Raw genomic sequence first — 56962 nt, forward strand, 5'->3', positions numbered from 1 at the left:
CCGAACCCCGAAGGTTCGGTCCCCGGCCGCCGCCGTTTTGCCGTTACGTATCCTGTGGCCCGAACTGCTTTGCGGCGAAGGGGATCCGGGCGTGCCACTGCACAAGGATGACCCGAAATCGGTCGGCGGCTACAAGCTCGTGGACCGGCTCGGGGCCGGCGGCATGGGGGTCGTCTACTGGGGCAGATCGCGCTCGGGCCGGGACGTCGCCGTGAAGGTGGTGCACGCCCAGTACGCCGAGGACACCGTCTTCCGCGCCCGGTTCCGGCAGGAGATCGAGGCCGTCCGCAAGGTGAGCGGAGCCTTCACAGCCCCGGTCGTGGACGCCGACCCGGAGGCCGTACGGCCCTGGATGGCGACCCAGTACGTGCCCGGCAGCTCGCTCGCCCAGCGGATCCGCGACCAAGGGGGGCTCCGCGGCACCGAACTGCGGCGGCTGGCCCTGGGGTTGGTGGAGGCGCTGCGGGACATCCACCGGGCAGGGGTCGTGCACCGCGACCTCAAGCCGGCCAATGTCCTGATCGCCGAGGACGGCCCGCGCGTCATCGACTTCGGAATATCCCGTGCGGCCGAGAACCACAACACCCTGACCGAGACCGGCCAGATGATCGGCACCCCGCCCTTCATGTCCCCGGAACAGTTCACCGACGCCCGCACGGTCGGCCCCGCCTCGGACGTCTTCTCGCTCGGGGCGCTGTTGGTGTTCTCGGTCACCGGGCGGGGCCCCTTCGATGCCGACAGCCCCTATCTGACCGCCTTCCGGGTCGTCCACGAGGCGCCCAAGCTGGACGGCGTGGCACAGCCTCTGCGCGCGGTCCTGGAGCGCTGCCTGGCGAAGGAGGCCGCGGACCGTCCCGAACTGGACGAGCTGGCCCAGGAGTTCGCGGACGCCCTGCCCGAAGCGCACCCTGCCGACCCGGCCACCGTGACACTCCGCCGGGATGTGCTGCGGACCGAGGAGACCTCCTCCGGGGCGGACCTGGCGGCGGTGACGAAGCTTCCACGGGTCCGCCGCCGGGGCCGCCGGGTCCGTCCGCTGCTGGCGGCGACCGGAACAGTGGGCGTGCTGGCCCTGGGGCTGATGGGCTACGCAACGTACGGGCCGGGATTCCCGGACAGCCCCCAGGAGGTGAGCCCCTCCCCGGTCGCGGACTCCCGGTGGGCTGCGCCGCCCACCGGCTGGCAGCCCTGGCAGACGACGGCGTACGAGACGGCACAGCGGGGCGAGGCCAAGCCGCTGGGGAAGGAGAGCGGCGCCCCGACCGACGTCACCTGCCGGAGGTACGAGGACGCGGTCTACTGCGCGGGCAACAACATCCTTCCGGTACGTCTGGACGGTCGTACCGGCACCACCGTCTGGCGTGCCTCCCTCGCGTCCGCCGGCTCCGACGAGACAGGGCTGAACAGCTTCACGCTCCTCGGCGTGCGGGACGGCGCGGTGCTCGTCCGGCAGGCCGTCTACGACGGTGCCTCCCTGGCCAGGACCAGCGTCGTCGCCCTCGACACGGAGAGCGGCGAGCAGCTGTGGTCCCGCGACGTGAACGACACGGGCATCGACCAGATGCTCTCCGGCGACCTCGTCCTGACCGTCGACGGCAGCGGCCGGCTGGTGACGGCCCGCTCCCCGCGCACCGGCACCGACCGTTGGACCACGCAGGTGCCCGCCGACAACTACTGCCAGTTCCTGACGGTCGGTTCCGGCCTGTACAGGCACTGCTTCCCGGACGACGAGACCCAGGCGTCCGAGTTCCTGGAGCTGAAGCCGGCCGACGGGTCGGTGGTCCGGCGGCTGAAGATCCCGTACACGACCGGCCTGCTCGGCACCGTCGACGGCAGGCTGGCCTTCGCGGTCGGCACCACAGGACCGACGCACCCCGCGGAGCTGACCTTCGGCACGATCCTGCTGGTCGACCCGGACACCGGCGCCACCACCACGACGAAACTGCCGAAGACCTACGAGGGCGCGGTGACGCTGGCCGCCGACACCCTGTGGATCACCGCGGCCAACGGCCAGGTGACCGCCGTGTCCCCGCTGAGCGGCAAAGAGCTGTGGCAGACCCGGACCGACGCCGAGGGCTCGGGCAAACCCACGTACGACGCCCGCACCCGCACCCTGTATCTGGCCAGCACCAGCGGCCGGGTCGCGGCCCTCGACGCACGCGGGGGCACGCTGCTGTGGGAGACGGGCGCGCGTGCCGAGCAGCTCGCCAGCGGCGACGTGATCAAGTCCGAGGTGCTGTCGTACGGCGGCGCGCTGATCGTGAACACCCCGGACGGCACCGTCTTCAGTCTCGACCCGGCTCACCCCGAGCCGAACTCGGGGTGAGCGCTCCTCGCAACGGTCCTACGGCAGCGCCAGCATCCGCTCCAGCGCCAGCTTCGCGAACGCCTCGGTCTCCTTGTCGACCTCGATCCGGTTGACGAGGTTGCCCTCGGCCAGCGACTCCAGGGCCCAGACCAGGTGGGGCAGGTCGATGCGGTTCATGGTCGAGCAGAAGCAGACCGTCTTGTCGAGGAAGACGATCTCCTTGCCCTCGGGCGCGAAACGGTTCGCCAGCCGGCGTACGAGATTCAGCTCGGTCCCGATGGCCCACTTGGAGCCGGCCGGCGCCGCCTCCAGCGCCTTGATGATGTACTCGGTCGAACCGACGTAGTCCGCCGCCGCCACGACCTCGTTCTTGCACTCGGGGTGGACGAGGACGTTCACGCCGGGGATGCGCTCACGCACGTCGTTCACCGAGTCCAGGCTGAAGCGGCCGTGCACCGAGCAGTGACCCCGCCACAGGATCATCTTGGCGTTGCGCAGCTGCTCCGCCGTCAGCCCGCCGTTCGGCTTGTGCGGGTTGTAGACCACGCAGTCGTCGAGGGACATGCCCATGTCGCGGACGGCGGTGTTGCGGCCGAGGTGCTGGTCCGGCAGGAAGAGCACCTTCTCGCCCTGCTCGAAGGCCCATTCCAGGGCCCGCTGGGCATTGGACGACGTGCAGATCGTGCCGCCGTGCTTGCCCGTGAACGCCTTGATGTCCGCGGACGAGTTCATGTACGACACCGGGACGACCTGCTCGGCTATCCCGGCCTCGGTCAGCACGTCCCAGCACTCGGCGACCTGCTCGGCCGTCGCCATGTCGGCCATGGAGCAGCCGGCGGCGAGGTCCGGCAGGACCACCTTCTGGTCGTCGGAGGTGAGGATGTCCGCCGACTCGGCCATGAAGTGCACACCGCAGAACACGATGTACTCGGCCTCGGGGCGCGCGGCCGCGTCCCGGGCCAGCTTGAACGAGTCACCGGTCACGTCCGCGAACTGGATGACCTCGTCGCGCTGGTAGTGGTGGCCGAGCACGAAGACCTTGCTGCCGAGCTTGGCCTTGGCGGCGCGGGCACGCTCGACCAGGTCCGGGTCGGACGGCGAGGGCAGGTCACCGGGACACTCGACGCCGCGTTCGCTCCTCGGGTCGGCCTCACGGCCGAGGAGCAGCAGGGCGAGGGGCGTCGGCTGTACGTCGAGCTCCTGGGTCTGGGCGGTGGTCACGACACGCACCCTTTCTGTTCTGCGGCTCGCCGGCCCGGGGGCGGGTCGGCGGGACATGCGGGACACCGTTCACCGGCGAGAAGAAGCGACTTCTCGTCGATTTGACGCTATCTATCATAACTGCTTCACGTCAGTTTGACGATGGCCATCGCGTCGATGTGACGTGAATCCCGACACCTTGTCGTCGCATGGCGTTGTCACGTTGTCCGTGCTGCTGTCCACAGGCCGCTGTGCGCTCCCGGGCGCATGTGCGAGCATGAAGAGACAAGCCAAGGGAAATTCTCGGGCGTGCCCGGAATGAATCCGCGGCCGCGCCGGTTGCAACCGTCGGCAAGCAGTCTCCGTACTACCCGGGAGAGATGTAGATGTCCGTATCGGACGAGACCAGCACCGTCACCGACGGCATCATCCTGTCCGACGCCGCCGCGGCGAAGGTCAAGGCCCTGCTCGACCAGGAAGGCCGTGAGGATCTGGCCCTGCGCGTCGCCGTTCAGCCCGGCGGCTGCTCCGGCCTGCGCTACCAGCTCTTCTTCGACGAGCGTTCCCTCGACGGTGACGTGGTCAAGGACTTCGGCGGCGTCAAGGTCGTCACCGACCGCATGAGCGCTCCGTACCTGGGCGGTGCCTCCATCGACTTCGTGGACACCATCGAGAAGCAGGGCTTCACGATCGACAACCCGAACGCGACGGGCTCCTGCGCCTGCGGTGACTCCTTCAGCTAAGCCTCGAGCTTCAGCCAAGCGTCAAGCGTGATGTGAAGGCGGCGGCCCCCTTCGAGGGGGCCGCCGCCTTCACGCTTGTATGCGTCACGCTTGTGTGTGGCAGATCACCGGGTCCCGGACGCCTCCGGCAGCCGCGCCCCCGCCTTCTCCAGCGGGACCGCCTTGCCGTCCGCCCCGACGACCTTCCGGTCGCCCAGCGGCTCGTCCAGCTGGACGGTTTGGTGGTACTCCTTCGCGATCATGATGCAGACCTTGTCCGGCCAGGGCTTCTCGGTCACCGTGACCGTCACCTTGTCGCCGTCCTCGGTCGCCGTCGCCTCGTAGTCGGCGCAGACGCCGCCGGTGAAGGCCACGGTCAGCTCGCTGCCCTCGGCCGTGTAGCCCTGCACCGTCACCTCACGGGGGGCCGGCGCGGCGGTCGGCTCGTCACCGGGCGAGGTCGGCAGCGTGCTGGGCTGCCCGCTCGGCGCGGAAGTCGCCGGCGAGGCCAGGTACTTCGGGTCGACCGCCGGATGCGTCACCGTGAAGGCGTCCTCGGCGCCCGGCGCCCGCACCTCGTACAGCCAGGACGGCACCAGCGCCGGCTGCCCGCCCACGGTGTGCGAGGCCAGCCCGAACACCGCCTTCTCGACGGTGATCGTCTGCTGCGGAGCGCCGCTCTCCGAACCGCACGGCGCCTCCAGCCGGTCCTTCAGCGGTACGGGACTGGCGCATCCGCCGATGCCCATCCGGTGGTCGGCCGCCGGCGCCTTGTTCATCAGGCCCAGCGTCTTCTCGGCGCTCAGCACGGGATACGTGTCCCCCTTCACCGGCGCCTCCAACTGACCGCTGCCGCCCACGACTTCGCCCTCGGCGCCGATCGTCAGTCCGGTCGTCCAGCCGTACGTCGGCATTCCGCCGACCACCGGATCGGCGTTCACCACGCGATGGGCGCCGATGACCTGGCTGGTGTCGAGCTTGGCGTCGTCCTGCCCGACGGCCTTGAGGATCGGCGCGGCTGCCTGCTCGGCGGCCTCGGGGCTCACCGGATCGCCCGCCGGATTGGCGGGGTCCTTGGAACAGACGGTGGTGCTCTCACAGTCGTCCGTCCCGGGCGCGTACCGGTGGAACGTCCATGTACCCGGCGCCGCCTTGTTCACCTGCAGACTCGGTCCCGCCGCGTCCTTCGCGCCCACCGTCCAGGCCTGTCCCTGGGCGACCGGCGCCCCGTCCACGCCCAGTGCGGCAGCCAGTTCGGCCACCTGATCCTCGGTGACCTCACCGTTCACCCGGTACACGGGGGCGGAGTCGGGACCGTCCGGCATCTCACCCTCGGCCTTGTACGTCACCCCGTTCGGGTCGGGCTCGCCCGGCGCGATACCGGCGTTGCCCTCGGAGTACCCGTCGAGCGCGAGCGGCGGGGGAGTGCCGTCGCCGCCGGGGGCCCCGGACGACGTACGGCCGTCCGAACCACCGGACGCGGTGGCGGCGAAGTACGCCCCACCACCGCCGACGAGCAGCACGGCCGCGGCGACGGAGGCGATGGCGACGGGCGAACGCCGCCGAGGGGGCCGTGCCTCGCCGCCCTGTTCGGCGCCGACCAGGTGGAGGTCGGAGGTGTCGGGCGTTTCGGCGCTGGGAGGTGTGGGGTCGAGGGCGTCGGCGCCGGGCGCTTCCGTGCCGGGTGCAGGGTCGGCGCCGGGCGTTTCGGCACCGGGCTCCTCCGCGGCGCCCTCGCCCTTCCCGGCGGTGTCAGTGGCGTCCCGAGTCGTCCCGGCGTCTTCGGCGGCACCGGCGGCGCCCTTCTCCGCCCGTGCCTCCTCCGCGTCCTTGCCGGAGGCGCCCGCGTCGTCGTTGTCGGGTCGCTCGGTGTTCACCGCATCGCTCCTTCACCTGCACAGCTGTCCCTGTTGACCCGGCCCTGCCAATCCGGCGCGGGCGAGGGGTCGTATTCCGCATCCCCTCTACGGGGGACAGCGATGGGACGCAGCGGGGGAGCGCGCGGTTCCCCTGACGGCGCTGAATCAGTCGCCGTAGTCCGACATGGCGTCCAGCAGCCGCGCGGACTTCTTCGGCACGCTCACCCCGTGAATGAGGGACGGGGAGACGGGAACGGCGGCGCTCCGGACCGGAACCGCCCAGTGGGGAGCCATCCGGGCACAGTCGCCGCGCAACGACGCCAGACCGCCTTCCAGATCGACCGGGACCGGAGCATGGACGTCGAGTTTCGTCATAACGGCACCGTAAGCACGTCCGAGTCGGCGAAGAAAGATCTACTATCGGGTAGTTTTGGTCGCTTCAACGTCACCACGCCGACCCGGTAGCGTTAACTGTCAATCCGCCTCCGCATCCGTTGGAGATACCTAGCCGTGCGCATCGCAGTCACCGGCTCCATCGCCACCGACCACCTCATGACCTTCCCCGGCCGCTTCGCGGACCAGCTCGTCGCGGACCAACTGCACACGGTCTCGCTCTCCTTCCTGGTCGACAACCTCGACGTACGCCGGGGCGGGGTCGGCGCGAACATCGCCTTCGGCATGGGCCAGCTCGGCACCAGGCCGATCCTGGTCGGGGCCGCCGGCTTCGACTTCGACGACTACCGCGCCTGGCTCGGCCGGCACGGCGTCGACACCGACTCGGTCCGTATCTCCGAGACGCTGCACACCGCCCGCTTCGTGTGCACCACGGACGCCGACCACAACCAGATCGGCTCCTTCTACACCGGCGCGATGAGCGAGGCCCGCCTCATCGAGCTCAAGACCGTCGCGGACCGCGTCGGCGGCCTCGACCTGGTCCTGATCGGCGCCGACGACCCGGAGGCGATGCTCCGCCACACCGAGGAGTGCCGCTCCCGGTCCATCCCCTTCGCCGCCGACTTCTCCCAGCAGATCGCCCGCATGAACGGCGAGGAGATCCGGATCCTGCTGGACGGGGCGACGTACCTCTTCTCGAACGAGTACGAGAAGGGCCTCATCGAGTCCAAGACCGGCTGGACCGACGCCGAGATCCTCGCCAAGGTCGGCACCCGCGTCACCACCCTCGGCGCGCGCGGCGTCCGCATCGAGCGTGTCGGCGAGGACCCGATCGAGGTCGGCTGCCCCGAGGAGGAGCGCAAGGCCGACCCCACAGGCGTCGGCGACGCCTTCCGCGCCGGTTTCCTCTCCGGTCTCGCCTGGGGTGTCTCCCTGGAGCGCGCCGCGCAGGTCGGCTGCATGCTCGCCACGCTGGTCATCGAGACGGTCGGCACGCAGGAGTACCAGTTGCGCCGGGCGCACTTCATGGACCGCTTCACCAAGGCGTACGGCCATGACGCGGCTGAAGAGGTCAGGGCTCACCTGGGCTGACGTTCGACTACGCGTCTGCCTCGGCGGGTCCGTTGTCGGCTGCGGGTCCGTCGGGGCTGGTCGCGCAGTTCCCCGCGCCCCTTGAGGGTGTTCAGCTCACCCGGCGGACCAAGTACGCGGTGCCGTGGTCCGCCGGCTGTTCTCCTACGTACTCCTGCCCCCGCATCTCGCACCACGCCGGAATGTCCAGCCGTGCGGCCTCGTCGTCCGACAGTACGCGGACCGTGCCGCCGATCGGGACGTCCCCGATGACCTTCGCCAGTTCGATCACGGGGATCGGGCACCGCTTGCCGAGGGCGTCCACGACCAGGACGTCCTCCCGCACGGTCGTCGCGGGCGCCGGCGCCCCCAACTTCTCGCGCACCGCTGCCACCGCCCCCGGCAGCACCTCCAGGAACCGGTCGACGTCCTCCGCCGGAGTCCCGAAGGGCAGTGAAACCCGCACGTTTCCCTCACTCAGCACCCCCATCGCCCTCAGTACATGGCTGGGCGTCAGCGTGCTGCTCGTGCAGGACGACCCGGACGACACGGAAAAACCGGCACGATCCAGCTCGTGCAGCAATGTCTCCCCGTCGACATAAAGACAGGAGAAGGTGACGATCCCGGGCAGCCGCCGTACCGGATCGCCCACCACCTCCACATCGGGCACCGACTCCGCCACCCGAGCCCGGATCCGCTCCGTCAACTCCCGCAGCCGTACCGCCTCCTGCGCCGCCTCCGCCCGCACCGCCCGCAACGAAGCCGCCGCCGCCACGATCCCCGGCAGATTCTCGAACCCGGCCGCCCGCCCCGACTCCCGCTCGTCCACGGGCCCTTGAGCGGCGAACCGCACCCCCTTGCGCACCACGAGCAGCCCAACCCCCGACGGCCCACCCCACTTGTGCGCACTGGCCGCCAGCAACGACCAGTCACCCTCGACCGGCCCCCACCCGAGCGACTGCGCCGCATCCACCAGCAACGGCACCCCCGCCTCCCGGCACAACTCCGCCACAGCGGCAACCGGCTGCTCCGTCCCCACCTCATGGTTGGCCGACTGGAGACAGGCCAGCGCGGTGTCGGGCCGAAGAGCGGCGCCGTACGCCTGAGGCGCCACCACCCCCATCCGGTCCACGGCAACCTGCGTCACCGTCCCGCCGTCCGCCTCATGCGCATCGGCCGAATGGAGCACCGAGGAATGTTCGACCGCTGACACGATCAGGTGACGCCCCACCCGCCGCCGCCCCGCCAACGCCCCCGAGATTCCCGAGTGCACAGCCCGAGTACCCGACGACGTGAACACCAGCTCATCGGGCCGACACCCCACCGCCTCAGCAGCAGCCTCCCGGGCAGCATCCAACAACAACCGAGCCCGCCGCCCCTCGCGGTAGAGCCGGGACGGGTCGGCCCATCCTTCATCCAGGGAGGCCTGCAAGGCCTGCCGGGCAACGGGATGGAGAGGAGCGGCTGAAGCGGCATCAAAGTAGGACACACAGCAACGCTAAACCGCCGCTCACCGCAACGCCGTAAAGGGGCGCGGGGAACTGCGCGACAAGCCCCAACGCACCCGCAGCCGCCAAACCAGCGAACCGCCCGAGTCAGTAGGCACCCCTCCTCGCGAACCGTCAGAGACAGTCGGCTAGGGTTTGGTCCGCATAAACATCCAAACCCCTGCCCGACGCAGGGCGGCGACCGACCAGCGAGAAGGCCGCAGCCAATACGCGCGGGCGAGACTCTCGGGAAGGCGCTACGTGAGTCCCTACGGCTCCGACCGCTCGCCGCGGCGCCCGATGCGGCGGAAGCTGCTGCAGGCACTGACCGCGGGCTTGGTCCTGGCGACTGCAACCGGTTGCACATACGAGGACTTCCCCCGCCTTGGTATGCCCACCCCCACCACCGAAGAGGCTCCGCGGATCCTCTCCCTGTGGCAGGGATCCTGGGCGGCCGCGCTCGCCACCGGCGTGCTGGTCTGGGGCCTGATCCTGTGGAGCACCATCTTCCACCGGCGCAGCCGCACCAAGGTCGAGGTTCCTCCGCAGACTCGGTACAACATGCCGATCGAGGCGCTGTACACGGTGGTCCCGCTCATCATCGTCTCGGTCCTCTTCTACTTCACGGCCCGTGACGAGTCCGAGCTCCTCAGCCTCAAGAAGAAGCCGGACGTCACCGTCAACGTCGTCGGCTACCAGTGGAGCTGGGGCTTCAACTACGTCGAGAACGTCGACGGTTCCTCCGGAGACGCGAAGACCGACAAGAACCTGGCCGCGATCCCGGACCGGTTCAAGGAGGACTTCCCGGCGAACGCCGGCGGTGTCTACGACGTCGGCACGCCCGGCACGCGGAACCCGCAGACCGGCAACCCGGGCCCCACCCTGTGGCTGCCCAAGGGCCAGACGGTCCGCTTCGTCCTCACCTCGCGTGACGTCATCCACTCCTTCTGGGTGGTGCCGTTCCTGATGAAGATGGACGTCATCCCGGGCCACACCAACTCCTTCCAGGTGACCCCCAACAAGGAGGGCACCTTCCTGGGCAAGTGCGCCGAGCTGTGCGGCGTCGACCACTCCCGGATGCTGTTCAACGTGAAGGTCGTCTCCCCTGAGCGCTACGAGCAGCACCTCAAGGACCTCGCCAAGAAGGGGCAGACCGGTTACGTTCCCGCCGGCATCGCGCAGACGAGCCACGAGAAGAACCGGGAGACGAACAACCTGTGAGCATCCTCAACGAACCCCAGGGTGCCGCCGCAGCGGAGTCCCACTACACGGACGAGCTGCCGGTCAGGCGCAAGCAGCCCGGCAACGTCGTGATCAAGTGGCTCACCACCACTGACCACAAGACGATCGGAACGCTCTACCTCGTCACGTCGTTCGCGTTCTTCTGCATCGGTGGCGTGATGGCGCTCTTCATGCGCGCCGAGCTGGCCCGTCCGGGCCTGCAGATCATGTCGAACGAGCAGTTCAACCAGGCGTTCACGATGCACGGCACGATCATGCTGCTGATGTTCGCGACGCCGCTGTTCGCCGGCTTCACGAACTGGATCATGCCGCTGCAGATCGGCGCGCCCGATGTGGCGTTCCCGCGGCTGAACATGTTCGCCTACTGGCTGTACCTGTTCGGCTCGCTGATCGCGGTGGGTGGCTTCCTCACCCCGCAGGGCGCGGCCGACTTCGGCTGGTTCGCCTACTCCCCGCTGTCGGACGCGGTCCGCAGCCCGGGCATCGGCGCCGACCTGTGGATCATGGGCCTGGCCTTCTCCGGCTTCGGCACCATCCTCGGTGCGGTCAACTTCATCACCACCATCATCTGCATGCGCGCCCCGGGCATGACCATGTTCCGCATGCCGATCTTCGTGTGGAACGTGCTGCTGACCGCGGTGCTGGTCCTGCTCGCCTTCCCCGTTCTCGCCGCCGCGCTGTTCGCGCTGGAGGCGGATCGGAAATTCGGGGCACATATCTTCGACTCCGCCAATGGCGGGGCCCTGCTATGGCAACACCTCTTCTGGTTCTTCGGCCATCCAGAGGTGTACATCATCGCGCTGCCATTCTTCGGAATCATTTCCGAAGTCATCCCGGTCTTCTCCCGCAAGCCGATGTTCGGCTACATGGGTCTGATCGGCGCGACCATCGCGATCGCGGGTCTGTCCGTGACGGTGTGGGCCCACCACATGTATGTCACCGGCGGCGTATTGCTCCCGTTCTTCTCCTTCATGACGTTCCTCATCGCCGTACCAACCGGCGTGAAGTTCTTCAACTGGATCGGAACGATGTGGAAGGGCTCCTTGTCCTTCGAGACACCGATGCTCTGGGCGGTCGGCTTCCTGATCACCTTCACCTTCGGTGGTCTGACCGGTGTCATCCTGGCCTCGCCGCCGATGGACTTCCACGTCTCGGACTCGTACTTCGTGGTGGCGCACTTCCACTACGTCGTGTTCGGCACCGTGGTGTTCGCGATGTTCTCCGGCTTCCACTTCTGGTGGCCGAAGTTCACCGGCAAGATGCTCGACGAGCGGCTCGGCAAGATCACGTTCTGGACGCTGTTCGTCGGCTTCCACGGCACCTTCCTGGTCCAGCACTGGCTGGGCGCGGAGGGCATGCCGCGTCGGTACGCGGACTACCTCGCGGCCGACGGCTTCACGGCCCTGAACACGATCTCGACGATCAGCTCGTTCGTGCTCGGCCTGTCGATCCTGCCGTTCTTCTACAACGTGTGGAAGACCGCCAAGTACGGCAAGAAGGTCGAGGTCGACGACCCGTGGGGCTACGGCCGTTCGCTGGAGTGGGCGACGTCCTGCCCGCCGCCGCGGCACAACTTCCTCACCCTGCCGCGGATCCGCAGCGAATCCCCGGCGTTCGACCTGCACCACCCCGAGATCGCCGCTCTCGACCAGCTCGAGAACGCGCCTCACGGTGAGAAGGCTCTCGCGGGCGGCAAGGAGGCCGGCAAGTGAAGATCCAGGGCAAGATGTTCATGTGGCTGAGCGTCTTCGTCCTCGCCATGGCGGTCGTCTATGGCGTGTGGTCGAAGGAGCCGGCCGGTACCACGGCCCTCTTCCTGGCCTTCGGCCTGTGCATCATGATCGGCTTCTACCTGGGCTTCACCGCCCGGCGGGTCGACGCGGGTGCCCAGGACAACAAGGAGGCGGATGTCGCGGACGACGCCGGCGAGGTCGGGTTCTTCAGCCCGCACAGCTGGCAGCCGCTCTCCCTCGCGGTCGGCGGCGCGCTCGCCTTCCTGTCGATCGCGATCGGCTGGTGGCTGATGTACTTCTCGGCACCGCTGATCATGGTGGGCCTGTGGGGCTGGGTCTTCGAGTACTACCGCGGTGAGAACCGCACCCAGTAACACACGCCGAGCGCTCTGGGGCCCGGACACTCCGTCAAGGAGGGTCCGGGCTCCTCCTTTTGCCGCAATCACGTTCCCCCGTACGGGTCACCCAGCGCGCCGCGGTTGACGAGGCTTCCTAGCGTGAAGCCATGAACGACTCACCCCGCACCACCCGCACCGCGGTCGGCTGCACGCTGCTGGTGATGGCCCTCGGCGCGGGCGTCACCGGCTGCGGCAGCGACGGCAACCCACTGTCCGCCGCACCGTACGACGCGGCGGACCAGATCGCCTTCAACGGCTCCTCCAAGGGCGGGAAGAAGGCCGACCCGGACAAGCCCCTGGAGGTCGTCGCCGAGGGCTCCGAAGGGCGCATCACGGATGTCACGGCCCGGGACGGCAGAGGCAGGTTCGTGGCCGGCGAGCTCTCCGCCGACGGCTCCCGCTGGCACAGCACCTCACCGCTGGCCGCCAACGCCCACTACACCGTCCGGGTGAGCACGGAGGACGAGGACGGGGCGCCCGGCCGCAAGGTCCTCAGCTTCGACACCGGCAAGCCCCTCACCAAGAAGCGCCTGAAGGTGGAGTTCGGGCCGCAGGCGGGCAAGTACGGCGTCGGCCAGCCCATCACGGCCGAACTCGACCAGCCCATCAAGCTCAAGGCCCAGCGCGCCATCATCGAACGGGCACTCAAGGTCCAGTCCACGCCCGCGACGGAGGGCGCCTGGCACTGGGTGGACGACCAGAAACTCCACTACCGCCCCAAGGAGTACTGGCCCACCCACGCCACCATCCGGGTCCGCAGCACCCTGGAGGGCATAAAGATCAGCGACCGGCTCTGGGGCGGCGGGACGAAGCCGCTGAAACTCACCACGGGCGACAAGGTCATCGCCGTCACGGACGCCTCGTCCCACTCCATGACGGTCTACAAGAACGGCGAGGCGATCAACCAGATCCCCGTCACCACCGGCAAGCCCGGCTTCGAGACCCGCAACGGCGTCAAGGTCGTACTCGGCAAGGAGTACTTCGTACGCATGCGCGGCACCAGCATCGGTATCGCCGAGGGCTCCTCGGAGTCGTACGATCTGCCCGTCTACTGGGCCACCCGCGTCACCTGGAGCGGCGAGTACGTCCACGCCGCCCCCTGGTCCGTCGGCTCCCAGGGCTACGCCAACGTCAGCCACGGCTGCACCGGCATGAGCACCGGCAACGCCGCCTGGTTCTACGAGAACGTCCGCGAGGGCGACTTGGTCGAGGTCGTCAACTCCTACGGCGACACCATGGAGCCCTTCGGCAACGGCTTCGGCGACTGGAACCTCCAGTGGAAGCACTGGCGCAAGGGCAGCGCCCTGATCAAGGGCAACCCGGAGGGCCCCGGCCCGGAAGACGCGGCAAGGCTCAGGCCGACGGCGGTGTGAGGCGCCCCGTCAGGCGCTCAGCGCCTTGTTCTCCCGCAACAGAGAAGCCAACGCCGCGGCGAACTCCACCGGATCCACCGGCAGCGTCACCGCCGCCTCCGCCCGGCTCCACGTAGCCAGCCACGCATCCTGCGGCCGCCCGATCAGCACCAGCACGGGCGGGCAGTTGAACACCTCGTCCTTGATCTGACGGCAGAGCCCCATGCCCCCCATCGGCACGGCCTCACCGTCCAGCACACAGACGTCGATGCCGCCCTTGTCCAACTCGGCAACCACCGCCGCAGGCGTGGCGCACTCCAGGAACTCGACCAAGGGGACATCAGGAGCCGGCCGCCGGCCGGAGGCCAACCGCACCTGCTCGCGGGTGGTGGAGTCGTCGCTGTAGACCAGCACCGTGGCGGTCGGCTGCATGGTTCCTCCGTGACATCAGCGTCGTAAGGATCAGGCCCGTTGGGCCGGATGCTACTCCCTTCAACACCACGTCAACACCGGTATGGCCGGGAGAGACACTCCGAACGGCACCCCCGGAGTGAGGGCGGGATAAGCGACCGACATAATGTCGGTCGTGGCGACAGCAACGACAGTAGACAAGGGTCACGCGCACCCGTCGGTCAATCGACCGAACCTCACCAGCGTCGGAACCATCATCTGGCTGAGTTCCGAGCTGATGTTCTTCGCGGCCCTCTTCGCGATGTACTTCACCCTGCGATCGGTGACGGGTCCCGAGTTCTGGAAGGAGAAGGCGGACTTCCTGAACTTCCCGTTCTCGGCGACGAACACCACGATCCTGGTGCTCTCCTCCCTCACCTGCCAGCTCGGCGTGTTCGCCGCCGAGCGCGGTGACGTGAAGAAGCTCCGGGGCTGGTTCATCGTCACGTTCGTCATGGGTGCGATCTTCATCGGCGGTCAGGTCTTCGAGTACACGGAGCTGGTCAAGCACGAGGGTCTCTCGCTCTCGTCCGACCCGTACGGCTCGGTGTTCTACCTGACCACCGGCTTCCACGGCCTGCACGTGACGGGTGGCCTCATCGCCTTCCTGTTCGTTCTCGGCCGCACCTACGCGGCCAGAAGGTTCACTCACGAGCAGGCGACCGCCGCCATCGTCGTGTCCTACTACTGGCACTTCGTCGATGTCGTCTGGATCGGCCTCTTCGCCACGATCTACATGATCAAGTAGCCGGGGCCGCGGTCCCGCACCGTTTTCCAGAAGCATCGACGCAGAAGATCCTGACACCGGGGTAATCCGTGAAAAAGCTCTCCGCACGACGACGCCATCCGCTGGCGGCGGTCGTCGTTCTACTCCTCGCGCTGGCATGCACCGGGGGGCTGTACGCCGTGTTCGCACCCGCGGACAAGGCGCAGGCCGATGAAACCGCCCAGTCCCTTGCCATCGACGAGGGCAAGAAGCTCTTCGCCGTCGGCTGCGCCAGCTGCCACGGCACCGGCGGTCAGGGCACCACCGACGGTCCGAGCCTGGTGGGCGTGGGCGCCGCGGCCGTCGACTTCCAGGTGGGCACCGGCCGTATGCCGGCGCAGCAGCCGGGCGCGCAGGTCCCGAAGAAGAAGGTCGTCTACTCGCAGGCCGAGATCGACCAGCTCGCGGCCTACATCTCCTCGCTGGGTGCCGGTCCGACCGTCCCGACCGAGCGGCAGTACAGCCCCGAGGACGCCGACATTGCCAAGGGCGGTGAGCTGTTCCGCACCAACTGCGCGCAGTGCCACAACTTCACCGGCAAGGGCGGCGCGCTCACGCACGGCAAGTTCGCACCCGACCTCGAGGGCGTCTCCCCGAAGCACGTCTACGAGGCCATGCAGACCGGCCCGCAGAACATGCCCTCCTTCCCCGACACGATCCTGTCGGAGCAGAACAAGAAGGACATCATCGCGTACCTCGACGCGGTCAACAGCGACGACACCGAGAGCCCCGGCGGCCTCGAGCTGGGCGGCCTCGGACCGGTCAGCGAGGGTCTGTTCTCGTGGGTCTTCGGACTCGGCGCGCTGATCGCGGTCGCCGTCTGGGTCGCCGCTCGGACCGCAAAGGCCAAGAAGTCATGAGTAGCCAAGACATTCCAGAAGAGAACCTGCCCGCTGAGCAGGACACGCACGGCGCCGTAGGCGTCGCGGACGACAAGGACCCGTTCGCGGATCCCGGCCTGCCGCCCCATGAGCACCGGGTGCAGGACATCGACGAGCGGGCCGCCAAGCGGTCCGAGCGCACGGTGGCCATGCTGTTCACGGTGTCGATGCTGGCCACTGTCGGCTTCATCGCCGCGTATGTGACGATCCCCGCCGACGAGTCGGTCTACATCTTCCCGCTGGGCCACATCAGCGGGCTGAACTTCGCGCTGGGCATGACGCTCGGCATCGCCCTCTTCGCCATCGGCGCCGGCGCGGTCCACTGGGCCCGCACGCTGATGTCGGACGAGGAGATGGTCGACGAGCGCCACGCGATCGAGGCGGAGCCCGAGGTCAAGGCCAAGGTCATGGCCGACTTCAAGCAGGGCGCCAAGGAGTCCGCGCTGGGCCGCCGCAAGCTGATCCGCAACACGATGTTCGGCGCGCTGGCCCTGGTCCCGCTCTCCGGCGTCGTCCTGCTGCGCGACCTCGGCCCGCTGCCCGAGACCAAGCTCCGCCACACCAGCTGGCGCCGGGGCAAGCTGCTCGTCAACATGAACACCAACGAGCCGCTGCGTCCCTCCGACGTCGTCGTCGGCTCGCTCACCTTCGCCAAGCCCGAGGGCCTGGAGGAGCACGACCACGACTTCCAGGTCAACATCGCCAAGGACGCCCTGATGATCGTCCGGATCCAGCCGGGCGACATCAAGGACAAGCGCGAGCTGGAGTGGTCCCACGAGGGCATCGTGGCGTACTCGAAGATCTGCACCCACGTCGGTTGCCCGATCTCCCTGTACGAGCAGCAGACGCACCACGTGCTCTGCCCCTGCCACCAGTCCACCTTCGACCTCTCCGACGGTGCCCGAGTGATCTTCGGTCCCGCCGGTCACGCCCTGCCGCAGCTGCGCATCGGCGTGAACGACGAGGGCTACCTCGAGGCGCTCGGCGACTTCGAAGAGCCCGTCGGTCCTGCATTCTGGGAGCGCGGATGAGTACTGCGACCAACAAAGAGTCCCGCGACCGCGGGAAGGCACCGGGCGGCGAGCGCGTAGCCGACTGGGCCGACGGCCGGCTGGGGATCTACTCCCTCGCCAAGACCAACATGCGCAAGATCTTCCCCGACCACTGGTCGTTCATGTTGGGCGAGATCTGCCTCTACAGCTTCATCATCATCATCCTCACGGGTGTGTATCTGACGCTGTTCTTCCACCCGTCTATGAACGAGGTGGAGTACCACGGCAGTTACGTCCCGCTGCAGGGCCAGTTGATGAGTGAGGCGTTCGCCTCGACCCTGCACATCTCCTTCGATGTGCGCGGTGGTCTGCTCATTCGGCAGATCCACCACTGGGCGGCGCTGATCTTCCTGGCCGGCATGTTCGTGCACATGATGCGCGTGTTCTTCACGGGCGCGTTCCGCAAGCCGCGTGAGATCAACTGGCTGTTCGGCTTCCTGCTGTTCGTCCTGGGCATGTTCACCGGCTTCACCGGCTACTCGCTCCCGGACGACCTGCTCTCCGGCACCGGTGTCCGCTTCATGGAGGGCGCGATCCTGTCCGTGCCGATCGTCGGCACGTACCTGTCGTTCTTCCTCTTCGGCGGTGAGTTCCCGGGCGGCGACTTCGTGGCCCGCTTCTACTCGATCCACATCCTGCTGCTGCCGGGCATCATGCTCGGCCTGGTGGTCGGCCATCTGATCCTGGTCTTCTACCACAAGCACACGCAGTTCGCGGGTCCCGGCCGGACCAACAAGAACGTCGTCGGCATGCCGCTGCTGCCGGTCTACATGGCCAAGGCAGGAGGCTTCTTCTTCCTGGTCTTCGGTGTCATCGCGGTCGTCTCGGCGATCGCCACGATCAACCCGATCTGGGCCATGGGCCCCTACCGTCCGGACCAGGTGTCCACCGGCGCCCAGCCCGACTGGTACATGGGCTTCTCCGAGGGCCTGATCCGTGTCATGCCGGGCTGGGAGATCAACTTCTGGGGGCACACGCTCGTCCTTGGCGTGTTCATCCCGCTGATGATCTTCCCACTGGTGCTGGTCGCGATCGCGGTCTACCCGTTCATCGAGTCCTGGGTCACCGGCGACAAGCGCGAGCACCACATCCTGGACCGCCCGCGCAACGCACCGACCCGTACGGCCTTCGGTGTCGCCTGGATCACCTGGTACATGGTGCTGCTGATCGGTGGTGGAAACGACCTCTGGGCCACCCACTTCCATCTGTCGATCAACGCCATCACCTGGTTCGTCCGGATCGGGTTCTTCGTCGCCCCGGTGCTCGCGTTCGTCATCACCAAGCGGATCTGCCTCGGCCTCCAGCGCCGGGACAGGGAGAAGGTGCTGCACGGCCGCGAGTCGGGCATCATCAAGCGCCTGCCGCACGGTGAGTTCATCGAGGTGCACGAGCCGCTCAGCCAGGACGCGCTGTACACCCTCACCGCGCACGAGCAGTACGAGCCGGCCGAGATCGGCCCGACGGTCGACGAGAACGGTGTCGAGCGCAAGGTGAAGGGCTCCGAGAAGCTGCGCGCCAAGCTCAGCAAGGCGTACTACGGCGAGGAAGCCCAGATCCCCAAGCCGTCCGTCGAGGAGTACAAGGAGATCACGAGCGGCCACGGCCACCACTGATCTCTTCGCCGTGCCCGCGGCTGGATAGGGTGGGAACACACTCTTCTACGACCCACAGGAGCGGCTATGAGCGCTGTGACCCCCGCTGGAGGCGACACCGCGGCGGGCCGTTCCTGGCCCGAGGTGCTGAACGGTCTGCTGGAGGGCCGGGACCAGAGCGCCGACGACACGGCCTGGGCGATGGACCGGATCATGCGCGGTGAGGCGACCGACGCGCAGATCGCCGGGTTCGCGGTGGCGCTGCGCGCCAAGGGCGAGACCGTGGAGGAGATCGCTGGGCTCGTCCGCACGATGTACGAGCACGCGAATGTGATCGAGGTGCCGGGGCACACGGTCGACATCGTCGGCACAGGCGGTGACGGCGCGAAGACGGTGAACATCTCCACGATGTCCTCGATCGTCGTCGCCGGTACCGGCGCGAAGGTCGTCAAGCACGGCAACCGGGCCGCGTCCTCGGCGTCCGGGGCCTCGGACGTCCTGGAGAAGCTGGGCGTCAGTCTGGAGCTGACGCCGCAGCGGGTCGCCGAGGTCGCCGAGGAGGCCGGGATCACCTTCTGCTTCGCGGTGAAGTTCCATCCGGCGCTGCGTCATGTGGCGGCGGCGCGCGGCCAGTTGGGGATCCGGACGACGTTCAACTTCCTGGGCCCGCTGACCAACCCGGCAAAGGTGAGGGCGCAAGCCGTCGGCGTCGCGGACCTCCGCATGGCGCCGATCGTGGCCGGCGTCTTCGCCGAGCGCGGCAACTCGTCCCTGGTGTTCCGCGGCGACGACGGCCTGGACGAGCTGACCACCACGGCCACCTCCCGGGTGTGGATCGTCCGCGACGGCAAGGTCACCGAGGAGTCCTTCGACCCGCGGGACGTCGGCCTCGAACTGGTGCCGGTTCAGGCCCTCCGCGGCGCCGACGCCTCCTTCAACGCCGAGGTCGCCCGGCGCGTGCTGGACGGCGAGACGGGCCCGGTGCGGGAGGCCGTACTGCTGAACTCGGCGGCGGCCCTGGTGGCGCTGGATCCGACCGGTGCCCCGCTCGCCGAGCAGATCCGCGCCGGGATGGAGAAGGCGGCGGAGTCGATCGACTCCGGGGCGGCGAAGCTGACGCTGGAGCGCTGGGTGGCCGCGAGCAACAAGTAGCGCGGCACGCAAGGAGACGTCCCGCGATCCGGACACGGGTTGCGGGACGTCGATCATTTGACGTACTTTCCTGCCCAGGTCATGAGTGACAGTCATGAGGCCCCGGCCGACTGTCCGGCAACCCTCCGTCCGTGGCGGGGTGCCCCGGGTGAAGACCAGGCCGTAGGCAGCGAGGTCTACGGCAAGCGCGGGCCCCTCTCGAAACCCAGGGGTCCTGGTCGTTCGAGGGAGCCTTCCGTGAGCAAGCGAATGCGATAGGGCCGCAGAGCCCCGCCTCCGCACACCCTTTTCTCTTTCTCGTACGCCGCATGCGTACGCCTCTCACGGGAGTTCACCCATGTCTGTCTCCACCGCTGCCGCCGCCCAGTCCGTTTGCCGTGACATTCCGGGGGCCCTGCCCGTTCTCGGCCGGGATGTCACCGTCCCGCTCGTCACCGGCGGTGAGGTCACCTACGCCGCGCTCGACTACGCGGCCAGCGCCCCCGCCCTCCAGCGCGTCTGGGACGACGTGGCGGCGTACGCGCCGTACTACGGCAGCGTGCACCGCGGTGCCGGCTACCTCTCCCAGCTGTCCACCGACCTCTTCGAGAACGCCCGCGCCACGGTTGCCGAGTTCCTCGACTGCCGCGCCGACGACCAGCTGGTCTTCACCCGCTCCACCACCGACTCGCTCAACCTGCTCGCCGCCGCGCTCCCCGCCGACTGTCAGGTCTTCGTCTTCGAGACCGAGCACCACGCCTCCCTGCTGCCCTGGCGGGACGCCCACGTCACCTACCTCAACGCGCCCCGCACCCCGGGCCAGGCCGTCGAGACCCTGCAGCGCGCCCTTGCCGACCGTGACCCCAACGGCCCCGCCCTGGTCTGTGTCACCGGCGCCTCGAACGTCACCGGCGAGCTGTGGCCCGTACGAGAGCTGGCCGCAGCCGCGCACGCGCACGGCGCACGGATCGTTCTGGACGCCGCCCAGCTGGCCCCGCACCACCCGGTCTCCGTGCAGGACCTCGACGTCGACTGGGTCGCCTTCTCCGGGCACAAGCTGTACGCCCCCTTCGGCTCCGGCGTGCTGGCCGGCCGTGCCGACTGGCTGCGTGCGGCCGAGCCGTATCTCGCGGGCGGCGGCGCCAGCCGGAAGGTCACCCGGCGTACGGACGGGGGAGTGGACGTGGAGTGGCACGACACCGCCGCCCGGCACGAGGCGGGCTCCCCGAACGTCATCGGCGCCTACTCCATCGCCTCCGCCTGCAAGGCCCTGACGGAGGCGGGCCTCGACACCCTGGTGGCCCGTGAGCAGCACCTGATCGCGCAGGTCAGGGAAGGCCTCGCCGAGGTCCCGGAAGTGCGCGTCCTCTCCCTCTTCGGCGACGAGGCCCCCCGCGTCGGCGTCATCTCCTTCGTCGTCGACGGCTGGAACAGCTCGCACTTCGCCGCCGCGCTCTCCGCCGAGTACGGCATCGGCGTCCGCGACGGCCTGTTCTGCGCCCACCCGCTGGTCCGTACCCTGCTCGGCAGCGACCCGCAGTCCCAGGGCGAGTGCGGCGCTCCCGAGGCCGCGCCCGGCGAGAAGTCCCTCAACGCCATCCGCGTGAGCTTCGGCGCGGGCACGCCGGACGAGCATGTCGAACGTTTTGTGAAGGCCGTGAAGGAACTCGTCCAGGACGGCGCGAAGTGGCGCTACCGCACCGAGGACGGCCGCTGCGTCCCGGCTGTCTGACCCTTTGACGCGGACACCGCGTATACGCTCCTTGCTGCGGCCGTACGGAGAAACAGGGGGAGCACGGGGTGCAGGTGCTGCGCGAGACGGATCCTCGGCGGATCGGCCCGTACGAGGTACTGGGCAGACTCGGCTCCGGCGGCATGGGGGAGGTGTACCTCGCCCAGGCGCCGGGCGGGCCGCGGCTGGCGGTGAAGGTGGTGCGGGCCGAGCACGCGGAGGACCGCACCTTCCGCGCCCGGTTCCGGCACGAGGTGCGGGCCGCGCAGACCGTCGGCGGAGCGGGCACGTACACCGCGCGCGTCGTGGACGCCGACACCGAGGCCGAACGGCCCTGGATGGCAACGGAGTTCGTGGACGGGCCGAATCTGCGGGACGCGGTGCTGGACGGCGGGCCGATGCCCGAGGATGCGGTGCGGCTGCTGGCGGCGGCCCTGGCCGAGGCGCTCGCCGCGATCCATGCCAAGGGGCTGATCCACCGGGACCTCAAGCCGTCCAACATCCTGCTGGCGCCGGACGGTCCCCGGGTCATCGACTTCGGGATCGTACGGGCGCTGGAGGCGACGGCGCTGACGAAGACCGGGGTGGTCGTCGGGTCGGTCGGCTATGTCTCGCCGGAGCAGATCCGCAACGGCGCCCGGGTCGGACCGGCCAGCGACGTCTTCTCGCTGGGCGCGGTCCTCGCCTATGCGTCCGGTGGGCGGGAGCCGTTCGGCGAGGGTCAGGATTCGGTCGTCCTGCTGCGGATCCTGACCGGGGACGTCGATCTGTCCGCCGTACCGAAGGCGGCGCTGCCCCTGGTGGAGTCGTGTCTGCGGGACGACCCCGACGCGCGGCCGACGCCCGTGGACGTGGTGGCGGCCGCGGGGCACAGCGCACGCTCCCTGCGGGAGGGACTGCGGGCGGGCTGGTACACCGGCGAGGCCCCGGAAGAGCCCGAGCCGGGCGGTGAGCGCTGGATTCCGGAACGTGCCTCGGGGGAGCGGGAGAGCCGGGTCGAGTATGTGGCCCCGGTGACGGTCACGGACGTACCCACGGTCACGCCGCCCGAGCCGCCCTCCCGGCGCCGGCTGCTGCGGGCCGTGGCGGGCGGCGCGGGGATCGTGGCGGCCGGGGGTGTCGGCGGGTGGCTGTGGCTGCGGGACACCGATGACGGCAAGGGGCAGGCGGCGAGCGGGCCCAGCGCCTCCGCGTCCCGAGTGGGCTGGCAGTACAAGGTGCAGGGGCTCGGCGGGAGGCGCGGGCCCTGCGCCGCGGTGTCGCTCGACGGCAAGCGGGTGTACGTCGGCGGCACGGACGGCTCGCTGCACGCCGTCGGCCCGGACGGCCTGAACGTCTGGCACACGGACCTGGGCGGCGAGGTCATGTCCCCGCTCGCCACCCCGGCCGGCGTGTACTGCCTGCTGTTCGACGGGCAGGAGGGCGCCTCGAAGCTGTGCGCGCTCGGGCACGGCGGCAAGGTGCGCTGGACCAAGCCGCTCGCCATGGGCAACAGTCAGTTCCCGGTGGCCGTGGGCGGGCTCGTCCTGGTGTCGTACGGCGGCTCGTCGGAGGCGGGCGGAGTGCGGGCGTACCGGCCCGACGGCAGCGTGCGCTGGGACACGGCCACGAAGGCGGCGCCGACCAGCGAGCCCATGGTCGCGGACGGGGTCGTGTACGTCGGTACCTTCGCGGACGAGGTGCAGGCCCTGGACGCGGCGAGCGGGCAGCGGCTCTGGTCGGTGCCCGCCGGGTCCGACACCGGGCGGCCGACGCAGGTCGGCGACACGCTGGTGGTGGGATCGGGCGGCGAGCAGATGCTGCACGGCATCAGCCGGACCGGCAAGGCGCTGTGGCACTCGGACAACGAGGACCTCGGCGGCGGCCGCTACGTCAGCTGCGTGCCCTTCGCCGGCCTCGCCGTCACCATGAACGACTTCGCACTCGTCGCCCTGGATCCCGCCGACGGATCGACGGCGTGGACCTTCCTGCTCCCCGGCAACGGGAACCAGTACAGCGATCCCACGGTCGCCGGCGACACCGTCCATGTGCGCCAGGGCTCGATGCTCTACGGCGTCAACCGCCGCGGCAAGCGGACCTGGGAGAAGCGCGTCGAGGGCGGAGCGTCCTTCGGCACCCAGAGCCCGGTAGTCCACCAGGACCGCATCTACGTCGCCACCGCCGACGGCATCACGGCCCTGGCCCTGGGCACCAAGGAGTCGTAGCCGCCCTGGTCAGTTGTCGAGCCCGATCGCGAATGCCGCCTCCAGGTCGTGCTGGGAGTACGTCCGGAACGCCACGTGCGTGTCGGTGCCCTCCACGCCGGGAATCTTGCTGATGCGGCCGGGGATGACGTCCGCCAGATCCTCATGCTCCTTCACCCGGACCATGGCGATCAGGTCATACGTGCCGGTCACGGAGAACACCTCGCTGACGGAGTCCAACGCCGCGATCGACTCCGCGATCTCGGGGATCCGGTCCACGCTGGTCTTGATGAGCACGATCGCGGTGATCACGGCTGTTTCTCTCCCTCGGGGGCGGGCGTCGCTGCGGTGCGCCTCACTCTAGTCGTACGGCCGAATCGGGCCCACGCGTAACAGAGACCCAGGCCGAAGCCGGTCAGATGGGCCAGGTAGGCCACGCTCGGGCCCTGGGAGTCGCGGGCCGCCGCCAGCCACTGCAGTGCCGCCCAGAAGGGCAGCACGACCCAGGCCGGGAAGCGCAGCGGGAGGAAGAAGAGAAACGGGAGGAGACTGGTCACCCGGGCTCCGGGGAACAGGTACAGGAACGCACCGAGGACCGCCGAGATCGCCCCGGACGCACCGACCAGGGACTGCTCGGAGTCGGCGTTGGCAGCCGCGTAGGCCAGCAGGGCCAGATAGCCGCAGCCGACGTAGAAGAGGGTGAACTGCATGCGGCCCATCCGTTCCTCGGTCATCGCTCCGAAGACGTAGAGGAAGAGCATGTTGCCCAGCAGATGCACCCAGCTGCCGTGGACGAACAGGGCCGTGGCCGGAGTGAGGGCCGCCCGCGGGGAGCCCTCGAACAGTTCTGCGGGGACCACCCCCCAGCGAGGGAAGTAGTCCCGCTGGGCGGCGAGCAGCGCGTCGCCGGAGCCGTACGCCGGATTGAGCCCGGCCGCCGGGCCGGCCAGGAAGAGCAGACAGCAGGCGGCGATCAGGGTGTACGTCATCGGGGCCGACGGGATCCGGATGGCCTTGGCCGCTGATGCGCTCCAGTTGCTGATCATGACCCCAGAGCATGACGTAACGGGACGCAGCCGCACAGACCGCCTCGCCGCCGGACCGGCCCGGTGGACGGACGGGCGTCGAGTACGCGCCAGGCCGTAGGGTTACGAGCCACACGCATCAGGGAAGCTGGCGTGACACGGACACTAGAAGGAAAGCGATCAGTCACGATGACGGTTCCCCTGCCGACCGCCTCCACGCGGTGGCGCTGCACCCTCTGCGGCAATCTCACGCGCTTCGACGTGACCCGCTCGTCGAAGGTCGTCGAGTACGTCCACCTCGATCTTGCCGGGGAGCCCAAGGTGGAGGAGCGCGAAGTGGTCAGTGAGACGATCGAATCGGTCCGCTGCCGCTGGTGCAACGCGGTGGACCAGGTGGAACTCGTGGACAGGCCGGGCGCCGGCTCCTGACGGGAGAGCGGCCCCCGCACAGCTAATGAGGTGTGACGGATGGTGGAGAGCGCAGGCGGGGGGCCGGGCGACGGCGCCGCTGAGGTGCTCGACCGTCCGCTGCCCGACGGAGTGCGCCGCCGGGTCGTGCAGATCGTCTCGGACGGTTTCGGCGGGCTGACCGTCGCCGAACTTCCCGCGCAACTGCGGCAGTACGCCCGGTTCGCCCCCAATCGCCGGGCCAAGTTCGCCGGCAACGCGATGGCGGCCGCCCTGGAGACCGATCCGCTGTTCCGGCAGCGCATCGGCGAGAAGTTCAGAGAGGCGCAGCCGGAGCTGTCCGGCGCCCTCGACTCAGGCTCGCCGCCTCCGGCCGCGGACCCGCTCGACGTGGCGGCCGCGGCCTATGTACTGCGCCCCACCGGCTGGGTGAAGCTCGTGACCGCGGCCGGCGAGGAGGCCCAGCGGGCCGACGCCGAGCGGGCCGACGAGGAGAACCGCGCCGAACTGGAGCGGCTGCGTACCGAACTCGACCGGGCCCGTGAGCACACCCGGGCCGAGACCGAGCGGCTGCGCACCGAGCTGGACTCGGCGAAGAAGGAAGCCGATTCGCTGCACCGCAAGCTGCGCGCCGCACTCAGCGACGTCAAGCGCGGCGAGGCGGCGTTGCGCAAGCTGCACGGCGAGATGGAGACCGTACGCGCGGAGACGCAGGCGCAGGTGTCCGCCGCGGAGAGCGAGAGCCGGCGGCTCAAGGCGCGGCTCGGGGAGGCGGAGGCCGCCCTGGAGGCCACCCGCCGGGCGGCCAGGGAGGGCCGCAGCGTCGAGGACATGCGCGTACGGCTGCTGCTGGACACCGTGCTCGACGCGGCCCAAGGGCTGCGGCGGGAGCTGGCGTTGCCGCCGGTGTCGGTACGTCCGGCCGAGACCGTGGATGCGGTCGAACCGGGACGAATGACGCCGAAAGACATCGCGGCGCGGGCGTTGTCCGAAAACGACCCCGCGATCCTCGACCAGCTGCTGGCGCTGCCGCAGGCGCATCTGGTCGTCGACGGCTACAACGTCACCAAGACCGGCTATCCCCAAATGCCCCTGGAGAAGCAGCGGTTGAGGCTGCTGGGCCAGCTCTCGCAGCTCGCCGCGCAGACCGGCGCCGAGGTGACCTGCGTCTTCGACGGCGCCGAGCTGGCGGCGCCGGTGTTGCTCGCGCCGCCGCGCGGGGTGCGGGTGCTGTTCTCCAAACCGGGCGTCACCGCCGACGAGTTGATCCGCCAGCTGGTGCGCGCGGAGCCGCCGGGGCGTCCGGTCATCGTCGCCTCGACCGACCGCGAGGTGGCCGACGGGGTCGCGAAGGCGGGCGCCCGACCCGTGGCGTCTGCGGTGCTTCTCAAGCGACTGTCCTGAAGGTCAACGTACAGACTCAATGCCCGAATTGACTGATCTGTCACGCAACGTAGTGTCAATCGCGCATCACTGCATGTGAGTTGCGGGTAAAGAATGCGGTCCGTAACCGGGATTTTTCGCCTGAGGATTTGATCTGATCACAGCCGGGTCACTAGGGTCTGGCTTCGAACCTCCGAGCGGGTGATCACTCTCAAGAAGGAGTTCGCCTCCGTGGCGTCCCATCGTCGACCCAAGCAGGCCAGTCGCACGCGCGTTACCGTGCTGACCACCGCGGCCGCTGCCGCCGTAGCCCTGAGCTCGCAGGCCGCCAACGCCGCGCCGAGCGAGAAGCCGAGCAAGGACGAGGTCAAGGCCAAGGTCGACAAGCTCTACGAAGAGGCGGAGCACGCCACCGAGAAGTACAACGGGGCCAAGGAGAAGCAGGAGAAGCTCCAGAAGGAGATCTCCACCATCCAGGACAACGTCGCCCGCGGCCAGGAAGACCTCAACGAGCTGCGCGACTCGATGGGCCTGGCGGCTGCCGCCCAGTACCGCACCGGCTCCATAGACTCCTCCCTCCAGCTCTTCCTGTCGTCGAACCCGGACGACTACCTGGACAAGGCGTCCACCGCCGACCAGCTCAGCTCCCAGCAGGTCGAGCAGCTGAAGAAGATCCAGGAGAAGCAGCGCGAACTCGCCCAGGACCGCGCCGAGGCGTCCGACAAGCTCAAGGACCTCGCCGCCACCCGCACCGAGCTGGGCAGCCAGAAGAAGGAAGTCCAGGCCAAGCTCGCCGAGGCGCAGAAGCTGCTCAACACCCTGACGGCCGCCGAGAAGGCCGCCCTCGCCGCCGCGGACGAACGCGCCAGCCGCTCCGCCTCCGAGCGCGTGGACCTCGGCAACACCGCCCCCGCCTCCGGCCGGGCCATGGCCGCCTTCCAGGCCGCCCAGTCCAAGATCGGCGCGCCCTACGTCTACGGCGCCTCCGGCCCGTCCTCCTTCGACTGCTCCGGCCTGACCTCCTGGGCCTTCGCGCAGGCCGGCGTCGGCATACCGCGCACCTCGCAGGCCCAGGCCAGCGCCGGCCAGCGCATCTACTCGCAGGGCGACCTCAAGGTCGGCGACCTGGTCATCTTCTACGGCGACCAGCACCACGTCGGCTTCTACGCGGGCAACGGCCAGATACTGCACGCCCCCCGCACCGGCGCGGTCGTGCGCTACGAGTCGATCAACAACATGCCGTTCCAGTTCGGCGTCCGGATCTGAGCCCTCTTCCGGCCGACCAAGATCAGGACACCGTGCCGCCCGTTCGGGCGAATCACAACCACCTGGCCTGACCCCACGCCCCGCCGATGACCTGCGTCAGAGGCGGGGCGTCACTTTGCGTGTCCGCGAAGGTCTTTGGCCGTCACCCCGCCACGGGGTTACTGTCTGCCGCGCTTCTCCTTGCCGGGGAAGGTCCTTGTCCGCCAGCGGAAGGAATGCGGCTTCCTGTGGGGTCTCATCGTCGCCTTGCACCGACCGGGTTCGACCGTGGCGCCAGTGCCGCGGTCTGTGTGCTGTCCGCCGCCGCCGCGGCCCTGGGCGTGATTCCGGCGGAAGCCACGCCGTACGACGACACCCGTGCCGAGGTGGACCGCCTCTACGGGGAGGCCGAGAAGGCCACCGAGGCCTACAACAAGGCCGACGAGCGCGCCGACAAGCTGCGCAGGCAGGTCACCGGTGCCCAGGACCGGATCGCCCGGCAGCAGGAGAGCATCAACACCATGCGGGAGGCGCTCGGTTCGCTGGCCGGCGCCCAGTACCGCTCCGGCGGCATCGATCCCTCCCTCGCCCTGCTGTTCTCCGACAACCCGGAGGACTACCTCGACAAGGCGTCCGTCCTCGACCGGATCACCGCCCACCAGGCGGGCGAGCTGAAGGACCTCCAGGACGCGATGCGCGTCCTCGGCCGGGAGCGCGCCGAGGCGACCCGGAAACTCGCCGAGCTGGAGAAGAGCCGCAAGGCCGTCGCCGCGCACAAGAAGACCGTCGAACGCAAGCTCGCCAAGGCGCGGCAGCTGCTCAACTCGCTGCCGGACGCCGAGCGCGCCGCCTACGACCGCGCCTCCCGCTCCGGCCGCTACGACCTGCCGGACCTCGGCGGTGCCGTCCCGCCCTCGGGCCGCGCGGCAGCCGCCGTCGCCGCCGCCATGTCCGCGGTGGGCAGGCCCTACGTCTGGGGCGCCAACGGCCCCACCGGTTTCGACTGCTCGGGCCTGATGCAGTGGTCGTACGCGCAGGCCGGAGTCGCCCTGCCGCGCACCTCGCAGGCCCAGGCCGGATCGGGCACACAGGTCCCGCTGTCCGAGGCCCAGCCCGGCGACCTGGTCACCTACCACGACGCCTCCCACATCGGGATGTACATGGGCAACGGCCAGGTGATCCACGCGCCGTACCCCGGCGCACCCGTGCGCTACGACCCGGTCGGGATGATGCCCGTCAACTCGGTCACGAGGATCTGACCGGAGTCGTCGAACGGGGTCTGACCCGTACTCGACAGCCCCCGTACGATCGGAGTCGTGGCTGGTCGATGGCGGGCGACGGGATCTCTGAACGGGACTGGTGAAGTCCGGTGCGGTACAGCGCCCCGTAAGGGGCGCGGGGAACTGCGCGACCAGCCCCCACCGGCCCGCAGCCGACGAACCGCACATTCAGCGGAGCGCTTGGTGGCGCTCTGTCTGCTGCTCGTCGCCCTCGTGTCGTGCGGGGGCAGACCGGCGGCCGACAGCACCGAGGACGAGGTGCAGCGGGTCCTCGACATCCGGGCCACGGCGATACTCGGCCGGGACCAGGCGGCCTTCCTGCGTACGGGGGCGCCGGGCTGGTTCGGCAATCTGCGGGAAGTGCCCCTCTCCGACTGGTCGTACCGGGTCACGAGCGTGCGGGACTCCGGCGGCACGGCGACCGCCGAGGCCGAGCTGCGCTACCGCGTCGAGGGTTACGACAAGGCGCCCATCACCGTCGGCCGCACGCTCACCCTCAGCCTGGACGACGAGGGGGAGTGGTACGTCGACGCGGAGCGGCCCGAGAAGAAGTCCGCCGAGCAGTTGTGGGACCAGGGCGCGGTGAGCGTCATCCAGGGGGAGCGGAGCCTGGTGATGGGGGTCGGGCAGTCGCGGGAGCGGCTGAGCGAGTTCGCCGGGCTCGCGGACCGGGCGGTGCCCGCGGTGTCGGAGGCGTGGGGCACGGACTGGTCCCGGCACGTCGTCGTGCTCGTACCGAAGTCCCTGGAGGGCATGGCGCGGCTGCTGGGCTCGCCGGCCTCCTCGTACCGGGGGATAGCCGCGGTCACCACCGGCGAGACCGGCGCCCCGGCGACGGCGCCCGCGGACCGGGTGATCGTCAACCCCGATGCGTACAGCGTCCTCGGCGACACCGGCAAGCAGGTCGTGCTCACCCACGAGACCACCCATGTCGCCACCCGCACCCACACCAGCCCCGCGACTCCGCTCTGGCTGTCCGAGGGGTACGCCGACTGGGTCGGCTACCGGGGCACCGGGCGTACACCGGCCGAGGCCGCACCCGAGCTGGAGCGTGCGGTGACCGCGGGGGAGGTGCCGGACGCGCTGCCCGAGGACGCGGACTTCGGCTTCTCCGGCGACGCGACCCGGCTCGCGGGCGCCTACGAGAGCGGCTGGATCGCCTGCCGGCTGATCGCGGACCGCTGGGGCGAGGTGCGGCTCGGCGAGTTCTACCGCGCCGTCGGCGCCCACCCGGAACGGGCGGGCGCCGTCGAGGACGCGATGAAGAAGGTGCTCGGGACGACGCCGGAGGAGTTCACCGAGCAGTGGCGGGAGTATCTGCGGGCCCAGTTCGGCTGACGCCGGGCTCGACCGGGTCGCCGTCGGCAAGCTCGTCCGGTTCAGCCGGAGCGAAGGACCCGGAAGCGATCGGGTGCCGCCGGATCCCGGTCGACGACCTGGATCGGCGTCGAAGCCCACTGCCAGACGCTGATGCCTGGCGTGCGGGAGAACTGGATCTTCCCGCGGGTGCCGTCGACTGCGACGCGCGGCCAGGATGCGGCGACGCGTGCCCGCTCCGTGCCGTGAGAACGCAGCACATCGGCGAGGACGGCGACCGTGTCGTAGCCCTCGAAGGCGACGAACGAGGGCGCTTCGGCCAGCCGCTCGCGCAGAGCCGTCTCGACGCGTGCACCGAGTGGGGTGAGGCGCTCGGGCAGGTAGCGCAGGAACGGGACCGCGGCGCCGTCGTCGCCCAGCAGCGCCGCCCATTCGGCGAACTCCGGCTGCCCGGCCGGAGCACCGATCATGACCTCGGAGAGGCGCTGGTCGCCGCGGACGGACTGGACGATCGACACGGCCGGTTCCGGGTGGCCGACCAGAAGGAGGAGGGCTGTCGCGCGGTGGCCGACGAGTTCGTCGCACACGGCCTTGGGGGTGAGCGCACTCCCGTCGAGTTCGACGAGGGTGCCGCCGCGTGGAGCGAGGTGGTCCCGCAGAATGCGGGTCCCAGCAGCCCAGTAGACGCTCGGCTGGGCCGCTACGGCGATGCGGCGGTGGCCCGCGCCGAGGAGGAAGTCCGCGTACAGCTGCCAGCCACGGGACTGCGGCGGGGAGAGACGCGCGACCCATTCCGTCGGCTGCTCGGTGAGCGCGTCGAGAACCGCCGACGAGCAGAGGAACGGCAGACCGAGGGCGTCGGCCCTGGCGGCAGCGGCGCGGGCGACGACGCTGTGATACTCGCCCGCCACCGCGGCCACGCCCTGGCCGGCCAATTCATCCACGGCCGCCGCGGCCCGCTGCGGATCGGCCGCGGTGTCCCGGACCACCAGCTCCAGCGGACGTCCGTCGATCCCGCCGGCCTCATTGACTTCGGATACGGCCAGTTCGAGTCCGGCGAGCAGGTGCCGGCCCGCCTCGGCCCAGCCGGGCCGGGTCAGCGGAACGAGCGCGCCGATCCGGACGGATGCCCCGTCGGTCCGTGGCGTATTCATGCGTGGACGTCTCCCCTGTGCTGATGCGGTCGCGGTCCGCCGGTCAGCTCGACGTACCGGCGAACATGCCGGGCTCGTACGAGCCCCCAGGATTGTGCACGATCACGCTCATCCGGTTGGCCGCATTGATCAAGGAGACCAGGCAGACCAGCGCACCGACCTGGTCGTCGTCGTAGTGCTTGCGCACCTCGGCCCAGGTCTCGTCGGACACGCCGTGATCGCCGAGCCGGGTGCCCTCCTCGGCGAGCGCCAGCGCGGCCCGCTCGGCGTCGGTGAACACGGTGCTGTGGCGCCAGGCGGCGACCAGGTGGAGCCGGAGCGCGGTCTCCCCGGCGGCCGCGGCCTCCTTGGTGTGGATGTCGACGCAGAAGCCGCAGCCGTTGATCTGGCTGACCCGCAGCTCCACCAGCTCCTGCAGGGCCTTCGGCAGTGTCGACCCTGCCAGGGCCAACGAGGTGTTGTAGAACCGCTTGGCGACCTTCGCTGCGGTCGGGCTGTCGAACAGGTTGAAACGGGGTTCCATGACGTCGTCCTCACTCGTGGTGTCGGGTGGTGCTGCCGTGCTGGACGAACACAAGATGCCGACGGCCCTGTCCTTGTGACGGCGCAGAGATGTGGCGTGCGTCACCGGATGCCGGTGTCACAGAGCGGTGGGTCCCGGCGTCTGGTGTACGGCGCATTCGCGAGCGAACGGGCAGGAGACGGCGATGAACGACCGCACGGACAGCGTGACCCAGGCCTTCGTCACCCACCGCAACCTGCTGTTCACCGTCGCCTACGAGATGCTCGGCTCCGCCGCAGACGCCGAGGACGTCCTCCAGGAGACCTGGCTGAGGTGGGCGGGCGTCGATCAGACCACCGTGCGGGACCAGCGCGCGTACCTGGTCCGGATCACCACCCGGCAGGCGCTGAGCCATCTGCGCACGCTCGGCCGGCGCAAGGAGTCCTATGTCGGCCCCTGGCTGCCCGAGCCGCTGCTGACCGCGCCCGACGTGGCGGAGGACGTCGAGCTGGCCGACAGCGTCTCGATGGCGATGCTGCTGGTGCTGGAGACGCTCGCGCCGACCGAGCGGGCGGTGTTCGTGCTGCGCGAGGTGTTCGACCTCGGGTACGACGAGATCGCCGAGGCCGTCGACAAGAGTCCGGCCGCGGTCCGCCAGATCGCCCACCGGGCACGGGCCCACGTCGCCGCGCGCCGACCGCGCGGGGTCGCGTCCGCCACCGAGACCCGCCGCACCGTCGAGGCGTTCCGGCGGGCGGTCGAAACCGGCGATCTGCAACGCCTCCTCGACATCCTCGCGCCGGACGTCGTCCTGCTGACCGACGGCGGCGGAGTCGTACGGGCCGCACTGGCGCCCGTCGTCGGCGCCGACGAGGTGGCCCACGTGCTGGGCAGGATCGCCGCCGCGATGTCGCTGCGGTCGACACAGGTCAACGGCGATCCGGCGCTGATCGTCCGGCTGGGCGGCGAGATCGACACCGTCATCGCGCTGCGCATCGACGACGGCCTCATCACCGGGCTCTACGCCGTGCGCAACCCCGAGAAGCTGTCGCATCTGGAGCGGGAGACCACCTTGCGCCGTTGAGCGCCCGCCCTGTCTGCCCGCCATGGTTCACGAGGGCACCGAGGTCTCCTTCGTGCGGGTGGCCTGAGCGGGCAGCGGTAGTGCGTCGGCGCCCGAGACGGACGACCGCCACAGCTCCCGGGCCGCCATGACGGTGGCGAGCACCAGCAGGCCGTTGCGGACGAACAGCAGGGTGACACCGAGGGAGTCGCTCGCCACGACGTGCGCGAAGAAGACCGGGAACTCCAGCACCGTCACGAAGGACGCCGCCAGGACCAGCCCCGCGGGCACCCGCATCGGACTGGCGCGGAAGCAGAGACAGACGGCTGCCAGGCCGACCAGCCACACCATGTACTGGGGGCTGATCACCCGGCTCGTCGTCGTGAACATCAGCACCGCCACGAACGCGGCGTCTGCGAGGGTGTGCGTCACGAACCGCCCGGCCAGCAGGCGCCACAGCAGCAGCCAGCCGAAGGCGAGCCCGGTCAGGGCCAGGGCAGCGGTGCTCACGACGCTCACGTACGGGCCGAGGAATTCGACCGAGCCATAGTTGAGCAGCACCTCCCCGCTCCAGCCGAACTGCCGGGCCACATGGAAGACCAGGGAGCCCAGCGACTCGACCTCGGTGCCGCGGTCCCGCTGGAAGGTCAGGAAGGCGAAGGCGCCGGGCATCGCCGCGGCGAAGAGCGCGGCCAGCGCCACGACCGTCACCCCGGCCGCCGCCCAGGCCCGCCGCTTCACCGCGCCGACCAGCAGCAGCACCGGCCACACCTTGAGCATCGCGCCGAATCCCACCAGCGCGCCCATCACCCGCGGATGCCGGGCCCCGGCGAGCAGCGCGGCCACCGCCACGGCCGTGACCATCACGTCGTACCGCGCGTACACGGTCGGTCCGAGCAGCGGGACGCCCGCCACCCACACCCAGGCGCCCCGCAGCGACCGGCCGGGGCGCAGTCCCGTGTACAGCAGCAGGCTGAGGACGGCCAGGTCGGCGAGGAAGGCGAGGACGAAGAAGGCGTTCGCGTAGTCCAGGAAGAACAGCAGCGCGGGGGAGAGGATCGCGAGGGCCGCGGCGGGCGGGTACTGCCAGGTGACGTCGCCGAGCGGGAAGGTGCCGGTGCGCAGCACCTCGAACCAGCCCTGGTAGATGACCGACACATCGCTGGTGACGTCCGGGCCCGGGAAGACGAACACCTTGAACACGTACAGCAGCAGCACCAGCCGGGTCAGGCCCCAGGTACCGAGCAGCCACACCAGCGACCGCCTCGCGCCCGCACTGTCCACCTGAGCCCCTGTTCATACACGTCCGTCCTGGCAGGGCCATGATCCCCCACCCAGCTGTGCGCGAGCCTTGCAGCACGGCCACTCGGAGGCGCCCGGTAGGGTCGGCCGCGATGGACAAGACCCTGATCGTCACGAACGACTTCCCGCCCCGGCCCGGCGGCATCCAGGCGTTCCTGCACAACATGGCGCTACGGCTCGACCCGGAGCGGCTCGTCGTCTACGCGTCCACCTGGAAGCGCAGCCGCGAGGGCATCGAGGCCACAGCCGCCTTCGACGCCGAGCAGCCGTTCACCGTCATACGCGACCGTACGACGATGCTGCTGCCGACGCCGCAGGTCACCCGGCGTGCGGTCGGGCTGCTGCGGGGCCATGGGTGCACGTCGGTGTGGTTCGGGGCGGCGGCGCCGCTCGGGCTGATGGCGCCGGCGCTGCGGGCGGCGGGCGCCGAACGGCTGGTGGCGACCACGCACGGCCACGAGGCCGGGTGGGCCCAGCTGCCCGCGGCGCGTCAGCTGCTGCGCCGGATCGGCGAGTCCACGGACACGATCACCTACCTCGGCGAGTACACGCGCTCAAGGATCGCTTCCGCGCTGACACCGGACGCGGCCTCCCGGATGGTCCAACTGCCGCCCGGCGTCGATGAGAAGACCTTCCACCCCGAGTCGGGAGGCGACGCGATCCGCGCCCGCCTCGGCCTGTCCGACCGCCCGGTGATCGTCTGCGTCTCCCGCCTGGTCCCGCGCAAGGGCCAGGACACGCTGATCCTCGCCATGCCCCGAATCCTGGCCAAGGAGCCGGAGGCCGTACTGCTCATCGTCGGCGGCGGCCCGTACGAGAACGACCTGCGCAAGCTGGCCGCCGAAACCCGCGTGACCGACTCCGTACGCTTCACCGGCGCCGTCCCCTGGTCCGAACTGCCCGCCCACTACGGCGCCGGCGACGTCTTCGCCATGCCCTGCCGCACCCGACGCCGCGGCCTCGACGTAGAGGGCCTCGGCATCGTCTACCTGGAAGCCTCCGCAACCGGCCTCCCGGTAGTCGCCGGCGACTCCGGCGGCGCACCGGACGCGGTACTGGACGGCGAGACCGGGTGGGTCGTTCGCGGCGGCTCCGTAGAGGAGTCCGCCGACCGCATCCTCGTGCTGCTCGGAGACTCGGAGCTGCGCCGCAGGATGGGCGAACGGGGCAGGGAATGGGTCGAGGAGAGATGGCGCTGGGACCTATTGGCGGAGAAGCTGAAGACGCTGCTGTAGTACAACGCCCCGTCAGGGGCGCGGGGGACTGCGCGACCAGCCACGAACAACCTGAAGCCGCCGACGGCGAATGTGTGGCACCCCACTAGGCGGAACCGAATAATCCGCCCATGCTGCGCACATGACAGCAAACCTGATGCAACGTCAGCTGACAAGACGTCAAATCCTAGGCATGGCGGCCCTCCAAACCGCCGCCACCCTCGGCTTCACCCGCATCGCCCTCCAATCCGCCCAATCCGCCGAGCCCGACGCAGTCGAATCCGCCCCGGCGATAGTCATCGGCTCCGGCTACGGCGGCGCCGTAGCCGCCCTCCGCCTCGGCCAGGCCGGCATCCGCACCCTCGTCCTGGAGATGGGCAGGCTGTGGAACACCACCGGCGCCGACGGCAAGGTCTTCTGCTCCACCAGCGCCCCCGACCAACGCTCCATGTGGTTCCGCACCCGCACCGAGGCACCGCTGTCGACGTTCCTCTGGCTGGACGTCGTCAACAAGGACATCAACCCCTACCCGGGAGTCCTGGACCGCGTCCGCCACGACGCCATGTCCGTGTACGTCGGCCGGGGCGTCGGCGGCGGCTCCCTGGTCAACGGCGGTATGGCGGTCACCCCGCTCCAGTCGTACTTCGCCGAGCAGTTCCCGACCGTCGACACCGCCGAGATGTACGGCACGTACTTCCCGCGCGCCCGTTCCATGCTCGGCGTCAACACCGTCGACCCCGCCTGGTTCGAGTCGACCGAGTGGTACCGGTTCACCCGGATCTCCCGCAAGCACGCCCAGAACACCGGCCTGAAGACCACCTTCGTGCCGAACGTCTACGACTTCGGCCACATGCAGCGCGAGGCGGCCGGCACGGCGACCAGGTCCGCGCTCGCGGGCGAGGTCATCTACGGCAACAACCACGGCAAGCGCAGCCTCGACAAGACGTACCTCGCCTCGGCCCTCGGCACCGGCAACGTCACCATCCACACACTGGAGAAGGTGACCGGGATACGGCGGGACACCGACGGCTCGTACCTGCTCACCGCCGACCGGATCGACGACACCGGCACGGTCGTCGGAACCAAGGAGTACGGCTGCACGTACCTCTTCCTCGGCGGCGGCAGCCTCGGCACCACCGAACTCCTCGTCCGCGCAAGGGAGACAGGCACCCTGCCCGCGCTGAACGCGACCGTCGGCACCGGCTGGGGGACCAACGGCAATGTGATGCTGGGCCGGGCCAACCACCTCTGGGACACGGTCGGCGCCAACCAGTCGACCATGCCGGTCATGGGCATCGACGACTGGGCCAATGCGTCGAACCCCGTCTTCGCCGAGATCGCCCCGCTGCCGACGGGACTGGAGCACTGGGTCAGCCTCTATCTGGCGATCACCAAGAACCCCGAGCGCGCGTCGTTCTCGTACCGGAACGGCGCGGTGAAGCTGGGCTGGAGTACCGCCCAGAGCGCCGTCTCCGTGAGCATGGCCAAGAAGCTCTTCGACCGGATCAACTCGGCGAACGCGACGATCTACCGCTACGACCTGTTCGGCTCCGGCAACAAGGTCTTCGCCGACGACTTCACCTACCACCCGCTGGGCGGCTGCGTGTTGGGGAAGGCGACCGACAACTACGGCCGGGTGAAGGGGTATTCGAAGCTGTACGTCACCGACGGCTCGCTCGTGCCCGGGTCGATCGGGGTGAACCCGTTCGTGACGATCACCGCGCTCGCCGAACGGACGATGGCGCGGGTCCTCGCCGAGGACGCCGCGCCATAAGATCCCAAGTGCCGGTCTACTTCTGGTAGATGGCCTCGATCTCGTCCGCGTAGTCCTTCGCCACCACATTGCGCTTGAGCTTCAGCGACGGCGTCAGGTGGCCCGAATCCTCGGTGAACTGGGAGGACAGAATGCGGAACTTCCGCACCGATTCCGCCTTCGACACCGCGGCGTTGCCGTCGTCGACAGCGCTCTGGATCTCCGCGAGCAGATCCGGGTCCTGACGCAGCGACGCCGCGGTGGAGCCCTCCGGCTTGCCGTGCTCGGCCGCCCAGCGGCCCAGGAACTCCTCGTCGATGGTGATCAGCGCGCCGACGAACGGCCGCGCGTCACCGACCACCATGCACTCACCGACCAGCGCGTGCGCGCGGATCCGGTCCTCGATCACGGCCGGGGCGACGTTCTTGCCGCCCGCGGTGACGATGATCTCCTTCTTGCGGCCGGTGATCCGGAGGTAGCCGTCCTCGTCGAGGGTGCCGATGTCCCCGGTGTGGAACCAGCCGTCGGCCAGCGCCTCCTCGGTCGCGCCCGGGTTGTTCCAGTACTCCTTGAAGATGTGCTCGCCGTGCAGCAGCACCTCACCGTCGTCCGCGATCCGCACGACCGAACCCGGCAGCGGCTGGCCGACCGTGCCGATCTTCTGCCGGTCCCAGGGGTTGAAGGAGGTCGCGGCGCAGGACTCGGTCAGGCCGTAGCCCTCCACGACCGGGAAGCCGATGCCACGGAAGAAGTGGCCCAGGCGCTCGCCCAGCGGGGCGCCGCCGGAGATGGCGTACTCACCCTTGCCGCCGAGCACCGCGCGCAGCTTGCTGTAGACGAGCTTGTCGAAGGTCTTGTGCTTGATCTTCAGGCCGAGCGACGGGCCCGACGGGGTGTCCAGCGCCTTGCTGTACGCGATCGCGGTGTCCGTGGCCTTGTCGAAGATCTTGCCCTTGCCGTCCGCCTGCGCCTTGGCGCGTGCGCTGTTGTAGACCTTCTCGAAGACGCGCGGCACGCCCAGGATCAGCGTCGGCCGGAACGAGGCCAGCTCATCGGTGAGGTTCTTGATGTCGGGGACGTTGCCCAGCTTGATCGGCGCCATCATCGGCGCGACCTGCACGAGCCGGCCGAAGACGTGCGCCAGCGGGAGGAAGAGCAGGACGGAGCACTCGCCGGTGCGGAAGAGGGGCCGCATCCGCTCCACGATGTTCCCGCACTCGGCGAAGAAGTTGCGGTGGGTGAGTACACAGCCCTTGGGCCGCCCGGTGGTGCCGCTCGTGTACACGATGGACGCCGGGTCGTCGGCCTTGGCGCGCGAGCTGCGCTCCTCGACCGTCTTGTCGGACACGTCCTGCCCGAGCCGGCCCAGCTCCTCGACCCCGCCGGCCTCGATCTGCCAGACGTGCTTCAGGGCGGGCAGCCGGTCGCGCACCGACTCGACGGCCGTCGCGTGGCTGTCCATCTCCACGATGCAGGCCGTGGCGCCCGAGTCACCGAGGATCCACTGCGTCTGCTCCGGCGAGCTGGTCTCGTACACCGGCACGGTGACCGCGCCCGCGCACCAGATCGCGAAGTCGAGCAGCGTCCATTCGTAGCGGGTACGGGACATCAGGCCGACCCGGTCGCCCGGCAGCACGCCGGAGGCGATCAGGCCCTTGGCGGCCGCGTGCACCTCGGCCAGGAACTCGGTGGCCGTCACGTCCTGCCACGCACCGCCCACCTTGCGGGCGATCACGGCGACGTCGGGATGCTGCGCGGCGTTTCTACGGACGATGTCGGTGAGATTGCCGTCCGCAGGGACTTCGTACAAAGCCGGAAGGCTGAACTCGCGCAAGACTGCTGCTCCTCATAGGGCGCCGGCGCCACGACGTTGTGCGATGCGACGGTGCGGTCCAAGGCTCGGGCAGGTACTCAATGATTGAAATCCTGAGTACAACTGGACTGCCCGGACGTTACCCGCCGGTATGGCTTCTTCGACAGGGGGTCCCGGCGAGATGTTCGCTGCGTCACACAGATTGGTGTTCCTTCTTGCACAGTAGTTCACGTTTTTGATGCCGTGCCAGTAACCGCAGGTCCAGCCTGCACTGTTCACGTACATCGCACAGGCCTACCCTTGATCGCCATGGCACCCTCACGACCCGGTAACCGCAGGACACGCATTCATGTGGTCAGTGACGTGCACGGCAACGCCCGTGACCTGGCCGGCGCCGGCGACGGTGCCGATGCCCTGATCTGCCTCGGCGACCTGGTGCTGTTCCTCGACTACGCCGACCACTCGCGCGGCATCTTCCCCGACCTGTTCGGCGTCGAGAACGCCGACCGCATCGTCGAGCTGCGCACCGCCCGGCGCTTCGAGGAGGCACGGCAGTTCGGGGCGAGCCTGTGGGCGGGCATCGGCGGGGACCGCGCCGCCGCGATCGAGGAGGCGGTGCGCAAGCAGTACGCCGAGATGTTCGCGGCATTCCCGACGCCGACGTATGCGACCTACGGCAATGTCGACATGCCGCCCTTGTGGGCCGAGTACGCCGGGCCGGGCACGACCGTCCTCGACGGGGAGCGGGTGGAGATCGGCGGCCGGGTCTTCGGCTTCGTCGGCGGCGGACTCCGCACCCCCATGCGCACGCCGTACGAGATCAGCGACGAGGAATACGCGGCGAAGATCGAGGCGGTGGGGGAGGTGGACGTGCTCTGCACGCACATCCCTCCGGAGGTCCCCGAGCTGGTCTACGACACCGTGGCGCGACGTTTCGAGCGGGGCAGCCGGGCGCTGCTGGCGGCGATCCGCCGGACCAGGCCGCGCTACGCCCTCTTCGGCCACGTCCACCAACCCCTCGTCCGCCGGATGCGGCTCGGGGCCACGGAGTGCGTGAACGTCGGGCACTTCGCGGGGACGGGGAAGCCGTGGGCGCTGGAGTGGTGAGTGCTTTCCGGCAAGGCGGGCCATGCGGGTGAAGTCGGCAGATCGGGTGCGCGGTAGCCTTCACGCTGCACACACAGTGCGCATGAGATCTGGACGATCTACCGGCCCGCATCTGGAGGAGCCACGGCGATGGCGGAACACACCAGCTCGAGCATCACGATCGAGGCGGCACCGGCCGACGTCATGGGGGTGATCGCCGACTTCGCCCGCTACCCGGACTGGACCGGCGAGGTGAAGGAGGCGGAGGTCCTCCGGACGGACGGGCAGGGGCGTGCCGAGGAGGTCCGTCTGGTCATGGACGCCGGGGCGATCAAGGACGACCAGACGCTGGCGTACACCTGGACCGGTGAGCACGAGGTGTCCTGGACGCTGGTGAAGTCCCAGATGCTGCGCTCCCTCGACGGCTCCTACATCCTCAAGCCGGCCGGCGCCGGTTCGACCGAGGTCACCTACCAGCTGACCGTCGACGTCAAGATCCCCATGCTCGGCATGATCAAGCGCAAGGCCGAGAAGGTCATCACGGACCGGGCACTGGCGGGACTGAAGAAGCGGGTGGAGTCGGGGCACTAGGCCAACCCCCGCGCCTCTTAGGGCGTTGCAGTCCAGCCCGCTCAGCTGCGGGCATGCGTGCCGCCTGGGGCGGCACGGGTGGGCGCAGGCGGCGCCCCGCAAGCGCCGGGCTGCGCGACCCACCCCCGGCCCGCACCAGCGCCGGGCACATGGACACGAGGGCTGAGCGTCACGTCCGTTACGGTTCACCCCCATGCGCACCATCCTGATCACCGGCCCGGGCGGCAGCGGCCGTACGACCGTCGCCGCCGCCACCGCACTCGCCGCCGCCCGCGACGGCGTCGAGACGCTGGTGCTGAGCGGCGATCGGACGGACACGCTCGGCGCCGCCCTGGGGGCGAGCGTCGGTCCGGCCCCGATCCGCGTCGCCCCGCACCTGACCGCCTGGCGCCCGGACGCCGCCGGCGCGTTCCGGGACGACCTCGCCGCCTTCCAGGAACGCGCGACCGCGGCCTTCGACCTGCTCGGCGCCTCAAGACTGGACCCGGAGGAAGTCACCCCCCTCCCCGGCGCGGAAGAGCTCACGCTGCTGCGTGCCCTGCGGGACGCCGCGCTCGCGGAGGCGCACGAACTGCTCGTCGTGGACCTCCCGGCCGTCCCCGACGCCCTGGCCCTCCTCTCCCTGCCCGAGGAGCTCCGCCGCTATCTGCGCCGCCTCCTCCCGCCCGAACGGCAGGCGGCCCGCGCCCTGCGCCCCGTGCTGGGGCGGCTCGCCGGGGTTCCCCTGCCCGCTGAGTGGCTGTACGAGACCGCCGCCCGCTGGGACACCGAGCTGGCCGCCGTCGAGGCCGTCGTCGCCGACCGGAACACCGTCGTACGACTCGTCGCGGAGCCCGGTCCGAGCGGCGCCGACGCCGTACGCACCGCCACCCTCGCCCTCGCCCTGCGCGGCCTGCGCCCCGACGTCCTCGTCGCCAACCGCGTCCTGCCCGACACCGCCGCCGACAGCTGGCTCGCCGGTCCCGTCGCCCAGCAGCGCAAGGCACTGGAGGAGTGGCAGGGGTCGTACGAGATCCAGGTCGTCACCCACCTGGGACGGGACCCGCGCGGCACCGACGACCTCACCGCCCTCACCGTCCCCACTGTCAACACACGCCCCTCCACCGTCGAGTGGCCGGTCACCCAGGAGCTCGCCGACGACGGCGACAGCCGGATCTTCGTATGGCACATCCCGCTGCCCGGCGCCCAGCGGGACGACCTGGACCTCGTCAGGCGCGGCGATGAACTCGTCGTCACCGCAGGGCAGTTCCGGCGTATCGTTCCGCTGCCGTCCGCCCTGCGCCGCTGCACCGTCGACGGCGCCGCCCTGCGCGACGGCGAGCTGCGCATCCGATGCGTGCCGGACCCCGATCAATGGCCCCGGACACGGTGAAACCGGTACGCCCGTTCGGGTAACGTCGTAGAGACGAACCGTAGTCAGGAGAGTCCGCCATGAGCGAAGAGCGCCCCGCGTCCGACCCCGCTCAGGAGAAGCTCGAGAAGTACCAGACCGCCGAGCGGGAAGCCGTCGACGAGGTACGCGCGACCGACGCCGACGCCTGGGCGACAGCGTGTGCCGAGGATCTAGCGGCGGAGAAGGCCCGCCGCCGCTCCGCCTACGGCCCGCCGCCGGGTTCGGCCGCCGAGGAACTGCGCAAGCTCGTCGACACGGTCGCGGACAAGCTGTCCGGTCTGCAGTCCCCGCTGTTCGGCGCGGTCGCCGGACCCGCCGCCGAGCAGGTGGTGCGCCAGGTCGTCCAGCAGGCCAAGGCCGCCGTGGAGCCCGTGATCGAACGCAACCCGGACGTCTTCGACCACCTCGCGGCAGCGGGCAACGAACTCCTCGCCGCGTACCGCTCCGCCGTCCAGGCCCAGGAGCAGCGCTGGACCGGCCGCATGGACGAACTGAACGAGTCCCCCGACCGGGACGACCCCGACGACCCCGGCGAGGGCACCGGCCCCGGCCAGCGCATCGACTTGGACTGACGCCGCCCCCAGGCCCTGCCCGCAGGGCGGACGACGGGAACCTGGCGGCAGGCCCTCGGGTACGGTTGGCCGTAGCGGGGCTCGACCGAAACTGAGGGATTCATGGGACTCACCATCGGCGTCGACATCGGCGGCACGAAGATCGCGGCCGGCGTGGTCGACGAGGAAGGCAACATCCTCTCGACCCACAAGGTGCCGACCCCGGGCACGCCCGAGGGCATCGTGGACGCCATCGCCGCTGCCGTGGAGGGTGCGCGCGCCGGGCACGACATCGTCGGCGTGGGCATCGGTGCCGCCGGCTACGTCAACCGTCAGCGCTCCACGGTCTACTTCGCGCCGAACATCGACTGGCGCCAGGAACCGCTGAAGGAGAAGGTCGAGGCGCGCGTCCACCTGCCGGTCGTCGTGGAGAACGACGCCAACGCGGCCGCGTGGGGCGAGTACAAGTTCGGCGGCGGCAAGGGCCACCGCAACGTCATCTGCATCACGCTGGGGACCGGCCTCGGCGGCGGCATCATCATCGGCAACAAGCTGCGCCGCGGCCACTTCGGCGTCGCCGCCGAGTTCGGCCACATCCGCATGGTTCCGGACGGCCTGCTCTGCGGCTGCGGCTCACAGGGCTGCTGGGAGCAGTACGCCTCCGGCCGCGCCCTGGTGAGATACGCCAAGCAGCGCGCCAACGCCACCCCCGAGAACGCCGAGCTCCTGCTGGGCATGGGCGACGGGACCCCCGACGGCATCGAGGGCAAGCACATCTCCATGGCCGCCCGCCAGGGCGACCCCGTCGCCGTCGACTCCTACCGAGAGCTCGCCCGCTGGGCCGGCGCCGGCCTCGCCGACCTCGCCTCCCTCTTCGACCCCTCCGCCTTCATCGTCGGCGGCGGCCTCTCCGACGAGGGCGAACTCGTCCTCGACCCCATCCGCAAGTCCTACAAGCGCTGGCTGGTCGGCGGCAACTGGCGTCCGGTGGCGGACGTGATCGCGGCGCAGCTGGGGAACGAGGCGGGGCTGGTGGGCGCGGCGGACCTGGCGAGGGAGCCCGACCCGATCATGTAACCCCGTGATGTTGACGCCCCCAGGGGCGCGGGGCTGTATCAACATGCGGCTCCGCCGCGTGGGCGCGACCAGCCACAACGAACCGGCAGTCGCGCACAAGCCTCGCGCCCCGAGCCATTGGGCGTAAATTGATCCACATGGAGCTGCTGCCCAACTCCCGCACCGAGCCCGACGGTTCCGCCCTCATCCGCGTCCTGAGCTACAACATCCGCTCGATGCGCGACGACACCAACGCCCTGGCCCGCGTGATCACCGCCTGCGCCCCCGACCTGGTCCTGATCCAAGAAGCCCCCCGCTTCTTCCGCTGGCGCAAGAAACTCGCCCGCCTGGCCCGCGCAGCGAACCTCGTCATCCTCACCGGCGGAGCCACAGCCGCCGGACCCGCGATTCTCTGCAACCTCCGTGCCACCGTCGAGCGAACCGAGGACGTCCTCCTCCCGCTCACCCCCGGCCGGCACCGCCGCGGCTTCGCCACCGCGGTCGTCCGCTTCGGCGGCGCCCGCGTCGGCGTCCTCAGCTGCCACCTCAGCCTCCAGAGGGACGAGCGCTACGACCAGTCCGGCATGCTCCTCGACCGCCTCGCCGGCCTGGGCGTGGACCACGCGATCGCGGGCGGTGACCTCAACGAACGTCCAGGAGGCCGTGCTTTCACCCGGATCGCGGACACCCTCCAGGACTGCTGGTCCACGGCCCCCTGGGGCGCCGAGCACACCTGGACCCGCGACGAACCCCATCGCCGTATCGACGCGATCTTCACCACGAAGGGCATCGAGGTACTGGGCTGCGGCGTGCCTCTAGGCCACCCAGGGATCACCGACGCAGATTTGAGGGCGGCCACCGACCACCTCCCGGTCCTGGCCGCCCTCAGAATCCCGGCGAGCTAGAAGAACCCTCGCGAGCTAGACGACCGCTCCCCGCCCCGGATCGTCGTCGTCCTCGTCGTCCGTCCGCATCCGCATCACCAACGTGGCGAAGCCACCCACGAAGCCGCCGATGCCGAGCGTGGTCAGCCACCAGGTCATCTCCCAGCCGAGGAGGACCGCGAGCAGCAGCAGGAGCGGCCCGCCGATCACGGCGAGCCAGGCGAACTTGGCGGTGGCGTCGGCGGCCGGCAGCGGCGGTGGCTCGGGCGGTACGAAGTGGCCCTCGTCGTCCGCCTCGAAGTCGTCCTCGGACGGCTCGGGCGTGGTGTAGTCCCGGGGGCCGACGCCGGGCGCGAAGGAGACGGAGCTGCCGAGCGGCTCGGCAGGTTTCGCCGCCTCCTCCTCACCGTCCTTGTCCTCGGAGCCCTTCGCGGAGCCCTTGGTCTCCTCGGCGCTCTCGTCGTTGGTCTCCGGCTCCAGCAGCGCCAGGTCCTCGACGGACTTGAACGGCTTGGCACCCGGGGGGTCCTTCGGCTCCTCGCCGTACCCCGCGACGATCGCCTCCCAGGCGGCGGCCTCGTCGAAGGGCACGCCCTGCTCGTCCGGCTCGCGGTCCTCGCGGTCGGAGTCGTGCTCAGCCACCTGCGGCCGTCCCTTCCTTGCCGAGACTGGGTGCGAGCCGGCCGATGAACGCGAAGCTCTCCGCGAAGATCCGGTCCGCATCGTGGTCCAACGTCGCCACGTGGTAGCTCTGTTCCAGCAGGATCTCCCGGACGTCCGTCGACGAGATCCGGCTGAGGATCCGCGCGGAGTCGGCGGGCGGCACGACATGGTCCTGAGGGCTGCGCAGCAGCAGCATCGGCTGGGTGACCTGCGGCAGTTCGCCGTCGACCAGCTGGAAGAACCGGCGCAGGGAGTGCGCGGCATGCAGCGGCACCTTGTCGTACCCGACCTCCGCGCTGCCGGGCAGGGCGATGTCGCTGGCGATCCCCTTCGTCGTACGGACGAGATGGCGGGCCACCGGAAGGGCGTATGCCGTGAGGCCGTGCACCTTGTTGGCCGGGTTGACGACCACGACGCCGCTGATCGCGTCCCCGTGCTTGGCGGCCAGCCGCAGGGCCAGCGCGCCGCCCATGGACAGGCCCGCGACGAACACCTGCGTGCAGCGCTCGCGCAGGGCGCGCAACTCGCGGTCCACCTCCGCGTACCAGTCCTGCCAGCCGGTGAGCTGCATGTCCTCCCAGCGAGTGCCGTGCCCGGGCAGCAGCGGCAGCGAGACGGTCAGGCCGCGCTCGGCGAGATACCCCGCCCAGGGACGCAGCGACTGCGGCGAGCCGGTGAAGCCGTGGCAGAGGAGGACGCCGACCTCCCCGCCCTCGTGGCGGAACGGCTCGGCTCCAGGGAGGAGCGGCACCTTGGGTCTCCTGTCGATGAGCGTGTCTGAGAAAGGCGGTGTGCTTCACCGTACGCGACCGCACTGACACCGACCAGGGTCGTCGGGTCCATTGACAGTGCGCCGGGTTAAGGTCTGATCGACGGACACAGGAGGCACTCGGTTGTTGTACGGCGCGATGAAGGTATCCATCGGGGGGCCGCTGAAGCTCGCCTTCAGGCCCTGGGTGGAAGGCCTGGAGAACGTACCCGCCGAGGGCCCCGCGATCCTGGCGAGCAACCACCTGTCGTTCTCGGACTCGTTCTTCCTGCCCGCGGTGCTCGACCGCAAGGTCACCTTCATCGCGAAGGCCGAGTACTTCACCACCCCCGGACTCAAGGGCCGGATGACCGCCGCCTTCTTCAAGGGCGTCGGCCAGCTCCCGGTGGACCGCTCGGGTGCGCGCGGCGCCGGCGAGGCCGCCATCAAGAGCGGCCTCGACGTGCTGGAGCGCGGTGAGCTGTTCGGCATCTACCCGGAGGGCACGCGCTCGCCCGACGGCCGCCTCTACCGGGGCAAGCCCGGCGGCCTCGCGCGCGTGGCGCTCAGGTCCGGCGCGCCGGTCATCCCGGTCGCCATGATCGACACGGAGAAGATCCAGCCGCCGGGGAAGGTGATGCCGAAGCTGATGCGCCCGGGCATCCGTATCGGCAAGCCGCTGGACTTCAGCCGGTACAACGGCATGGAGCACGATCGCTTCGTACTGCGCGCGGTGACCGACGAGGTCATGTACGAGATCATGAAGCTCTCCGGCCAGGAGTACGTCGACATCTACGCGACCGCCGCCAAGCGCCAGATCGCCGAGGCGGCCAAGGCCGAGAAGGAAGCGGAGAAGGCGGCCAAGGCCGCACTCGCGCAGGCCGAGAAGGAACGGGCCGAGAAGGAACGGGTCGAGAAGGAACGGGCCGAGAAGGAGAAGTCCGAGTCCTAGGCAGGGCAGTCTCGGACTCAGGGGGTGGGGGATATGACCAAGCGCGAGCGCGTCATGCGGATGTCGGTCGAGCAGCCGCTGTGGCGTGCCCTCACCGGGTACCGGATCCTGACGCTCCTGTACGCGATCGGCCTTTTCGCCACGTCCTACCACGAGTTCACCCGCCCCTGGGTGGCCATCGCGTACTACGCCGTGCTGTCCGTCTGGACGTTCGCGACGCTGCCCCGGGTGGCGAACGCGGCGAGCTGCACCAAGCGGTTCCTCGCCGTCGACCTCACCATCGCGCTCACCGGCATCCTGCTCACCGGATTCGCCGCCAGCGCCGAGCGGATCGAAGCCGGCGGCTCGACGCTGCCGTCGATATGGACCGCCGGGTCGGTGCTCGCGTTCGCCATCAAGGGCGGCTGGCGCTGGGCGGTCTTCGCCTCCACCCCGGTGGCCGTCGCCAACCTGATCTACCGCGGCGCCCCCACCCGCGACACCGTCCACAACGTGATCCTCGTCTGGGTCGCCTCCATCGCCATCGGCTACGTCGTCGAGGTCGCCCGCGCCTCCGAGCGCACCCTCGCCCGCGCCCTGGAGATCGAGGCCGCCACCCGCGAACGGGAGCGGCTCGCCCGGGACATCCACGACAGCGTCCTCCAGGTCCTGGCGATGGTGCAGCGGCGCGGTTCGGTGCTCGGCGGCGAGGCGGCCGAGCTGGGCCGGATGGCGGGCGAGCAGGAGGTGGCGCTGCGCACGCTGGTCTCCGGCGGCATGGTGCCCGTCTCCCGGGTGTCGGAGGACGCCGCCGAGGGGGCGGTCGTACGAACGGTCGAAGAGCCGGACGAGGACGGCCCGGTGGACCTGCGTTCACTGCTCGCCCCCTACGCGGGCGCCCGGGTCAGCCTCGCCGAGCCCGGCGCCCCGGTGCCCTTGCCGCCGGCCGCGGCGAAGGAACTGGCCGCCGCCGTAGGGGCCGCCCTGGACAACGTACGCAAGCATGCCGGGGAGGACGCCCGGGCCTGGATCCTGGTCGAGGACGAGCCCGACGAGGTCGTCGTGACCGTACGGGACGACGGGCCCGGCATCCCCGAGGGGCGGCTCGCGCAGGCCGAGGGGGAGGGGCGGCTCGGGGTCGCCCTGTCGATCCGGGGGCGGCTGCGGGACCTCGGCGGCAGCGCCGAGCTGATCTCGGTGCCGGGGCAGGGCACGGAAGTCGAACTGAAGATGCCGAAGAAGATCTCAGAGGGGACGCGATGAGCGAGCGGCAGGGCCCGATCAAGGTGATGGTGGTCGACGACCACCCGATGTGGCGCGACGCCGTCGCCCGCGACCTGGGCGAGTCCGGCTTCGACGTCGTGGCCACCGCGGGCGACGGCGACCAGGCCGTACGCCGGGCCAAGGCCGCCGGGCCGGACGTCCTGGTGCTCGACCTCAACCTGCCCGCCAAGCCGGGAGTCCAGGTCTGCAAGGAACTCGTCGGCCACAACCCGGCGTTGCGCGTGCTGGTGCTGTCCGCGAGCGGTGAGCACGCCGACGTGCTGGAGGCGGTGAAGTCGGGCGCGACCGGCTATCTGCTGAAGTCGGCCTCGACCGAGGAGCTGCTCGACGCGGTGCGCCGTACGGCCGTCGGCGATCCGGTGTTCACTCCGGGCCTGGCCGGACTCGTCCTCGGCGAGTACCGGCGGCTGGCCTCCGAGCCCGTGTCCGCCGCGGCGGACTCCGAGCAGCCCAAGGCCCCGGAGCTCACCGAGCGGGAGACCGAGGTACTGCGGCTGGTCGCCAAGGGCCTGAGCTACAAGCAGATCGCCGAACGCCTCGTCATCTCCCATCGCACGGTGCAGAACCACGTGCAGAACACCCTCGGCAAGCTCCAGCTGCACAATCGCGTGGAACTCGTGCGGTACGCCATAGAGCGCGGACTTGACGACGAGTAAACCAACCGCCCGCTGATTCACCGGAATTGCCCTTCCGACCCATCCCTAGGTGACCTGGATCACTATTAGCGTTGCCTCACCAGGCAACCGCGGCGAAGGGACTTTTCCATGCGGGTCGGAGTACTGACCGGAGGCGGCGACTGCCCCGGGCTCAACGCCGTCATCCGGGCCATCGTCCGCAAGGGCGTGCAAGAGTACGGCTACGACTTCGTCGGCTTCCGGGACGGCTGGCGCGGTCCCCTCGAGAACGACACCGTACGGCTGGACATCCCCGCCGTGCGCGGCATCCTGCCCCGCGGCGGCACCATCCTCGGCTCCTCGCGGACCAATCCGCTGAAGCAGGAGAACGGCATCCGCCTAGTCAAGGAGAACCTCGCCAAGCAGGAGGTCGAGGCACTCATCGTGATCGGCGGCGAGGACACCCTCGGTGTCGCCGCGAGCCTGTCCGACGAGTACGGCATGCCGTGCATCGGCGTCCCGAAGACCATCGACAACGACCTGTCCGCCACCGACTACACCTTCGGCTTCGACACCGCGGTCAGCATCGCCACGGAGGCCATCGACCGCCTGCACACCACCGCCGAGTCCCACATGCGGGTCCTGGTCTGCGAGGTCATGGGCCGGCACGCGGGCTGGATCGCCATCCACTCCGGGCTCGCGGGCGGCGCCAACGTCATCCTGATCCCCGAGCAGCGCTTCGACGTCGACCAGGTGTGCGCCTGGGTGACGTCCCGCTTCAAGGCGTCGTACGCCCCGATCGTGGTCGTCGCCGAGGGCGCCATGCCCAAGGACGGCGACATGGTGCTCAAGGACCAGTCCCTGGACTCCTTCGGGCATGTGCGGCTGTCCGGCGTCGGCGAGTGGCTGGCCAAGGAGATCGAGAAGCGCACCGGCAAGGAGGCCCGCACCACGGTCCTCGGGCACATCCAGCGCGGCGGCACGCCCAGCGCCTTCGACCGCTGGCTCGCCACCCGCTTCGGACTGCACGCCATCGAGGCCGTCCGCGACGGTGACTTCGGCAAGATGGTCGCGCTGCGCGGCACGGACATCGTCCGCGTCCCGATCGCCGAGGCCACGGCCAAGCTGAAGACGGTCGACCCGAAGCTGTACGAGGAGGTCGGGGTCTTCTTCGGCTGACGGCTGTCCTGGGCGCCGGTCGGGCAGCTCAGCCCGTCCGGCGTTCTGGGGGGCGGCAGTCCCCCGCGGGCGCGGGCGGTGCCGTGCGGCCGTATATTCGGCCCGAAGCAGGCAATTCGGCGCAACCTCCGGAGGGCTCCGTGGAGATCCTCGCCTTCGGTGTCCAAGCGGACGAGAAGCCCCTGATCGAGCAGGCCTTCGCGGGCCACCACGACGTCCGCTGCCTGGGTGTCTTCCTCGACGAGGACACCGCTCCCATCGCCGCCGGTCACGAGATCGTCTCCAGCAGCGTCAACGCCGACCTCGGCGGTGCGGTCCTGGAGATCCTCGCGGCCGGCGGCACGCGGATGATCGCCCAGCGCTCCACCGGCTTCAACAACATCGACCTCGACATCGCCGAGCGCCTCGGCATGACGGTGGCCCGGGTCTCGTACTACTCGCCGTACTCGGTGGCCGAGTTCGCCTGGGCGCTGGGCATGGCCGTCAACCGCCGTATCGTCCGCGCCGCCAACCGCACCCGCGACTTCGACTTCCGCCTCGACGGCCTGATGGGCCGCGACATGTACGGCCGCACCGCCGGCGTCCTCGGCACCGGCAAGATCGGCGAGGCGTTCGCCCGGATCGCCCACGGCTTCGGCATGCGGCTGCTCGGCTGGGACATCGCCGAGAGCCCTGCCTGCATGGAACTCGGTATGCAGTACGTCCCCAAGGACCGGCTCCTCGCCGAGTCCGACCTGGTCACCCTGCATGTCCCGCTGATGCCGGAGACCCAGCACCTGATCGACGCCACCGCCTTGAAGGCGATGAAGGACGACGCGATCCTCGTCAACTCAAGCCGCGGCGGCCTGATCGACACCGCGGCCCTCGTCGCCGAACTGCGCGAGGGCCGCTTCACCGGCGTCGGCCTCGATGTGTACGAGGCGGAGGCGGGCCTGTTCTTCCTCGACAAGTCCCTGGAGGCCATCGAGGACGACACCCTGGCCCGCCTGGTCACCTTCCCGAACGTCCTGGTCACCTCGCACCAGGCGTACTACACCGAGGACGCCGTCGCGCAGATCGTCGACACCACCGTCAAGAACGTCCTCGACTACCGGGCCGGCCGCCGCTCGGAGAACGTGCTGGTGCCGCGCAGCTGACCGACCAGTTCCCGTACGACGGCGGCGCCGTTCAGTGTCAGCACCGACTCCGGGTGGAACTGCACGCCGGCGAATCCGGTTCCTCGCACGGCATGGACCTCGTGGGAGGCGCTCCGGCTCACCTCGATGCCGTGCGCGGCCAGTTCCTGGGCCGTCTCGTCGTCGCAGCGTGCCACGAAGCTGTTGTAGAAACCGACGGTCTCCGTCCGCCCGAACAGCTCGATCTCGGTCTGCGCGCCCTGGTACGGGACTTCCTTCCGTACGATCTCCAGCCCCAGCTCGGCCGCGATCAGCTCGTGCCCGAGGCAGACGCCGAGGACGCCGTGGCTGTTCCGCGTGCGGAGCACCTGGGCGGTGAGGCCGCGCAGGAAGCTCATCTTGGGGTCCGTCAGGTCGCTCGGGTCGCCCGGGCCGGGGCCGAGGACGACCGGCCCTTCGTGCGCGAGGACCGCCTCCCGCAGTCCCGGCTCGTCGTAGCGCCGGACGGTGACGGTGAGGCCCGACGACCGCAGGACGTGCGCGAGCATCGCCGTGAAGGTGTCCTCGCCGTCGACGACCAGGGCGTGTCCGGTGAGCTCGTCGGAGCGGTCCTGCATCCGCAGCCAGAACGGCGCCAGCGAGGCCCTGCGCCCGTCGAGCGCGGCACGCACACGTGGGTCGTCGGCGAGATGCACGCGCGCGTGCATCTCGCGCGGCCGGGACGGACGTACACCCAAAGCCGTCAGCACACCCGCGGCCTTCGCGTGTGTCTCCGCGACCTCGTTCGCCGGGTCCGAACCGCGTACGAGCGTGGCGCCGACCGGTACCCGCAGGCGTCCGTCGGCGTCGATGTCGGCGGTGCGGATGAGGATGGGGGAGTCGAGGGTCTGGGCGCCGCCGGAGTCCTTGCCGAGGAGGGCCAGCGCGCCCGCGTAGTAGCCCCGCCCGCCGACCTCGTGCCGCTCGATGACCCGGCAGGCGTTCTGCACCGGCGAGCCGGTCACCGTCGCCGCGAACATGGTCTCCTTCAGGACCTCCCGCACATCCAGCGAGGACCGGCCGCGCAACTCGTACTCGGTGTGGGCGAGATGGGCCATCTCCTTCAGCCGCGGTCCCACGACGACGCCGCCCATGTCGCCGACCGTGCACATCGTCTTGAGCTCCTCGTCGACGACCATCGACAACTCCTCGATCTCCTTGCCGTCGGCGAGGAAGTCCAGCAGGTGCTCGGGGGCGGGGCCTTCGGCCGGGTAGCGGTACGTCCCACTGATCGGGTTCATCACGACCGTGCCGCCGGACATCCGGACGTGCACCTCGGGGCTCGCGCCGACCAGGGTGCGGTCCCCGGTGTGGACGACGAGCGTCCAGTACGCGCCCCGCTCACCCTCCAGGAGCCGCCGGAACAGCGCCAGCGCGTCGGCCCGTCCGAACCCCGGGATCTCACCCTCGTACGTCCGCCGGATCACGAAGTTGGCGCCCTCGCCCTGCCCGATCTCCTGGTGCAGCACGCGGCCGACGGTCTCGGCGTACTCGTCGTCGTCGACGTCGAAGCCGCCGCCTTCGACGCGTACGTCGTGGGCGGGCAGGCTCGCGAGCGCCTCGTCCAGTGCAATGTCACATCTCACCTCGGGCGTCAGTACCGCCAAGGGCGTCCCGTCGTCCCGCACGTCGAACCCGCGCTCCCGGATCTGGCGGAAGGGGATCAGGGCCAAGCCCTCGTCGGGGAGGTCGGCGAGGCGGTCGTATGCGGTGACCGGGCCGATCATGAGCTCCACGGTCTCGTGATCGTGGCCCGGGGTGCGGCGGCGCAGCAGGGCGAACGGACGGGGGTCGTCCAGCAAGCCGAGCAGATTCATGGGTCCGTGCTCCTTCTCAGGTGGAGAGGAACGGCCCGGGCCCAAAAACGCCGAAGGCCGCCCCTCGGGCGGCCTTCGCGAAGTGGTGCGTACGCGCAGTCAGTGGGCCGCCGAAGTAGCGGTCCACCACCAGTTCTGGATCGAGTGCGCGAACATGGGGCGCACCCTACCTCAAGTACCGGTGGACGGGATGTCTCATCTTCTGGGCAGCGTCCTGAGACCACGACATCACCCCGTAATGTTGACGTCGTGACCGTGAACGCTAAGACCAGCGCGAGCGCTGGCAACACCTGGCGAGACCTGCCCGCGGCGCAGCAGCCCGAGTACCCCGACCTTGAGGCTCTGCGCGCAGTCGTTGCGGACCTCGAGTCGTATCCGCCGCTCGTCTTCGCGGGCGAGTGCGACCAGCTGCGCGCCCGGATGGCGGCCGTCGCCAAGGGAGAGGCGTTCCTTCTCCAGGGCGGCGACTGCGCCGAGGCCTTCGACGGGGTGTCCGCGGACCAGACCAGATCCGCAACAAGCTCAAGACCCTGCTCCAGATGGGCGCCGTGCTGACGTACGCCGCCTCGGTGCCGGTGGTCAAGGTCGGCCGGATCGCCGGCCAGTACTCCAAGCCGCGTTCCAAGGGCACCGAGACCCGCGACGGCGTGACCCTGCCGACCTACCGCGGCGACTCGGTCAACGGCTTCGACTTCAACGAGGCCGCCCGTATCCCGGACCCCGAGCGCCTGAAGCGGATGTACAACGCCTCCGCCTCCACGCTCAACCTGGTCCGCGCCTTCACCACCGGCGGCTACGCGGATCTGCGCCAGGTGCATGCCTGGAACCAGGACTTCGTGAAGTCGTCCCCGTCCGGCCAGCGCTACGAGCAGCTGGCGCGCGAGATCGACCAGGCGCTGAACTTCATGCACGCCTGCGGGGCCGACCCGGAGGAGTTCAAGACGGTCGAGTTCTACTCCTCGCACGAGGCGCTGCTGCTGGACTACGAGTCGGCGCTGACCCGCGTGGACTCGCGCACCGGGCAGCTGTACGACGTCTCGGCGCACATGGTGTGGGTCGGTGAGCGCACCCGGCAGCTCGACGGCGCGCACATCGAGTTCGCCTCGAGGATCCGCAACCCGATCGGCATCAAGCTCGGCCCGACCACGACGGCCGAGGAGGCGCTGCAGTACATCGAGCGCCTGGACCCCGACCGTGAGCCGGGCCGGCTGACCTTCATCGTGCGGATGGGCGCGGACAAGATCCGCGACCGGCTGCCTGAGCTGGTCGAGAAGGTCACGGCGTCGGGTGCGACGGTGGCCTGGGTGACCGACCCGATGCACGGCAACACCTTCGAGGCGGCCTCCGGCCACAAGACCCGCCGCTTCGACGACGTGCTCGACGAGGTCAAGGGCTTCTTCGAGGTCCACAAGGGCCTGGGCACCCACCCGGGCGGCATCCACGTCGAGCTCACCGGTGACGACGTCACCGAGTGCGTGGGCGGCGGCGACGAGATCTTCGTCGACGATCTGCACCAGCGCTACGAGACGGCCTGCGACCCCCGCCTCAACCGCAGCCAGTCTCTCGACCTGGCCTTCCTCGTCGCCGAGATGTACAGGGACCAGTGACGGTTTCGCCTGTTACAGGGGCATGAAGTAGGGCGTGGATCACATACGATCCACGCCCTACAGCACTTTTGGGCTGCCTGTGCGGCGGGTAAGGTTAGGTTAGCCTCACCGATCATCGGGATGGCACGACCTTATGGACCCCGTCGGGAGGTGAACCGCGTGTACGTCTGCAACTGCTTCGGTGTGACCGAGGCGCAGGTGAAGAAGCACGCGGAGGGCGGCGCCTGCACTCCCCGCCAGATAGCCTCGGCCTGCAAGGCCGGCACGGACTGCGGGTCGTGTGTCCGCCGGATCCAGGCACTGCTGGGCAGGGGTGCCTGCCCGCGCCGTGAGCTGGTCGACCAGGGTGGGCCGGTGCTGGCCGAGCTGGAAGAGCTGGAAGAAGCCGCGTAGCCGGGCCGCTCGGTCCGCCGCTAGCTCGGCTGCTCGATCTGCTGCGCGATGTACAGCGCCTCGCCGAGCTTGTCGATGAGCTCCAGCTGCGTGTCCAGATAGTCGATGTGGTGCTCCTCGTCCTCGAGGATCGACTCGAAGATGTTCGCGGACGTGATGTCGCCCTTGGTGCGCATCACCTCGATACCCCGCTTCAGGCGGTCGATCGCCTCGACCTCCACCTGCCGGTCGGCCTGGAACATCTCGGTGACCGTCTGGCCGACCCGCACATGGAACAGCCGCTGGTAGTTCGGCAGGCCGTCCAGCATGAGGATGCGCTCGGTGATCTTGTCCGCGTGCTTCATCTCGTCGATGGACTCTTCACGCGTGTACTTGGCGAGCTTCGTCCAGCCGTTGTTGTCCTGGATCCGGTAGTGGAGCCAGTACTGGTTGATCGCCGTCAGCTCACCGGTGAGCTGTTCGTTCAGAAACTCGAGAACCTCGGGGTCGCCCTGCATCGCAGAGGCTCCTTCCAACGGGGAACTGGCAGGTTGCGCCGCATCCTTGCACCGGTGACAAAGATCGTCCAGTAAGTCTTCACTTAGTAAGTAAGGGCATGCTTAGTCCGATATGCACGGTTGAGGGCGGGGGCGGTCAGGTGCACTGCCTCGGGTCTGTCAGGATGGAGACATGGGTCAGCCGGTGGAGAGTGAATCTGGAGGAACGGCACAGCCGGAGCTTCCGCCGGGGCAGCGAGTGCAGCGCGGCTGGCCGGTCACGCACTACGGTCCCGTCCCCAAGTTCCGGCCCGAGCGCTGGGAATTCAGGGTCTTCGGCGCGACCGCGGACGGCGAGAAGGACTCCTGGACCCATGAGGAGTTCACGGCCCTGCCGTACACCACCGTCGTCGCCGATCTGCACTGCGTGACGAAGTTCAGCATGCTCGGCGCGGAATGGGGCGGCATTCCGGCCCGTACGATCCTCGAGATCGCCCCGCCCGCACCCGAGGTCACCCATGTGATGGTGTGGGCGGAGTACGGATTCAGCTCCAACCTGCGCCTCACGGACTTCGCCGCCGAGCGCACGATCTTCGCGACCCACAAGGACGGCGAACTCCTCACCGCCGAGCACGGCTTCCCGCTCCGTCTCGTCGTCCCCCATCTGTACGCCTGGAAGGGCCCCAAGTGGGTGCGCGGAGTGGAGTACATGACCGCCGACCGCCGTGGCTTCTGGGAGGAGCGCGGCTATCACAACCTCGGCGATCCATGGAAGGAACAGCGGTACTCCTACCAGGAGGAGCCCGGGGACGGCCCCGAGCTCTGAGTCCTCCCGGCATACCCCTCAGTGGTACTGGTGCACCACCGCATGCCCCTTGCCCCGGCCGATCATCCACTTGTTGACCGGCGTGGTCAGGACGAAGGCGACGGCCAGCGCGATGGCCAGCACCCACCAGAACATCGGGTCGGCGAGTTCCGCGTCCATGGCGCCCGGCCAGAGCACGATCACGCCGTTGTCGACCAGTTCCATCACGGCGATGGACAGGGTGTCCGCGGCCAGTGCCACCTTGAGCGCGGCGCGCAGGCCGACGCCGGCGCTCAGTACTCCGCGCAGGGTGAGCGCGTAACCGAAGAAGAACGCGAGGGTGATCGCCAGGATCAGCGTCGGCACGGTTTCCCAGCCGAGTGCGGTGCCGATGACCATGCCGAGCACTTCGCCGATGGCACAGCCGGTGAGGCAGTGCAGGGTGGCCCGGACGGCCGTCGCCCAGGCGTCGGCCGCGGTCGCCTCGTGGTGGTGTGCGTGCGCTTCGTGCTGCATGAATGCCCCCAATGTCAGGTCACGGTTCCTCCACCGAGCAAGAACCGCATACCCCCCAGGGGTATTCCTTAATGGCTACGCGTCCCGAAGTTTTTTCAGCCGCTCCACGTCCGCCGCGTGCCCCTGCTTGCCGCCGGGTGTCTCGATGATCAGCGGGACGCCCACCGTCGCCGGGTGGGTCATCAGTGCGCGGAACGGGTCCT

53 protein-coding genes, 1 pseudogene and 1 riboswitch (1 of these 55 cut by a window edge) are annotated in these 56962 nt (G+C 69.7%); of the genes and pseudogenes, 36 read left to right on the top strand and 18 right to left on the bottom strand.

Annotated features, from left to right (window positions below):
• The first annotated feature begins 91 nt into the window (after positions 1–91).
• Positions 92–2326 carry a protein kinase domain-containing protein gene (locus tag ACTWQO_RS36175; RefSeq protein ID WP_443241620.1) on the top strand — a complete coding sequence of 745 codons (2235 nt, stop codon included), beginning with the start codon at positions 92–94 and terminating at the stop codon, positions 2324–2326.
• Positions 2327–2344: 18 nt separating this feature from the next.
• Here ACTWQO_RS36175 and nadA read toward each other — a convergent pair whose 3' ends face one another.
• The gene (gene nadA / locus ACTWQO_RS36180) at positions 2345–3529 is read right to left on the bottom strand and encodes a quinolinate synthase NadA (protein ID WP_443241621.1); all 1185 of its coding nucleotides are present in this window, start codon (positions 3527–3529) and stop codon (positions 2345–2347) included.
• Positions 3530–3894: 365 nt separating this feature from the next.
• On the opposite strand from nadA, the gene ACTWQO_RS36185 reads away from it, so the two are divergent.
• Positions 3895–4251, top strand: coding sequence for an iron-sulfur cluster assembly accessory protein (locus ACTWQO_RS36185; RefSeq protein ID WP_093827773.1), 357 nt, complete (start codon positions 3895–3897; stop codon positions 4249–4251).
• A 104-nt stretch (positions 4252–4355) separates the two neighbouring features.
• Here the strand turns inward: ACTWQO_RS36185 and ACTWQO_RS36190 are convergent, their stop codons facing one another.
• The gene (locus ACTWQO_RS36190) at positions 4356–6107 is read right to left on the bottom strand and encodes a hypothetical protein (protein WP_443241622.1); all 1752 of its coding nucleotides are present in this window, start codon (positions 6105–6107) and stop codon (positions 4356–4358) included.
• 147 nt (positions 6108–6254) lie between these two features.
• A complete protein-coding gene (locus tag ACTWQO_RS36195) occupies positions 6255–6464 on the bottom strand; it encodes a hypothetical protein (RefSeq protein WP_443241623.1) in 210 nt (69 codons plus the stop codon).
• 135 nt (positions 6465–6599) lie between these two features.
• Here ACTWQO_RS36195 and ACTWQO_RS36200 point away from each other — a divergent pair, with 135 nt between their 5' ends.
• The gene (locus ACTWQO_RS36200) at positions 6600–7574 is read left to right on the top strand and encodes a carbohydrate kinase family protein (protein ID WP_443241624.1); all 975 of its coding nucleotides are present in this window, start codon (positions 6600–6602) and stop codon (positions 7572–7574) included.
• A 91-nt stretch (positions 7575–7665) separates the two neighbouring features.
• Here the strand turns inward: ACTWQO_RS36200 and ACTWQO_RS36205 are convergent, their stop codons facing one another.
• The gene (locus ACTWQO_RS36205) at positions 7666–9042 is read right to left on the bottom strand and encodes a cysteine desulfurase/sulfurtransferase TusA family protein (protein ID WP_443241625.1); all 1377 of its coding nucleotides are present in this window, start codon (positions 9040–9042) and stop codon (positions 7666–7668) included.
• Positions 9043–9301: 259 nt separating this feature from the next.
• On the opposite strand from ACTWQO_RS36205, the gene ctaC reads away from it, so the two are divergent.
• The 4 genes from ctaC (at position 9302) to ACTWQO_RS36225 (ending at position 13786) form a co-directional block, all read left to right on the top strand.
• Positions 9302–10261, top strand: coding sequence for an aa3-type cytochrome oxidase subunit II (gene ctaC / locus ACTWQO_RS36210; RefSeq protein ID WP_443241626.1), 960 nt, complete (start codon positions 9302–9304; stop codon positions 10259–10261).
• The gene (gene ctaD / locus ACTWQO_RS36215; RefSeq protein ID WP_443241627.1) at positions 10258–11994 is read left to right on the top strand and encodes an aa3-type cytochrome oxidase subunit I; all 1737 of its coding nucleotides are present in this window, start codon (positions 10258–10260) and stop codon (positions 11992–11994) included. The genes ctaC and ctaD overlap by 4 nt, the downstream gene beginning before the upstream one ends.
• Positions 11991–12389, top strand: coding sequence for a cytochrome c oxidase subunit 4 (locus ACTWQO_RS36220; protein ID WP_443241628.1), 399 nt, complete (start codon positions 11991–11993; stop codon positions 12387–12389). The genes ctaD and ACTWQO_RS36220 overlap by 4 nt, the downstream gene beginning before the upstream one ends.
• A 131-nt stretch (positions 12390–12520) precedes the next feature.
• The gene (locus ACTWQO_RS36225) at positions 12521–13786 is read left to right on the top strand and encodes an Ig-like domain-containing protein (protein WP_443241629.1); all 1266 of its coding nucleotides are present in this window, start codon (positions 12521–12523) and stop codon (positions 13784–13786) included.
• 9 nt (positions 13787–13795) lie between these two features.
• Here the strand turns inward: ACTWQO_RS36225 and ACTWQO_RS36230 are convergent, their stop codons facing one another.
• Positions 13796–14197, bottom strand: a complete 402-nt coding sequence (locus ACTWQO_RS36230; RefSeq protein ID WP_443241630.1) for a hypothetical protein — start codon at positions 14195–14197, stop codon at positions 13796–13798.
• A gap of 145 nt (positions 14198–14342) precedes the next feature.
• Between ACTWQO_RS36230 and ctaE the strand changes: the two genes are divergently transcribed.
• The 7 genes from ctaE to ACTWQO_RS36265 all read left to right on the top strand — a co-directional run bounded on the left by ctaE (position 14343) and on the right by ACTWQO_RS36265 (position 23573).
• Positions 14343–14963: an aa3-type cytochrome oxidase subunit III gene (gene ctaE, locus ACTWQO_RS36235; protein ID WP_443241631.1), complete on the top strand. Its 621-nt coding sequence runs from the start codon at positions 14343–14345 to the stop codon at positions 14961–14963.
• A 68-nt stretch (positions 14964–15031) separates the two neighbouring features.
• Positions 15032–15841, top strand: a complete 810-nt coding sequence (gene qcrC, locus ACTWQO_RS36240; RefSeq protein ID WP_443241632.1) for a cytochrome bc1 complex diheme cytochrome c subunit — start codon at positions 15032–15034, stop codon at positions 15839–15841.
• Positions 15838–16893: a cytochrome bc1 complex Rieske iron-sulfur subunit gene (gene qcrA / locus ACTWQO_RS36245; protein WP_443241633.1), complete on the top strand. Its 1056-nt coding sequence runs from the start codon at positions 15838–15840 to the stop codon at positions 16891–16893. Before qcrC ends, qcrA begins: the two co-directional genes overlap by 4 nt.
• On the top strand, positions 16890–18527 hold the full coding sequence (qcrB, locus tag ACTWQO_RS36250; RefSeq protein WP_443241634.1) for a cytochrome bc1 complex cytochrome b subunit: 1638 nt from the start codon (positions 16890–16892) through the stop codon (positions 18525–18527). Before qcrA ends, qcrB begins: the two co-directional genes overlap by 4 nt.
• Before the next feature lie 66 nt (positions 18528–18593).
• The gene (gene trpD, locus ACTWQO_RS36255; RefSeq protein WP_443241635.1) at positions 18594–19658 is read left to right on the top strand and encodes an anthranilate phosphoribosyltransferase; all 1065 of its coding nucleotides are present in this window, start codon (positions 18594–18596) and stop codon (positions 19656–19658) included.
• A 77-nt stretch (positions 19659–19735) separates the two neighbouring features.
• A riboswitch (SAM riboswitch) is annotated at positions 19736–19852 on the top strand.
• 143 nt (positions 19853–19995) lie between these two features.
• Entirely contained in the window at positions 19996–21369 is a 1374-nt protein-coding gene (locus ACTWQO_RS36260) for an aminotransferase class V-fold PLP-dependent enzyme (protein WP_443241636.1), read from the top strand.
• A 68-nt stretch (positions 21370–21437) separates the two neighbouring features.
• Positions 21438–23573: a protein kinase domain-containing protein gene (locus ACTWQO_RS36265; RefSeq protein ID WP_443241637.1), complete on the top strand. Its 2136-nt coding sequence runs from the start codon at positions 21438–21440 to the stop codon at positions 23571–23573.
• A 9-nt stretch (positions 23574–23582) separates the two neighbouring features.
• On the opposite strand, the gene ACTWQO_RS36270 is transcribed toward ACTWQO_RS36265, so the two are convergent.
• Together ACTWQO_RS36270 and ACTWQO_RS36275 are read right to left on the bottom strand one after the other, a co-directional pair.
• Entirely contained in the window at positions 23583–23864 is a 282-nt protein-coding gene (locus ACTWQO_RS36270) for an Lrp/AsnC family transcriptional regulator (protein WP_210576181.1), read from the bottom strand.
• The gene (locus tag ACTWQO_RS36275) at positions 23861–24598 is read right to left on the bottom strand and encodes a rhomboid family intramembrane serine protease (protein ID WP_443241638.1); all 738 of its coding nucleotides are present in this window, start codon (positions 24596–24598) and stop codon (positions 23861–23863) included. The genes ACTWQO_RS36270 and ACTWQO_RS36275 overlap by 4 nt, the downstream gene beginning before the upstream one ends.
• Before the next feature lie 168 nt (positions 24599–24766).
• Here ACTWQO_RS36275 and ACTWQO_RS36280 point away from each other — a divergent pair, with 168 nt between their 5' ends.
• The 5 genes from ACTWQO_RS36280 (at position 24767) to ACTWQO_RS36300 (ending at position 30231) form a co-directional block, all read left to right on the top strand.
• A complete protein-coding gene (locus ACTWQO_RS36280) occupies positions 24767–25006 on the top strand; it encodes a hypothetical protein (protein WP_037719539.1) in 240 nt (79 codons plus the stop codon).
• Positions 25007–25045: 39 nt separating this feature from the next.
• Complete coding sequence (locus ACTWQO_RS36285) at positions 25046–26389, top strand: NYN domain-containing protein (protein ID WP_443241639.1); 1344 nt, start codon at positions 25046–25048, stop codon at positions 26387–26389.
• Positions 26390–26599: 210 nt separating this feature from the next.
• Positions 26600–27634: an NlpC/P60 family protein gene (locus ACTWQO_RS36290; protein WP_443241640.1), complete on the top strand. Its 1035-nt coding sequence runs from the start codon at positions 26600–26602 to the stop codon at positions 27632–27634.
• A gap of 227 nt (positions 27635–27861) precedes the next feature.
• Complete coding sequence (locus tag ACTWQO_RS36295) at positions 27862–28872, top strand: NlpC/P60 family protein (RefSeq protein ID WP_443241641.1); 1011 nt, start codon at positions 27862–27864, stop codon at positions 28870–28872.
• Between the two features lie 201 nt (positions 28873–29073).
• Positions 29074–30231 carry a hypothetical protein gene (locus ACTWQO_RS36300; protein WP_443241642.1) on the top strand — a complete coding sequence of 386 codons (1158 nt, stop codon included), beginning with the start codon at positions 29074–29076 and terminating at the stop codon, positions 30229–30231.
• Positions 30232–30272: 41 nt separating this feature from the next.
• Here the strand turns inward: ACTWQO_RS36300 and ACTWQO_RS36305 are convergent, their stop codons facing one another.
• Together ACTWQO_RS36305 and ACTWQO_RS36310 are read right to left on the bottom strand one after the other, a co-directional pair.
• A complete protein-coding gene (locus tag ACTWQO_RS36305; RefSeq protein WP_443241643.1) occupies positions 30273–31364 on the bottom strand; it encodes an ABC transporter substrate-binding protein in 1092 nt (363 codons plus the stop codon).
• A 43-nt stretch (positions 31365–31407) separates the two neighbouring features.
• Positions 31408–31887 (bottom strand): carboxymuconolactone decarboxylase family protein, encoded by a 480-nt coding sequence (locus ACTWQO_RS36310; RefSeq protein WP_443241644.1) that lies wholly within the window; start codon positions 31885–31887, stop codon positions 31408–31410.
• 184 nt (positions 31888–32071) lie between these two features.
• On the opposite strand from ACTWQO_RS36310, the gene ACTWQO_RS36315 reads away from it, so the two are divergent.
• On the top strand, positions 32072–32950 hold the full coding sequence (locus ACTWQO_RS36315) for an RNA polymerase sigma-70 factor (protein ID WP_443241645.1): 879 nt from the start codon (positions 32072–32074) through the stop codon (positions 32948–32950).
• Between the two features lie 27 nt (positions 32951–32977).
• On the opposite strand, the gene ACTWQO_RS36320 is transcribed toward ACTWQO_RS36315, so the two are convergent.
• Positions 32978–34213, bottom strand: coding sequence for a glycosyltransferase 87 family protein (locus ACTWQO_RS36320; RefSeq protein WP_443241646.1), 1236 nt, complete (start codon positions 34211–34213; stop codon positions 32978–32980).
• A gap of 110 nt (positions 34214–34323) precedes the next feature.
• Here ACTWQO_RS36320 and ACTWQO_RS36325 point away from each other — a divergent pair, with 110 nt between their 5' ends.
• The gene (locus ACTWQO_RS36325; RefSeq protein ID WP_443241647.1) at positions 34324–35466 is read left to right on the top strand and encodes a glycosyltransferase family 4 protein; all 1143 of its coding nucleotides are present in this window, start codon (positions 34324–34326) and stop codon (positions 35464–35466) included.
• A 172-nt stretch (positions 35467–35638) separates the two neighbouring features.
• Positions 35639–37219, top strand: a complete 1581-nt coding sequence (locus ACTWQO_RS36330; RefSeq protein ID WP_443241648.1) for a GMC oxidoreductase — start codon at positions 35639–35641, stop codon at positions 37217–37219.
• Between the two features lie 16 nt (positions 37220–37235).
• On the opposite strand, the gene ACTWQO_RS36335 is transcribed toward ACTWQO_RS36330, so the two are convergent.
• Entirely contained in the window at positions 37236–39032 is a 1797-nt protein-coding gene (locus ACTWQO_RS36335; protein WP_443241649.1) for an AMP-dependent synthetase/ligase, read from the bottom strand.
• A gap of 288 nt (positions 39033–39320) precedes the next feature.
• Here ACTWQO_RS36335 and ACTWQO_RS36340 point away from each other — a divergent pair, with 288 nt between their 5' ends.
• From ACTWQO_RS36340 to ACTWQO_RS36365, 6 genes are all read left to right on the top strand, one after another.
• Positions 39321–40118: a metallophosphoesterase family protein gene (locus tag ACTWQO_RS36340; RefSeq protein WP_443241650.1), complete on the top strand. Its 798-nt coding sequence runs from the start codon at positions 39321–39323 to the stop codon at positions 40116–40118.
• Positions 40119–40247: 129 nt separating this feature from the next.
• Positions 40248–40688, top strand: a complete 441-nt coding sequence (locus tag ACTWQO_RS36345) for an SRPBCC family protein (protein WP_443241651.1) — start codon at positions 40248–40250, stop codon at positions 40686–40688.
• Between the two features lie 193 nt (positions 40689–40881).
• On the top strand, positions 40882–42060 hold the full coding sequence (locus ACTWQO_RS36350; RefSeq protein ID WP_443241652.1) for an ArsA family ATPase: 1179 nt from the start codon (positions 40882–40884) through the stop codon (positions 42058–42060).
• A gap of 59 nt (positions 42061–42119) precedes the next feature.
• On the top strand, positions 42120–42653 hold the full coding sequence (locus ACTWQO_RS36355) for a DUF5304 domain-containing protein (RefSeq protein WP_443241653.1): 534 nt from the start codon (positions 42120–42122) through the stop codon (positions 42651–42653).
• Between the two features lie 102 nt (positions 42654–42755).
• Positions 42756–43709 (top strand): ROK family glucokinase, encoded by a 954-nt coding sequence (locus ACTWQO_RS36360; protein WP_443241654.1) that lies wholly within the window; start codon positions 42756–42758, stop codon positions 43707–43709.
• Between the two features lie 137 nt (positions 43710–43846).
• A complete protein-coding gene (locus tag ACTWQO_RS36365) occupies positions 43847–44593 on the top strand; it encodes an endonuclease/exonuclease/phosphatase family protein (protein WP_443241655.1) in 747 nt (248 codons plus the stop codon).
• Positions 44594–44608: 15 nt separating this feature from the next.
• Here ACTWQO_RS36365 and ACTWQO_RS36370 read toward each other — a convergent pair whose 3' ends face one another.
• Together ACTWQO_RS36370 and ACTWQO_RS36375 are read right to left on the bottom strand one after the other, a co-directional pair.
• On the bottom strand, positions 44609–45214 hold the full coding sequence (locus ACTWQO_RS36370; RefSeq protein ID WP_443241656.1) for a hypothetical protein: 606 nt from the start codon (positions 45212–45214) through the stop codon (positions 44609–44611).
• Positions 45207–45986, bottom strand: coding sequence for an alpha/beta hydrolase (locus ACTWQO_RS36375; RefSeq protein WP_443241657.1), 780 nt, complete (start codon positions 45984–45986; stop codon positions 45207–45209). The genes ACTWQO_RS36370 and ACTWQO_RS36375 overlap by 8 nt, the downstream gene beginning before the upstream one ends.
• Positions 45987–46143: 157 nt before the next feature.
• Between ACTWQO_RS36375 and ACTWQO_RS36380 the strand changes: the two genes are divergently transcribed.
• The 5 genes from ACTWQO_RS36380 to ACTWQO_RS36400 all read left to right on the top strand — a co-directional run bounded on the left by ACTWQO_RS36380 (position 46144) and on the right by ACTWQO_RS36400 (position 51127).
• Entirely contained in the window at positions 46144–46935 is a 792-nt protein-coding gene (locus ACTWQO_RS36380; RefSeq protein WP_443241658.1) for a lysophospholipid acyltransferase family protein, read from the top strand.
• Positions 46936–46968: 33 nt separating this feature from the next.
• Positions 46969–48177, top strand: coding sequence for a MacS family sensor histidine kinase (macS, locus tag ACTWQO_RS36385; protein ID WP_443241659.1), 1209 nt, complete (start codon positions 46969–46971; stop codon positions 48175–48177).
• Positions 48174–48854 (top strand): response regulator, encoded by a 681-nt coding sequence (locus ACTWQO_RS36390; RefSeq protein ID WP_443241660.1) that lies wholly within the window; start codon positions 48174–48176, stop codon positions 48852–48854. The genes macS and ACTWQO_RS36390 overlap by 4 nt, the downstream gene beginning before the upstream one ends.
• Before the next feature lie 108 nt (positions 48855–48962).
• Entirely contained in the window at positions 48963–49991 is a 1029-nt protein-coding gene (locus ACTWQO_RS36395; RefSeq protein ID WP_443241661.1) for a 6-phosphofructokinase, read from the top strand.
• A 140-nt stretch (positions 49992–50131) separates the two neighbouring features.
• On the top strand, positions 50132–51127 hold the full coding sequence (locus ACTWQO_RS36400) for a 2-hydroxyacid dehydrogenase (protein WP_443241662.1): 996 nt from the start codon (positions 50132–50134) through the stop codon (positions 51125–51127).
• On the opposite strand, the gene ACTWQO_RS36405 is transcribed toward ACTWQO_RS36400, so the two are convergent.
• Positions 51079–52962 carry an anthranilate synthase family protein gene (locus ACTWQO_RS36405; protein ID WP_443241663.1) on the bottom strand — a complete coding sequence of 628 codons (1884 nt, stop codon included), beginning with the start codon at positions 52960–52962 and terminating at the stop codon, positions 51079–51081. The two genes, ACTWQO_RS36400 and ACTWQO_RS36405, sit on opposite strands and share 49 nt — an antisense overlap.
• Positions 52963–53061: 99 nt before the next feature.
• Entirely contained in the window at positions 53062–53118 is a 57-nt protein-coding gene (locus ACTWQO_RS36410) for a trp operon leader peptide (protein WP_443241681.1), read from the bottom strand.
• 93 nt (positions 53119–53211) lie between these two features.
• On the opposite strand from ACTWQO_RS36410, the pseudogene ACTWQO_RS36415 reads away from it, so the two are divergent.
• A pseudogene (locus ACTWQO_RS36415) lies at positions 53212–54569 on the top strand (class II 3-deoxy-7-phosphoheptulonate synthase).
• 150 nt (positions 54570–54719) lie between these two features.
• Entirely contained in the window at positions 54720–54962 is a 243-nt protein-coding gene (locus tag ACTWQO_RS36420) for a (2Fe-2S)-binding protein (protein WP_443241664.1), read from the top strand.
• 20 nt (positions 54963–54982) lie between these two features.
• Here the strand turns inward: ACTWQO_RS36420 and bfr are convergent, their stop codons facing one another.
• The gene (gene bfr / locus ACTWQO_RS36425) at positions 54983–55459 is read right to left on the bottom strand and encodes a bacterioferritin (RefSeq protein ID WP_443241665.1); all 477 of its coding nucleotides are present in this window, start codon (positions 55457–55459) and stop codon (positions 54983–54985) included.
• A 172-nt stretch (positions 55460–55631) separates the two neighbouring features.
• Between bfr and ACTWQO_RS36430 the strand changes: the two genes are divergently transcribed.
• Positions 55632–56264, top strand: coding sequence for a sulfite oxidase-like oxidoreductase (locus ACTWQO_RS36430; RefSeq protein WP_443241666.1), 633 nt, complete (start codon positions 55632–55634; stop codon positions 56262–56264).
• Between the two features lie 18 nt (positions 56265–56282).
• On the opposite strand, the gene ACTWQO_RS36435 is transcribed toward ACTWQO_RS36430, so the two are convergent.
• Together ACTWQO_RS36435 and ACTWQO_RS36440 are read right to left on the bottom strand one after the other, a co-directional pair.
• Positions 56283–56759 carry a DUF4396 domain-containing protein gene (locus ACTWQO_RS36435; protein WP_443241667.1) on the bottom strand — a complete coding sequence of 159 codons (477 nt, stop codon included), beginning with the start codon at positions 56757–56759 and terminating at the stop codon, positions 56283–56285.
• 75 nt (positions 56760–56834) lie between these two features.
• Positions 56835–56962: the 3' portion of a deoxyribonuclease IV gene (locus ACTWQO_RS36440; RefSeq protein WP_443241668.1), read on the bottom strand. 742 nt of this gene lie beyond the right edge of the window; the window shows 128 of its 870 coding nt (coding positions 743–870); the start codon falls outside the window, past its right edge; it ends in the stop codon at positions 56835–56837.

It is taken from the genome of Streptomyces sp. 4N124 (genome assembly GCF_052245395.1).
Lineage (GTDB): Bacteria > Actinomycetota > Actinomycetes > Streptomycetales > Streptomycetaceae > Streptomyces.

What these genes read in the sequence shown, in the direction of transcription:
- trpD (WP_443241635.1), top strand. Translation starts at nt 18,594, where the DNA reads ATGAGCGCTGTGACCCCCGCTGGAGGCGACACCGCGGCGGGCCGTTCC.
- ACTWQO_RS36185 (WP_093827773.1), top strand. Translation starts at nt 3,895, where the DNA reads ATGTCCGTATCGGACGAGACCAGCACCGTCACCGACGGCATCATCCTG.
- ACTWQO_RS36430 (WP_443241666.1), top strand. Translation starts at nt 55,632, where the DNA reads ATGGGTCAGCCGGTGGAGAGTGAATCTGGAGGAACGGCACAGCCGGAG.
- ACTWQO_RS36405 (WP_443241663.1), bottom strand. Translation starts at nt 52,962, where the DNA reads ATGAATCTGCTCGGCTTGCTGGACGACCCCCGTCCGTTCGCCCTGCTG.
- ACTWQO_RS36360 (WP_443241654.1), top strand. Translation starts at nt 42,756, where the DNA reads ATGGGACTCACCATCGGCGTCGACATCGGCGGCACGAAGATCGCGGCC.
- ACTWQO_RS36345 (WP_443241651.1), top strand. Translation starts at nt 40,248, where the DNA reads ATGGCGGAACACACCAGCTCGAGCATCACGATCGAGGCGGCACCGGCC.
- ACTWQO_RS36280 (WP_037719539.1), top strand. Translation starts at nt 24,767, where the DNA reads ATGACGGTTCCCCTGCCGACCGCCTCCACGCGGTGGCGCTGCACCCTC.
- ACTWQO_RS36275 (WP_443241638.1), bottom strand. Translation starts at nt 24,598, where the DNA reads ATGATCAGCAACTGGAGCGCATCAGCGGCCAAGGCCATCCGGATCCCG.
- ACTWQO_RS36350 (WP_443241652.1), top strand. Translation starts at nt 40,882, where the DNA reads ATGCGCACCATCCTGATCACCGGCCCGGGCGGCAGCGGCCGTACGACC.
- ACTWQO_RS36390 (WP_443241660.1), top strand. Translation starts at nt 48,174, where the DNA reads ATGAGCGAGCGGCAGGGCCCGATCAAGGTGATGGTGGTCGACGACCAC.
- qcrA (WP_443241633.1), top strand. Translation starts at nt 15,838, where the DNA reads ATGAGTAGCCAAGACATTCCAGAAGAGAACCTGCCCGCTGAGCAGGAC.
- ACTWQO_RS36395 (WP_443241661.1), top strand. Translation starts at nt 48,963, where the DNA reads ATGCGGGTCGGAGTACTGACCGGAGGCGGCGACTGCCCCGGGCTCAAC.
- ACTWQO_RS36310 (WP_443241644.1), bottom strand. Translation starts at nt 31,887, where the DNA reads ATGGAACCCCGTTTCAACCTGTTCGACAGCCCGACCGCAGCGAAGGTC.
- ACTWQO_RS36315 (WP_443241645.1), top strand. Translation starts at nt 32,072, where the DNA reads ATGAACGACCGCACGGACAGCGTGACCCAGGCCTTCGTCACCCACCGC.
- qcrB (WP_443241634.1), top strand. Translation starts at nt 16,890, where the DNA reads ATGAGTACTGCGACCAACAAAGAGTCCCGCGACCGCGGGAAGGCACCG.
- bfr (WP_443241665.1), bottom strand. Translation starts at nt 55,459, where the DNA reads ATGCAGGGCGACCCCGAGGTTCTCGAGTTTCTGAACGAACAGCTCACC.
- ACTWQO_RS36340 (WP_443241650.1), top strand. Translation starts at nt 39,321, where the DNA reads ATGGCACCCTCACGACCCGGTAACCGCAGGACACGCATTCATGTGGTC.
- ACTWQO_RS36325 (WP_443241647.1), top strand. Translation starts at nt 34,324, where the DNA reads ATGGACAAGACCCTGATCGTCACGAACGACTTCCCGCCCCGGCCCGGC.
- ACTWQO_RS36230 (WP_443241630.1), bottom strand. Translation starts at nt 14,197, where the DNA reads ATGCAGCCGACCGCCACGGTGCTGGTCTACAGCGACGACTCCACCACC.
- ACTWQO_RS36365 (WP_443241655.1), top strand. Translation starts at nt 43,847, where the DNA reads ATGGAGCTGCTGCCCAACTCCCGCACCGAGCCCGACGGTTCCGCCCTC.
- ACTWQO_RS36195 (WP_443241623.1), bottom strand. Translation starts at nt 6,464, where the DNA reads ATGACGAAACTCGACGTCCATGCTCCGGTCCCGGTCGATCTGGAAGGC.
- ACTWQO_RS36285 (WP_443241639.1), top strand. Translation starts at nt 25,046, where the DNA reads ATGGTGGAGAGCGCAGGCGGGGGGCCGGGCGACGGCGCCGCTGAGGTG.
- ACTWQO_RS36435 (WP_443241667.1), bottom strand. Translation starts at nt 56,759, where the DNA reads ATGCAGCACGAAGCGCACGCACACCACCACGAGGCGACCGCGGCCGAC.
- ACTWQO_RS36305 (WP_443241643.1), bottom strand. Translation starts at nt 31,364, where the DNA reads ATGAATACGCCACGGACCGACGGGGCATCCGTCCGGATCGGCGCGCTC.
- ACTWQO_RS36330 (WP_443241648.1), top strand. Translation starts at nt 35,639, where the DNA reads ATGGCGGCCCTCCAAACCGCCGCCACCCTCGGCTTCACCCGCATCGCC.
- macS (WP_443241659.1), top strand. Translation starts at nt 46,969, where the DNA reads ATGACCAAGCGCGAGCGCGTCATGCGGATGTCGGTCGAGCAGCCGCTG.
- ACTWQO_RS36355 (WP_443241653.1), top strand. Translation starts at nt 42,120, where the DNA reads ATGAGCGAAGAGCGCCCCGCGTCCGACCCCGCTCAGGAGAAGCTCGAG.
- ACTWQO_RS36260 (WP_443241636.1), top strand. Translation starts at nt 19,996, where the DNA reads ATGTCTGTCTCCACCGCTGCCGCCGCCCAGTCCGTTTGCCGTGACATT.
- ctaE (WP_443241631.1), top strand. Translation starts at nt 14,343, where the DNA reads ATGTCGGTCGTGGCGACAGCAACGACAGTAGACAAGGGTCACGCGCAC.
- ACTWQO_RS36225 (WP_443241629.1), top strand. Translation starts at nt 12,521, where the DNA reads ATGAACGACTCACCCCGCACCACCCGCACCGCGGTCGGCTGCACGCTG.
- ACTWQO_RS36380 (WP_443241658.1), top strand. Translation starts at nt 46,144, where the DNA reads ATGAAGGTATCCATCGGGGGGCCGCTGAAGCTCGCCTTCAGGCCCTGG.